Raw genomic sequence first — 57,671 nt, forward strand, 5'->3', positions numbered from 1 at the left:
TTTTCTCCTCTTTTTATGTTCTTATATGCAAAAAACCCTGATGACCACATACACGTGTGTGTACGCGGCCTTCAGGGTTTTGATGGGTGACAGCCAGTGTCCCATTTTCTCTTCTTCCTATAACGCTTTTATGCTCCTGCGATCATGACGCCCACCCCCAAAAGGATGAGCAGGACGTCCAGCAGAAATGTGAGCATTGAAAACTTCTTAAACGCTCTTTTACAGTATAATTTATGAACCATTAACAGCCCGGCGGACACCAGCTCCGCCGCGCAAACCAGCCCGAGGTACAGATTGAGCACCGCGCTGCTGGATTCGATCACAAAGGATAGCGGATAGGTGATGAAAAACGCGCCGCAAAAGCTGAAGACCAGGATATAAAACGCGGTCCATTCCAGGCTTGGGCCCTTTTTTTCTGCTGTTTTTTGTTGGGCATTGATCCGGACCAGCCTTTCTTCTGATATTCTTGCAATCTCAGAATCCGGGGCTTTTTTCAGCAGTCTTTTATATAGGTGCCGGGCTTTTTTATAGTCTCCATGGCGCTCCAGTTTTTGGGCGTTTTCAAGGATATCTTCCAGTTGAAACATGTTTCCCTCCTCTTATTTAGTAAGAATCGTTCCGGTTCTCCGTCGGGTTTCCTTCTTTTACAATCTCAAAATACGTTTGCTGCTCCACGGGCTCAAGGACTCTTTTGCCTAAGGTATGAACATCGCTCTCATAGAGTTTTTCTTTCAGCCGCTGCACCTTGTCGAAATGGGCCGCGTTAATCCTGCCAATGGCGTCTTCCAGTTTTTCCAGATCATCATACTGAACCACCATTTCGTTTACTTCTTCTTTGATACGAACCACTCTCAACGTGCACTGCTTGCTGCCTTTCGGCTTTTCTCCGCCACAGAGCTCATTATACTTTTTAATGATTTTTGTGATACCATCCTGAAACTCAGGATAAAGGCGGATGTCGATGCCCTTTGCCATGGCCCGCCGCAGCCACTGGACATTGGTCAGCGGCATCCCCACATCGGCCAATGGCTTCATATCCAATCCTGCTTCAAGGCCAAGCCTGAGCTCTTTTGCCCTTGCGCCGCCCAGCGCTGGGTTGCGCAGCAGGGTGTCGTCCAGTCCCTCGGACTGAACCCGGAAAATCTCACTCAGCTGCGCGCCGCTATACGCTGGGTTGGCGGTGCCAAGTACATCGGCACCCACGCACAGCCCATAATTAATCGCGACATTCTGTTCTATATTGAACGTATACCCTTTTTCTTCCTTTAAAGTTTTTAATATTTTTTCCATGTCTGGATGTTCCTGCTTTGATACATATCTTCGACGCATTTTTTCACCTTTCCCAGATTGCGAACTTTTAATTATTTTTCATAGACCTTTTTGATGTCAATCCATTGATTAAACGCAAAGCGGACATTCTTTCCAACGTCTTTATTTCCAAACAAGGGCTGGACGTCGATACGCTCGAGGTACCAATCCGGCCCGACGCCGCTCATATCCGAACGCACCTGGATTTTTTTCACATTGCCAATGGCGTTCTCAAAGTTGACGGTAAAGGTATCGGTATCCCCACGTTCCAGGGCGTTGCCAGGAATAAGCGATGTGATCTCAACCTCGTTGGTTTGCCCTTTGTCCCCAATGAGACGGACATAAATGTCCGCGTCGGTTCCTTCTCCTTTGGGCCACCATGAAAGCTTACCCGTTTTTACGGTCATACGGTAACGGGTAATGGCATTTTGGTCTAAGCTATAAGTATGAGGGTTTTTGTTCACGATCCATTCCTTACAGTCAAACGTTTTTTCACCGTCCTGTGTCTGGTTGTTCCAGACAGGCACTACCTGAACACTGTCTAAGAACCAATCCGCGCCGACGCCGCTCATATCCGAACGCACCGTGATCTTTTGAATCTCCCCAACGTTTTGATCAAAACTGGCAACAACGGAATGGCTGGTTCCCTTTTCAAAGGCGTTTCCGTTATAAAGCCCACTGACTTCCACTTCATTGGTTTCGCCTTTGGTCCCTGTAAGCTTTACGTAAATATCCGAATCGGTACCGGCCCCTTTAACATTGCCGGTATTGATCTTCAGACGGTATTGGCTGCTGTCTTCAGCTGTATTACTAAAGCTTGTCCACGTGTCGTTTACAATCCACTGATGGATATCAAATTTTTTTGTCTGTGTTTCGGTGGTATTGTACATTGGTACGACCTCAATGGCATCCAGCAGCCAGTCGGCGCCGGCGCCTGAGCGGTCTGTCCGAACCTCGATGCGCTTAATCTTTCCAACATCCTGATTGAAATTAAAGACGCCGACATCGTATCCCTTTGTCTCAAAGGGGTTCCCGCGCGTGTTAAACTGGTTGGTCATGCCGTAATTCAGCAGCACCTCATCGGTTGTTCCCTGATCGCCAACCAGGCGAATATAGACATCCGAATCCGTTCCCGCGCCAAAGGCCGTACCGGTTTTTACCTTTATCTGGTACTGAATCCCTTCTCCAAGCACAACCCCCTCATGAAGCGTGGGATTAAAAACCGTTCCGGTTATTTTATAACGCCGGGCGTTTCCGTTGGCTTCTTTGTATTCCAATGTTTTAACCGGCTTCCAGGAGGATCCGGTGCTCACATAGAAATCCAGCCGTATGTCTTTGGCGTCAATGGGAATGCGAATATCCTGATTTTCACCAAGCGCGACATTGTTGGTTGTCTGGGTTTTCTGTTCGCCTTCTTTCGTAACATAGGTTACGTCCATTTTAGAAACCGTCCCGGATTTATTTTCTAAAAAGTAACTTTGTCCAGCCGTATAGGTGGTGATGGGCAGCGTATTGCCGCCAAACAATGCTGAAATGACGTCTGACCCAAGGGACCCGAGAATATTAAAATGCGCGTTACCCGGCGCCCGCCGTGTCGTATGCACCGAAAAACCTTCCGGACTGTCAACCGTCAAGGTCGCGCCATAGCGGAAATGACTTCCAAAAACAAGCATGTCATCATCATAGGCCTGCACATCTTTCCGCTTTAAAAATTCGACTTTTATCCCGTTGGGGTTGGAATGGACATCCACTTTATACAGTTCCAGACGGTCATCGAAATTGAGCCCGTCAAATCCATTGGTATCAATTAAATCCGTAATGCTCCCCTGCTGGGATGCTTCGCTGGCAAAGGCAACCAGATAAACCTGATTGTTAACATCGGTCACCAGGGCAATATTCTGGTTTTCTTTCAGATTCGGCCCATCATATTGCCGCTCAACCCAGTTAAAGCTCACACCGTCTTCAGGAATCACCGATTCAAAGCATTGGTTCCGCACACCGATCAGGATAAGCCTTTCGGTTCCATCCGCAGCGGTGTAATTGGTGGCCCCCACGCAGGCGCCCGTCATTGACGGACCCGTCTCTCTTGGCAGCATCACTGCTTCCTGGCCTTCTTTTAAAGGTCTCAAGTCAACCATCAAGATATAGGAATCCGGGTCACCGTGAAGTCCATTCATCATGATCAGCATATCGCCCACTACCTGCATGCCGGAGGTATGAAAGCTCTTTGTCTGAGGCGGCACTAAGGTTTGAACCATTCCTCCCTGATCGTAAATAAAAATTTTGCCCGGGCTGCCATCGCCGTTCACATTGATAATGGTATAATCGCCATAATAGCCCAGACCCTGGATGTGGTTTTTCGTGGTGGTGATCAAATCGCTTGGAAAGCCTGCGGCAGAGGGTTCGCGGGTTTTATAGCCGGCGGTTGAAAGCTGGTCAAAAGCTTGCTCGACGTTATTCAGACGAGGGTTTTCCAGTTCTTCCTTACTAAAAGGCGTAAAAGGCAATGTGGTTTCGGGTGCTTCAGAAACTTCGGGCTGCTCAGGCACCTTGTTCGGAACTGCGGGTGTGGGCGCTGCTTTTTTTTCAGAAAAAGTATAGGGGTCCTCCTTTGTTCCGGCGCCGCTCTGCTCCAGCCCCTCTGGATTGACCAGAATCCCAAACGCCAGTCCTTCGGGACGGGTGTCTGGGGCAGCAAAATGCTGGGATTCCAAGGCGCTCGACTTCATGACAGACGCCGCGCGTGCCGAGACCATTTTTTTTGTGCCCATGCCTTCATCCAACGGCTCAACGGCATTTTGCGCGATCTGCTGAGCATCAATAATATTGACCTGCGCATCGCCGTTCACATCGCCTCTCGCCTTTCGGGATGCTTCCATCTCCCCGCCTGCTGCGCAGCTGAGGGCAATCAGCTGGGCGTCTAAAATATCAACTTTCATATCCGCGTTCACATCGCCCAGAATCGCTTCTTCTGTTTCTTCTGGTTGATTCACTTTCGGAGGCTCAACACCTGGCGCAGGGGCTGGCTCCGGCGCTTCGGGTATCGCCACACTGGGCGCGGGGGCCGGCTCCGGCGCTTCGGGTGTCGCCACACTGGGCGCGGGGGCTGGCTCCGGCGCTTCGGGTATCGCCACACTGGGTACGGGGGCTGGCTCCGGCGCTTCTGGCGTCGCCACACTGGGCGCGGGGGCTTCTTCCAGGGCTTCTGGCGTCGCCACACTGGGCGCAGGAGCTTCTTCCAGTGCTTCTGGTATCGCTACGCTCGGTACAGGAGCCGCCTCCGGCGCTTCTGTTTTTTGCCCGGCTTTAAATTTCTCAAGGGCTTTTTGGACGTCCGCATCCAAAATTTCAACGGTATCGTCGTTTGGCAAAAACACTTTTACGGCTTTTGCCCCGCGGGCTTTTTGGGCATCCTCTGTGGTTTTCTTTTGGAGCGTTACCTTGTCTAAATGGGCTTTTTCAACCGCATTGAAGCTCTCTAAAAAATCCTGATTCAAAAACTGATACTGCGCTTCCGCGTCTTTTTCGATCAGTGCCTGATCCATTTCCAGCTTTTTATCAATGGCCGGATCGGTGCACAGGAGCAGACGTCCATCCACCTGTTCAACCACTTCCCACAGGTGGCCGCCGTAGGATACATAACGCTTTTCTTCTTTCGGGCCGTTTTCTTTCACCGTTACAGAGCCGGGTGTTTCTGCTGTGTTTTGAGTTTGAGCGAAAGCCGCGGTCTGGCTCAACACCAGACTGGCGGTAACGAGTACGCTGCAGATTTTCTTTAACATTTTCTAATCCTCCTGATTTTCTTTTAATCGTTCATTTTCAGCCGCGTTTCCTGCGGCACACATACAGCACATGATGGCCAATGCGGTCACAAAGCTGACCAGGCTTAACAGAAACGCCCCGATCCCCTCAAGGGAAACGTATACACCAAAAGCGCCCGCCAACAAAGTAAACTGTCCGGTTACAAGCCTGTACCTTCTGTTTTCACCTTTTCTTTTTAAATTTTGATGGATGGCCAGCCCAGCTCCGGCAAAGCCGGATGCCAGCATCCCCAGCAAACCATTTAGCATGACATACCTCTCTTTCCTGACGCCCTGGCCTTTTACAGAAGCCGATGCCGATGCTGCTTAAAGCGCATCGGCAGGCTTTTTTAGAATACAAATTTAAAACTGTTTTTCAGGATCTGCCAAATACAGCGCGATCTGCTGGGCGTCAATGATATCGACTTTTCCATCAAAGTTCACATCGCCGGCGGCTTTTTGGCGCTCGGACGGGGTTTCTCCAGCCGTAAGGAACAGCGCTATCTTTTGAGCGTCGATGATGTCGATGGTATCGTCACCGGTGAAGCTCCCAAGGAGGACATACTGAACCGCGGCCGCAATGGAGATGGTTGGATCTTCCGCCACATAGGCGGCTTTAAACTGTCCGCTTTCTTGATCATAGGTCAGCGGCAGGGCCTGGCCGTTAACGGTCATGACTGCCGGCACGTAGGATTTCCGTTCTCTGTTCCGGGTCAGGGTATAGGTGACGGTTTCTCCAGCCTCGGTGACGTGGTCTTTATCCGCTGTTACCGTGCAGCCGGTCACGCCTTCGGGCAATCCTTCCACCACGGCCTCCTCAACGGTCCCCCCTGCTTCGCCAATGGTCATGGTGGCCGTCATGGGGGCTGGTGCCAGGTGGTTATCGTCCACGGTGAAGGTGGCGGTCACCTTGTAGACGCCCGCTTCTTTTGGGGCTTCGGTGGTTTTCACGCCGTCCTTTTCATAGGTATAGCTCACGCCTGTAATCCCACAGCCCTCTGGATAGACGGCTTCCAGGCTGTGCGGTTTTCCATCTTCCGGGAATCTCGCACTTTCAAAGACTACGCCTTTAATTTCGGCTTTTTGAATGTTCGCGCTCACCTGCTCAACGCTTAAAATATAGTGGTCCGCGTCTTTACCCGAAAGCACAATGCCTTCCACCGTCACTTTTTTATGGTCGCCGGCGCTGGCGTCCTCAAAGGTTCCGGTGGCCTGCTCCCAGTCCACGGTATAGCTGCCAAAGCCTGGATCCCCGGTAAAGGTGGCCTGGCTGAAATCCAGCGCTGCGTCGGTGGTGCCATCGTATACCTTATCCTCAGCTTTCACACCTTTGATGACCAGCGGGCTTTTTTCGCTCACACGAATGGTCTTGCTCAGCGCTTTATCGCCGCCCGCATAGGCTGGCAGCGCCAATCTGGCGGTAAAAGTCTGGGTGGTTTCGGTGGTTCCGAAATCGCCGGGGACTTCCGGCGTCCAGACAAGGGGTTCGTCCCGGGTTTCCTTGACCACGCCGTCTTCGGAGGTGTAGGTGACCGCAAGGGTGTCGCTGAGCCCCAGCTCTTCTTTGGCATAGGGTTCCTCACGGACGGTCAGAGTGGTATCCGCAAAGGGTTCATAGACGGCGCTGACCGGTTTTACCGTTACATTCTGCAGGGTGAAAAACTGTCCGTCTCCGCCGACTGCCGCCACATAGGTGTAGCTTCCGCCTCTGGGGTTCCAGGCCGTGCCGGAGGGATTCCATTTGCGAATGGTTTCGGTTCCTCTGGTGCCGTTGTCATAGACCACGGCCACTTCCTTGGACAGGCTGTTCGCCAGACTTTCGGCGCTTTGGTTGCGGTCGTCATTGGCATACATTTCAATGGGCTCTGGTGATTCCACACGCACGGCCTGACGGTCATTAAACGTGACCTGTGAGACCAGCTGGCTGTCCTGGGCGGTGACGGTGTAAAAGCCGGTGCGCACCTTGCCAGTACCGGATAAAGGCACCTCGGTTTTGCTGTTAATGAGCAGCTTACCTGGCGTATGGTTGTCACAGCTCGTGATGGTGTAGTGGATGACGTCCCCGGTGCCCACTTCACTTTTTACTGTCATGGGGGCTCCCTGGGCATCGGTCATCTCGACCTTACATTCGCCGCCTTCACAGGGGGAGGTCTTGGCGATGATGGGCGCCACTGGGTTAAACTTTGTCCGGATGGTTAATCCCGCGCTGGCTTCGGACGCCTCTGTGTTGGCAGTGGCTTCCACACTGGCTTTAAAGCTGTAGGCCTTTCCAGACTCAAGGTTTTTGAAGACCGGGCTGTATTTATCCGCCGGATTATCCGTATAGGTTGTACCATTATCTTTTGAAATCTGGTAGACCACCTTGGCGCCGGCAGCCTTGGCGGCGCCTTCCAGGACAACGGGTTTCAGCGCAATGCTGTTCAGGCTGATGCTGTCCGCCTCTGGCGCTGCCGGAGCGGCCACGGCGGCTTTTACAATGACACCATTTTTATAGGTAGCGCCAAGGGCGTACCAGTCGGCGTCGGCGCCGGTCAGGGTCAGGCCTTCCACGGTATAGGTCAGGCCTGTGCCCACATTTGGTGTCTGGAAACGGATGGTGGCGGTCTCTGCGGACAACGCAACGTCTTTGTGTGCCGCATCAAGGCTGGCAGGATCCAGTTTAACCGGCACGTTTTCCAGGACGGCGCTGCCGTCGTAGGTTTTGGTAACATCGTCTGCCTGAATCTCCAGTTTTACCTGGGGTCTGGCGGTGATATCAAAATGCGCTGAGAGGACTTCGCTCGTGGCTGCGGTTGCCCATTGGGGCAGCTGCACACTGCCGGTGATGTCCACAGCGCCGGATGTTTTCCCAAAGTCCTCGGGCAGCTGCCATGTGATGGCCGTTGTTTTATCGGCCGGGTCCACGTAGCTGTCATAGCCGATGCTGGCTGTCATGGGCAGCCCTTCGCCTTCCAGATCGGCCAGGGTATAGCCCTGGGGCCGTTCCTTAAGGGTGATTTTACCCACAGTGGTTTCAACCGTGGCGTTCACAGGCTTCACGGTCACCGACTGGGTCACTTTGGTCTTTGGATGGTTTTTGAGGGTGCCTTCATAGGTCAGGTCCGCCCCCTTAAGCGCCCACGCTCCGCTTTTCAGCTTCCAGTTTTCCACCCGGTCGGTGCCTTCGGTTTCGTTGTCATACTGGAACTGAATGGTTTTGGGCAGGCTTTTCAAAAGTTCCTCTGGGCTCTGGTTGCGCGCATCGTTGGCGGCCATGGTAATCGGAGCGGCCGCGAAGTTTTCAACGGTTTTCGGGACAGCTTCCGCCGAGGCGGTCACGGTCGTATCGCCTGGATGGATGGTGTAGTCATAGTACCAGGTGCGTTTTTCATCGGCGGCTTTGCGCATGCCATCTGTCGTTGTCGAAAGCGCCAGTTCATTGCCTTTAAAGGTAAAGTGCATGGTATGGCTGTCGCAGTAGGTGATTTTGTAGGTGACCTTGGTTCCCGCGTCGGCCTCCAGCAGGTCATTGATTTTTTTGTTCTCGGCGTCGTAGAGCTCTACCTTACACGCCTGGCCGGCTGTGCAGTCGCCGTCAACGCTCAGAACCGGCGCCACGACGGCCACCTTGGTGGTGATGGTCGGGCTGGCAGCGGACGAAGCCGACGCTTCGGTATTGCCGGTGGCGCCCACACGGGCGTAAAAGGCGTAGGCCGTGCCGGGCTCCAGCCCGGTGAAAACCGGACTTTGCTGCCAGTTTACCTGATCCTTACTGTACTGTACTCTGGCCCCTGCCGCCACAGCGGTAGGATCGGTTATGTCTACCTCCTTCAGGGTCACACTGGTGGAGGTGGTTTTTTCGGCGTCCACTTCCGGCGCGGCCGGTGCGGTAATGCCGGTTGCCTTGGTAATCTTGCCTTTAATGTCACAGGCGCTCCAGTCAATGATGTAGTTCGCCGCGTTTGCACCGGTCAGGGCGTCGCCGGTCACCGTCACTTTTTTATCGGTGCCTACGTTGGCATTGTCGAATTCGGCGGTTAAATTTGCGTTTGTGTTAAATTCGACAGTATCACCCGGGGCAATCGTACCTGCCAATTGGGCGCCGTCTAAGACCAGGGTCGCCTCCGTTGTGCCGTCATAGGCCTTTGGCGTGACGGTAATGCCGGTCACGGTTAACTGTGTCGCGGTTTTTACGGTCGCGTCAACCGTTGTGCCTGCACTTGGCGCTGTGGCCCAGGCCGGCAGGGTGACGGTTCCGGCAAACGTCTTGCTGGTTTCCTTACTGCCCGTGGTGCCAAAATCGCCCGGTGTATTCGGATCCCAGCTCACCGGACAATCCATGGGGGCAACGCTATTGTCAAAGCTAACTTCAAAGGTGCTGCCCAGTCCCAGCTCTTCCATGGTGTAGGCCTTTTCACGGATGGCGATGGTCTTTTCTGGAATGGGGGGGATGGTAGCTGTCACTGCTTTGATCGTGACCGTTATTTCGGCTGTCTTGCTCTTATCACTGAACAGGGTGCCGGTATAGGTATAACTCTTCCCTTTAGCGTCCCAGTCTGGACTTCCACTCTTTTTAGCCCACTGCACAAGCTCCTGTCCCGTTACCCCATTGTCATACGTAACTTCAAGGGTCTGGGGCAGGCTCTGCTCCAGGGCCTGCTGACTGGCGTTAATTGGGTCGTTGGCTGTCGTGGTGATGGCGTCGGGGGCTGTAACGGTTTTAACCGCCCGTTTGTTAAAGGTTGCTTCGGCCTGGATGACCGTATCGTTCTCTGTAACGGTGTATTGCGCCGTATAGGTTGAAAGCCCCTTCTCATCCGGTTGGCCGCTCGCTGTCATCTGTACGGCCTGGCCGTTGATTTTCAGGCTGGTGTTTTCATCAACGCTGAAATTTTCAGACGGCTTCACTGTATAAGTGACCGTCTCGCCTTTGGCGGCGTGTTTGACATCGGCGGTGATGGTACATGCCGGGTCCTTTTTTCCAGCGCCTGCCTTGGTGGGCGCCGCAACCTGGGCGTTGGTTTTGGTGGATGTGGCTGTCTTTGTCGCCTCAGACGCGGCGTTATTGCTGGTTTCGGCGTAGCGGGCATAGAAGTCATACGCGGTGCCGGGTTTTAAGCCGGTAAAGGTGCCGCTTGTCTGCCAGATCGTGGGCTGCTGACCCGCTTCGGCGCTGGCGTATTCCAACAGATAGCCCTCAGCCGGATTTGTCACGCTGACGGCTGCGCTGGTATCGGTGACACTGTCGGATGCTACCGTCACCGCGTCCGGGGCTGTGACGTTGGTCTGCTTGGTGATGGTGGCGGTCATGCCGCTGAAATCCAGAACGTATTGATCCGCTTCTGGGCCAGTGATGCTCAGGTCGGAGACGCCTGCGATGGTGCGTTTGCCCACGTTGGGGCTGTCCAGATGGATCGTCGCACTGCCATCTTTTTTCAAGGCGTATCCTTGTAAGGTCGTTCCGTTCACCTTAAGGCTCATCTTGTCAATGTCATTTACATTCCAACTGGCAGTATCGGTTCCGTCATAGGGCTTATCATAGAAAACTAATCCACTCACCGTTACCGGAATACCAAAGGTAACTTCCCGGCTCAATGTTGGATCCGGAATCGTTGCCCATTCAGGAACGCTTACCGTACCCGTAAAAGTCGCGCGATCGGTCTGGTTTGCGCCAAAGCCGGACGGCACTGCCGGGCTCCACACAACCGGTACGGCTTTGTCGGTCTGGGTTTCAAAGCCGGTGCTGGTATAGGTCACCTCAATGCTGCTTATAAGCCCCAGCTCCTTGGCGGTATAGCCCCCGGTCTTCACTGGAAGCTTAATATCCCCGATCGGCTCAAAAGCGGCAACCACGGGCAGCACCTTAACATCCTGAGCCGCCCTGGCTTCGCCAACCTGGGCTTCATAGGTATAGTCGCCCCCCTTTATGTTCCAGGCGCTCTCCTTTTTCAGCTGCCAGGACGCATCTTCTTCTCCTTTTGTCTGGTTATCGTAGGTTACGCCCACTTTTTTAGGCAGGCTCTCCGCCAGGGCCTGGGCAGACTGGTTCGAAGGATCGTTTGCGTAGAGGGTTTTGGGCGCCTGGGCGTCAACGCCTTTTACGGCACGTTCATTAAAATGGGCCACGGCGTTAACGGTGGTATCCCCTTCTTTTACCGTGTATTGAAAGACCGCTGTTTTGGTCTCTGGATCTACCGCTGCGGTATCAAAGGCCCGTTCATCGCCGCCAATGGTCATACTTGGCGTATAGCCCTCCCCATAGGTGACGGTATAGGTAATGGTCTCGCCAAGATCGGCTTCTGTTTTGTCGGCTTTGACGGTATTGGCCAGATCGGACTGGCCCGGGCCGTCCTTGGTAGCTGGCGCCACCACGCTCTTGGTACGGATTTCCTGGGTGTTGGTGCCGGATTTAAAAGCATTTACGGTCGCCGCGGTGTAATCAATGAGGCTGTAAACCGTTCCGGGCTGCAGGCCTGTCACCTTCCCGCCCACAATGGTTTTTGGCGTGGTCTGGCCGCCGCCGGTATACTGGTAAACGCCCTGAGGGTTGGGCGTAAAGTGAAAACCGGTGGTGCTTCGGGTAATCTGGTCGGCCGGCACCGAGGTGGTGTTTTCGGGCCGGGCGTCAATGGCGTATGCCGCGGCAACCCCTGCCGGGATTTCCCCGTTCTTAGCGGCGCGCACATAAAGGTTTTTGCCAATAAAAGCAGAAATCGAAGCCCCGTTCGCCACCTGATCCCCATTAAAGTCCTTTTGCGTATTCATTTCATAGCCTGCGTTAATGGTAATGGTTTCCTCCGGATACGTTACCACCGCGCAGTTTTCTGGGTCTGCCGGCGCTGCCTGGAGGGTATAAATTGTACTGGCTGGGCTCATCCCCGTTCCCTGGTTATCGGCAGCGCAGACGAAATCATAGGATGTGCCTGCTGTCAGGCCGCTGATGGTGACGGTGTCGCCGCTTGCCTTGGTCCAGGTGTACTCGGATGGTGCTTTATTCGCTTCTGTATACGCGTAATATAACTCTGCTTCACTGTTCAGGGTGACCGTGGTGTCCGTACGGCTCGCAAGGGTTGGGGCGCTTTGCGCCGCCGTCTTTACAATGCCTTTTGCGGTCTGCTTTGCATCATCCCCCTTAAAAAGCTCGGTTCCCTGGATCTCCTGCGCCAATGCCGTCGCGCCGGTAGAGCTCAAGAGCATCACGCCGGACATGACGCCTGCCGCAACTTTTTGCGGTATTTCTTTTGTTCTCATTTTTTTCTTCATGGATGATTTCTCCTTTTACTGTCCAATCTCATATGCAATAAGGGCGGGCGCTCGTTTTGCTTTTCCAGATTGGCTGCAAAATCCAACGTCCGCCCAATTGTGTTAAATGCTTTTTGTCTTAGAATTTCGTGTTTTTTTGTGTGCTGAAAAGAAGATCGCGCTTCTTTCCGGTGTGCTTAAATGATTTGTGTGTGTAATAATTAAACGATGATTTGTTCGTATTCTTTTGTGTTCACCCTATAAGGGATTACTGCATTTTTCTTCTCATACGGAAAACCTTGATGCCGGAAACCACTAAAATGGCTAAACCGGTTGTCAGGAAACCAAAACCATTGACCGCATCCTGAGAGAAGTTTAAGCCGGTTACTGGATTTTTGACGTTGGATGGGGTTTTGCCATCGGTATTGCCGTCAATGGTTCCGCCGCCGCCTGCTGAAGCCTCAGAAACGGTAATTTTAAATTCAATGGACTTGCCGCCATAGGTTGCGGTTAAGGTCTGTTCGCCGGCTTTTGTTTTGTCATAGCCGGTGATTTCAGCGTCGGATAATGGCAGCTCACGGACGGCTTCGCCATCATTGATGGTGGCTTTCATCATGCCGCCTTCCAGGTTTGGCATCGCGTCGCCAACGGTGGTTTTTCCAGTCGGTGCCTGGATCAGTTCCAACGCGGTAACCGTGGCTGCTTTAATGTTGATAGTAAAAGCGTTTTCCAGCTTCTGTCCGCCAAATTCAATGGCGACCGGTACGGCTTCGCCGACCTGGTTCATGTCCACAATGGCGGTGGCCTGGGCCATATCCATCTCGACATCGCCTGCCTGTTCATAGGTCACCGTTAATTTACCGCCGGTTAAATCGATGGCGTCGCCCTGAAGGTAATCCACCTTGGTCGGCGCTGCCGCGACAGCTAAGGCTTTGACGATATCTGCTTTTACCGTTACATCTGCGGAAGCGGTGAATCCCCCGTCCTCAGTGGTTGCCGTAATGCTGGCGGTTCCTGGGGCCACAGCGGTCACTTTACCGTCTGCGTCTACGGTTGCCACCGCATCGTCTGAAGAGGTCCATGCCACGTTGGGGTTGTCGGCGCCTGCCGGCTCAACCACTGCGGTGGCCTGGGCGCTCTGTCCCGGGAACAGCTCGGAAGCGTCTAAGGATACGGATACACCGGTAACCGGTACTGGGGCCGGCGGCGCTTCGGTAATGTTCACGCTGCTGGCAGTACCGCTGCAGTTGGCAGTGATTCTATCGGCAGCTGCGTTCGCAACAGTCTTTAAGTACATTTCAAGGCCCGCGTCTCCGGTGGCACCGTCTTTAACCTTGAAGGTTACCGTAAACAGATCGGTTGCTTCAGTCATGGGTTTCTTTCCTGTCATGTCAAACCAGCTAGCGTAAACGCCGGTGAAACCGCCGCCGCCAGGTTCAACAATCGGTGCATAGCTTGAATCCGTTGTGCCAGCGACTTCCAGCTTCGTAACGTCATATTGCAGCGCCACTTCATAGGAACCCACCGTTGGTTCCGGGGTCGCTGAAACAGCCACGGTAAAGGTGTCGCCTGGGTGCACCTCGGTTTTATCCGCCACGGCGGAAAATACAGCGGAATCCCCCGCTGCTTTCGCTCGCGGCATCATCCCCGGGATTGCCGCTGTTGCAAGCAGACTCAGTCCCAGGAAGCCTGCGATCAGTCTGCTTGAAAGTGTTTTTGCTTTCATTTTTTCCTCCTTAAAGAAAATAGAATAAAAATTTATATCAAGCGCGCGGCGTTTTTGTCCGCGCGCTTAATAACCTTAGTAACAGTGTCTGAAATTTAAAAACTTTTCTAAAAAACGATGCTTGTATCCGCTGCGTATTGTGCGATTTTTTGGGCGTCAATGATATCGACTATTCCGTCAAAGTTGACGTCTCCGGCTGCTTTTTGCATGTCTTCAATATTTTCGCCGCTCGCGAGCGCCAAAGCGATCTTTTGCGCATCAATAATATCAATGACCTCATCGCCGCTGAAGTTGCCTAACAGAACGCATTTGGCGTCTGCTTTAAGCGCGGTATCGCCTTCTTTAATGGTGTATTCGGCGCTGTAGCCTTTGCCTTCTGCCAATTTTGTTAACACAACGGTTTCGCCGTTCATGGTAAAGCCGTAAGGCACATAGGCTTCACGGACTGCGGCGGGCGCAAACTGATACGTCAGTTTGTCTCCGGCCATTACGGTATCCCCTACCTGTACCGCTTCCCCGTTTTTCAGGATTGTGGCGTTCATGCCGGCTGCCTGTTCTTCGGTCAGTCCAGTGGTGATTTCTTCCACCACCACGCCCGCGGTCTTTTCTTTAATCACGAGCTTGGCGCTCATGGTTTCGGGTTCAACCACATGGTTGGCGTCGGTTTTAAAGGTGGCGGTTACCGTATAAGTTCCCGGAACGCTTGGCGGCAGGTTTACCGCTTCGCCTGAACCTTCTCTCTCATAGGTGTAGCTGACGCTCACACCCTCTGGCAGTGTGCCTTTGATTTCAATGGTCTGAGGATTGCCGTCTTCGGTCACGGTTTTGTCTTCCATGCTAATATCGGAAAGGGTGATCGTTGCCGGGATAATTTTACCGGTCACCCGGTTTAAATCCAGACTGTATTTATCGGCGTCGGCGCCGGTCAGGGTTAAGCCGGTAACCTTCACTGAAATGTTGTTTCCGACGTCGGCTGCATTGAACTCAGCAACGGCTGTGCCTTCTAACTGGACGTCAGTTCCTGCGGTTAAGGATGCCGGATCTAAGGTCGGCGTTTCGGCCACAACGGCGTCTTTCGTGCCGTCATATACCTTATCGGCAATCTTAATTTCCGGAATCAAAATAACCTTATCGCTAATGCTCACATTGACGGAAACCGCATCACTTGTGATGGTCGCCCATTCCGGCACGGCGGCGGTTCCTTCAAACACAACGGGTGCTTCGGTCGCTGTCTTACCAAAATCCGCTGGCACTTCGGTGATCCACTGAATGGCAGGGTTGCGGTCAGCCTCACTGACGGGTACACCGGCCGGGTATTTACAGCCAACGGTTTCCGGTAAGCCTAAGGCTTCAATGGTTGGATAGCCTTCGGCGCTTACTGTGCGCATTATATCGTTTAATGGATCCAGCTCTGCGTTCACGCTGTTAACAGTCAGCACTTGTTCCACCATGGCGTCACCGCCGCGTACAACGTAGTGGTAGGTATTTCCCTTGAGGCTGTAAACGTCGTTGGTCGCCCAGCTCAGCCCCAGATCGGAGGCTTTGCCGTTTTTCGTTGTGCCATTGTTATAGGTCGCTTTCAGAATAATGTTATTGTCAATATGGCTTTGCAGCTGGTCGGCGCTGGCATTCTTCTCATCATTCGCAAAGAGGTCAAGGTCTGGCGCTTCGCCTACCTTTTCCAGTCCGGTGATTTTCAGCGCGCTATCGCTAATGCTCACATTGACAGAAACCGCGTTGCTTGCGATAGTCGCCCATTCCGGTACGGCGGCGGTTCCTTCAAACACAACAGGTGCTTCGGTCGCTGTCTTGCCAAAATCCTGTGGCACTTCGGTAGTCCAGTGAATGGCAGGGTGGCGGTCAGCCTCACTGACGGTGACACCGTCCGGGTATTGACAGTCCGCGGTTTCCGGTAAGCCTAGGGCTTCAATGGTTGGATAGCCTTCGGTTCTTGCCGTACGAACCACATCGCTTAACGGGTCCAGCTCTGCGTTCACGCTGTTAACGGTCAGCACTTGTTCCACCATGGCGTCACCGCCGCGTACAACGTAGTGGTAGGTGTTCCCCTTGAGGCTGTAAGCGTCATTGGTCGCCCAGCTCAGCCCCAGCTCGGAGGCTTTGCCGTTTTTGGTTGTGCCGTCGTTATAGGTTGCCTTCAGAATAATGCTATTGTCGATATAGCTTTGCAGCTGATCGGCACTGGCATTCTTTTCATCATTCGCAAAGAGGTCAAGGTCTGGCGCTTCGCCCACCTTTTCCAGCCCGGTGATTTTCACATCGCTAATGCTGACATTGACGGAAACCGCGTTGCTTGCGATGGTCGCCCATTCCGGTACGGCGGCGGTTCCTTCAAACACAACAGGTGCTTCGGTCGCTGTCTTACCAAAATCCGCTGGCACTTTGGTGGTCCACTGAATGGCAGGGTGGCGGTCAGCCTCACTGACGGTGACACCGTCCGGGTATTGACAGTCCGCGGTTTGCGGTAAGCCCAGGGCTTCAATGGTTGGATAGCCTTCGGCGCTTACTGTGCGCATTATATCGCTTAACGGGTCCAGCTCTGCGTTCACGCTGTTCACGGTCAGCACTTGTTCTGCACTGGCGTCACCGCCGCGTACAACGTAGTGGTAGGTGTTTCCCTTGAGGCTGTAAGCGTCATTGGTCGCCCAGCTCAGCCCCAGCTCGGAGGCTTTGCCGTTTTTGGTTGTGCCGTCGTTATAGGTCGCTTTCAGCATAACGCTATTGTCAATATGGCTTTGCAGCTGGTCGGCGCTGCTATTCTTCTCGTCATTCGCAAAGAGGTCAAGGTCTGGCGCTTCACCTACCTTTTCCAGCCCGGTGATTCTCCGCTCATCCATGAATGCTTTCATGTTGAGTTTTGTGTCCCCTGGTTTTACCGTATAAGAATATTTGGCAATGCCATCAACCACTTTTACACCTGCCGAAATATCCTCTCCATTTAAGTTGAACTTGACGAACGTATGCTGCGGGCAGGGAGTCACGGTGTATGCCACAACATCTCCCACACCAATTTCGTCGTTGACTGTTTTGGTCTCTATCTTGCAGCTGCAGCCTTCCAGTGGCTGTCCCAGCTCATCCACCAGTGTGGCTTCGCTTGTAATGGGAACCACGTTCAGGGTCACCGTCGCGGTGCGGCTGTTGCCTTTGGCAATGCCCTCGTCGGTGGCGGTGGCGATGACGTTAAAGGTCGTTCTGCCGGTTGCAGTCGGTGTACCGGTAATCCGGCCATCACTGGTGAGCTTTAAGCCCTCCGGTAAAGCGGCGCCTGGTACCAAAGCGTAGGTATAATCGCCGTTTCCGACGGCTACACTGCCTTCATAAGGCCCTCTCAGTTGCGCGTCGGCCAGTTCCGGCGCGTAGGCAAAGGGCTTAACCATGAAAGCGGCGCTTTCGGCTTCCCAGTAATTATCCTGATCGCTGACAAAGGTTTTAATATCGTATGTTTTATTTTTTGACAATCCCGTAAAGGTATAGTCGGTCTTGCCGGAGGTAACATTCTGAGGGTTCCCGACAGACTGCCCGGTTGCGTGGTCAAAGGCCTGTATCGCCACGGGCACGCCGCTTACCACACTGCTTACCTGAACGGTCACATTGTCTTCGCCAACGCTCTTTATACTAAAGCGTCCCAAATCGGCCGGAACAACGGTTTTCTTTAAAGACACATTTGGGTCGGTAAAGGTAAAGCCACTGCCATAGGCCAGGTTTGCTCCTGGATTAGCGTAAACTCTGGAATCTCCGGCAACCGAAGCGTTGATTTTTTTGTTGGTGCCGGGGGTGGTCCACAGGTAGAGCTTCCCGGACTGTGTTTTCAGATTCCTGCCATAGCTTTTACCGTCAATGGTGGCATTCTCAACCACGGTATTATCACCGGACATGTTGCCAAGACTGATGGTGGCCGGATAGACGTTATTGGTCGCACTGTTCTGCGCGGTTACGTTCATTCGCCCGTTAACCACGTTGAAAGAACCGCTATCAACCTTTACATTAAAAGTATTGTTTTCAATGGCGCCGACGTCCATAATGGTTTTATCACTCGAACGGGTCTCCGCGCTTACAGTACCGCCTTTAACATTGAAGTTCACGGTATTCCCTTTGGACTGGGTCCATTTGCTGGTGGTGGGGTTGTTTTTATTCATGGCGCCAACTCCAACCGCCGGTGATGTGGCAAGTTTGTCCCCTTTGTCCTGGGAAAGCATCTGGAGCTTCCCGCCGGTAACGTTGCAGGTCACGGTTTGATTCTGAGCAAGCAATCCGACGCCAATGGCGGGACCGGTTGCATCGCCGGCTTTTGTGTCCGATGTGTCCAGGTCATTGTGGATAGTGATGTTACCGCCGCCGATATTAGCTTCAATATTCTGCCTATAACTTACGCTTGCTCCTGTGCCAATACCAGGTGCCTGACCCCGAACTACAATATCAATCATTCCACCGTTAATGTTGGAGGTGACCGATTGTTTTGTAGAGCTATTAAGCATGCCATAAGCCGTAACTCGTGCATTACCCGCACCACCAATTGCCGCGCCACCATAATAGCTAGTAAGGTAAATCTTGGCTGTTGATGTTTTGGGGATATTTAAAGTGACATTTTGGGTACCTTTTTCAATATGCCCAGTTCCAATAACAGCTCCTGAACGTCTGTTTCCATTTTCTTCCACTAGTGAAGGGTTGTCTGCTCTTACCGTTCCGCCATTAATTGTTATGTTTACTTCTGCACTGTTACCATCAACCGTTCTTCCCGTTCCAATCGCTGCTCCTACTCCAAAACTATGCGCTTCAACAACAGCTGGATCGTTGATGGTCAGATTTAAAATTGAATTATAAGTATCTGCACCAACAGCTGGTGCTCCATACTTTGAGGTTGCCTTAACCATACCGGAATTAACCGTCAATGATGCCGACCCTCCCCAACAAGTACCAATTACCGGATAGGAGTAAGCAGCATTTCCTATTTGGCTTAAATCTAACACTCCACCATCATCATAATCTGCAATTGTAACGTTAGCTTTATCCCATAAGCCAAGAACTGTTCTATCCTCTGAGCCAGTAGATTTAGCTGTATTTTCCCCTTTAAGTAAAAACGTTACATTAGCACCTTGGTTTACCGAAACAAAAACTCCGCCTCCTTGCCAATTCAAATTTTCCAGTATAACTGTTGCGTTAATATTATTGGGGACACTTATTACGTTCCCTGTCGTCGTACCGGAATTTTGATAAATACGGACGACTTCTTTATCTTTAACGGTCACACTTCCAGTCGCCAAATCCACTTCTCTTGTCGGCGTTACCGGAGCGGCTTTAGCTTCTCTGGCGGGCAGGACAGCGCCTGACAGCAACAGCACGATGCTCAAAACCAACACCAACAAGGGCTTAAAAAGCGTTCCGCCTCTTATTAAATCATTTTTATTCATTGTTATGTCCTTTCGTTATTTTAATCTTTTTGTTATCCATGATAACCTGTCTTCTATCGCATGATCCGCTCAACCCATAAGCAGCATCCCTCCTTTACCCGTTGATTAACACTCGGTTTTCTGTTCCTTTGCTGACTGCGTACCGCTTGATAAAAGACCTCTATTCATCGGTATCTTACCGTGAATAACACTTAAGGGGCAGAAGAGAGCTGCGCTGGTTGGAACATTTCTCTTCTGCAATTACAAAAAAAGGTAAAAAGGTGAGATTAAGCATGAAACGGCTTTTGGCGCGTACCGTTTCATCTCACTATATATTCAACAGAGCGTTGCTTTATGCTTTCTCTGCGAATAGCACATTTTTTCATTCGAAGAAAAGCGGCGGCGATCTCGGGGTCAAACTGAGTGCCTATGCCTTTTTCAATTTCACTTAAAGCGTCATCGGCTGAAAGCCGGCGCCGGTAGCACCGGTTGTTAACCATGGCGTCCCAGCTGTCTGCCACAGCGCATACCCTTGCCAGAAACGGGATGGCCGCTCCTTTCAGCCCCGACGGGTAACCGCCGCCGTCCCACCGTTCGTGATGGTCTCTGCACACAATGGCTCCAATCCGGCAAAAGTCTTTCTCTTCCGAATTTTCTGCCAGCTCTCTGAGCTGGTCAAACAAGATACTCCCAAAACGTGTGTGCCGTTTCATGATTTTCCATTCTCCCGGGCTCAGGTCCTGCTTTTTCTTTAAAACCCCCCCTGGCACAATGCACTTGCCGAGATCATGGTAGTAATATGGTCGATGGCCGGCTAACCAGACAGCGCTCATTTCGCTTCCCTGATTCAGCTGCTTTAAAATTTCATCCATGAGGACGCCGGTTCTCTGGCAATGCCTCTGAACCTCTCCCGGACAATTCCTTAAATATTCGTTAACAGCTTCAAGCATTTTTCATTTCATCCTTGTCTTTTTTGCTTTTTAGGGTATACTATTACCGCTAAAATCCTTCAAAAAGTCGCAAAATTATGTATTTTGCGTCATCATACAACTTTTGGATATATTTCTTCCAACATATTTTCAATTTGCTTTCTCAATCGGTGCGGACACCTATCTTTATTTAAACGGTTCATAAGCTGTATTGCATTCTGTTTATCAGTATCGGATGGATGCACATAGATATCCATTGTCGTCTTTATCTGAGCATGTCCCAACATTTCACTGATTAATTGAATATCAATGCCACAGGCTTTTGCGTTTGTTGCAAAAGTATGCCGGAGGTCGTGAAAATGATGATGGTCGATACACGCCACTTTACAGACATCATTAAAATAGCGTTGAATGGTTCTCACATCATAAAAACTGCCATTTCCTTTACTGATAACAAACATCTCACCCTTTCGCTGCCACTTTTCTAATCCTTTATAGTATTCTTTTATCTTCATTGCCAGAAGATCGTTCATCGGAATACTGCGAACCGACTTAAGCGATTTTGGTTTTCCAAGAAGCAGACTGCTTTTATGGGTGCCATCTGTCATTTGCTGGCTAATCCGTTGAAAGCTATGCCTTACATAGATAAATTCATTTTCCATATCAATATCTTTCCATTTTAAAGCTGTAACTTCAGAAATCCGCAGCCCGCTATGTAAAGCAATATAAACAGATAAAGTTTTGCTCCCTTCGTCATTACTCAATACTTTTTCAAGCTTATCCTGCTCTAATCGGTTTAATGCCTTACCCGTTCTTGCGTTTGCCTTTGGGAGCACAACACTGTTACACGGGTTTTCAAAAATAATGCCGTCTTCATGTGCTTTCTTTAAGACAGTCGCTATCCGTCCAAAAATATTTTTAACCGTTGTAGGGTTTAACCCATTTTCTTCCTCTAAATAGAATACAAAATCTTGTAAAACTTCTGTTGTAATATCCTGTACTTCATATTCGCCCAGCATTGGTATTAAATGTACACGAACCTGTCTCCGGTAGTTTTCCAATGTTTTTATTTTTACTTTTCCCTCTTTTTCTTTTTCCTTAAGCCAATTTTCCAATAAATCACGCATTAGTATTTTTTGCCCAAACACAGCGTTTCGGACAATTCCTATTAACCGATCAATCATTTTTTTCACTGTTATTCACTCCTAAAAATTTAAAATTTAAAAATTTCTTTAAAAAAGACTGGTATTTTTTCACAAATAAGGTTATAATAAGCTACATCAATATTTATTGAATTCAAAAAGACGCAAAATACATAATTTTGCGTCTTTTTTGTCTCTTCTTTTAAAACTATTTCTGTTAAACCCTTATAACATTATCTCTCTCATCGCATTTATCTTGCTCGTCACTGTTCTACTGTCCTCTCATTGCGCCAACTTCACCTTTCTTTTTATTCTTGGTAATACTACATTTTGACATTATAGTAAAACCTGCAGCGCACTGCAATCGGCATTTTTTCGCCTTATAATAGAAAAAGCGCTAATTTTTTATCATTTTTTTGAACGTTGTCACCCCAATATATGGCAAACTGTATTTAATCGATGTGAACGGTTATTTTTTTTGCTTTTTGTATATAAAAAATTATTAACGGGGTTTTTAAATTTTTTCGTGAAATAAAAAAAGTCCCCGGTCCAGGACCGGAGACGCTAGCAAAAGAAGAAATGAAAAAAGCTGTGTGCGTGTTAAGAAGTTCAAATCTTTTTGGCTTTGATTACTATCTAAGATTCTTTTTTGCTAAAATAACAGGGAGGATTACAGAGAGTTTGACAAATCGAGTGAGAGGCTCTGTAATATACCCACATATTCTCCCCGTTGGTTTCTATTATACACGAGCATGAAAAAATCTCAAGCGTTTTTATGCGTATTCATAGGAGAATAAAACAAGAGTTAATTATAATTCCATTTATCGACTTTTTCGGGCATTAGTCTGCTGCCGCTGATGCAAAAGGAATTGGCGATCTCTTTTGCTAAAATCAAACGAGATCGCCAAAAGTCTTATGAATCATTCCGTTTTTCTACTTTTGCTTTCCCATTTAAAAAAAGTATTTTGCATAGTATATTTAGGTCCATATTTCTCTGTAAAATCTTTTTTAACGGCGTCTTTAAATTCAAACTGTCCAAGACCGGCATTTTTGTAAGTGTAAGCGACGGTGGTATAGGGACATCCTGTGGTTATTGTATCCTTTGACATTGTTCCGGTGACTTCATTTGGATTTATTTCGTCATCCACTGTGAAAGTTACTTCAAATTCCATACTTTTCTCCTTTCTCTTATATTTTGTATGGCTTAAGGACATGACAGGCGGCCATGTCTCGATCCATCTTGCCAAAATCGGGTGGTCTTAATTATAACCAGTGCGGTTTTCTCACAAAACCGATCTAGTAAACGATATACTGCATGACTACCTGATGCTCTCCGATATTTAAAAGATAGAAGTTTTTTTCCTGTCCGATGATCCGCCCTCTCGGCACTTCTGTGAGGCAGCGGTTTAAAAGCGCCAGCTGCTTCTGTACTTTGGCCTCATCGGGCTGCTGCTCAGGAATGTCGTTTCCTACGATAACGCGGTAAACATATCCCACATCGGACAATGAAAACTGATCGTTCATCTCGGCTTAGCTTTCGATGGGCTGCTCAGGTTTTTTCGGCTTTGGCGGTGATGGGATTTCCGGATTCTGCGGCCCTTCTGGCTTCTTCTGCTCGATGGCTACCGGAGCGCTGGCTGTTGCCAGGATATCCAGCATTCTTGCCAGGCCTTCTGGCATGGCGCTGTCGCGGGCATGCACCTCAACGTGGTATTTGGCGGAGTTGTCACTGCTTCTTGTGTTGCTCTCATGACAGGCGATGGACCCTTTAATTTTGACGTCCATGTGAAAAGGCCCAATCTTAAGGCCTGCGTTGGCCTCCAGCTCTCCTTTTTTATCGGAGGTGCTTTCGGATGAGGTTGAGGACTTCACTTCCATATCAAAGGTGATATCCACAGCATTGACCATTAAGCTCGGTATCTTGATAATGGACAGGAAGGGTACGTTCATCATTACTTCCTCTGAACCGATACTGGCACCATCTGGCGCGGTGGCTGCCCGGGTAAAGGAAAACGAGGTGGTTCTCACTTTTCTGCTGCCATCCGCTGCCGGTGGCTCTAAACCGACATCCTCTATGAACCTGGCCGTGGAATTGGCAAGCATCATCTGCGCGTCGCAGGCTGCTTTCAGCGGGCCGCCGACAAGGGCGGCCATATCCAGACCACTGAACTGATCCTGCATACTTACTAAACCTTCTGGCATTTTTTTACTCCTTTCGTTTTATAATGTGACTTTGGTCAACTGATCAGAAATACGCATCAGTCCTTCCGGGGGATCTTCGGATTCAAATTTCAGGCTTATCTGCGCGTAGTTATCTGAGCTGTCCCTCCTTCCTAATCCCGGTATATATCCAAGATACCCCGTTTCCTGTGGGGGTCTCTGACCAGACGTAGCGCCTTTCAGGGCATTGGTTTGCTGCTGGGGCTCACTTTTTTTCAGGGCTATTTTTCCATAGAGCTTTACTTTAAAGTCGACTGAGATTTCCTTTAATTTTAAGGAGGATAGCGGCACAACACACAGCTTTGGCACGGAAAGGGTCCGGTAGACAACTTTGCCGTTTTCATCATACTCTGGATATGCCATCTGAAAGCAAATGGGTTTTTTGTCCTGATCAAAATAATGGGACAGCATGTCCAGGTGCTGTGTCTCCGCGATCTTATTGGCTTGGATAAAGGCCTCCTGGATTGACGCGATTAAATCATTAAAGTTTTCCTGCTTTTTCATCATTACCCTCCTCCTTTTTCTCCTTTAATATCTTTTTTTACTACAGATTATATAACGGCCCATTGGAAATTTTTTGGAATATTTTTCTGATTTATTCTTCTAATATCAGGCTGATGTATTTCTGGGCTTCCTGGATCCGGTTGTGGCTTTTATACTCCCTGATCAGCCACTCTGCTGCCTCCAGATATTCCATATCAAAATAGGCCTCCTGACTGCTGAGCCACTCAAAGGTTTCATTCTGAAAGAGTCTTCCCTGGTACAGAAGCAGCATTCTCCGGCGGTTCTCAATGGTGGGCGCCTGTCTTAAAAGCTGGCTGAACTCGTTGATATCCGAATAAATCCGGCTCATATCCAGCGACAGGGCTCCGCCGCTGTTTACCAGTGGAGATAATTCGTTAAACCCGGGTATATTTTTGAGATACTGATTGGCTTTATAAAAGCACGCCATTGATTTTTGCGGCATTTTATTTGGCCAGAGCAGCTCGGCAATCACTCTCTTGGACAGGGGCTTTCCATTTTGCAGCAGTAAAAGCGCCAGCATTTCCTTTGCCTTTTTACTGGCAACGCCCATTGTGACACCATGATAATAAATTGAAAAGCCTCCAAAACACAGAAACACTAATGGGACGGGCGTCATACTGGATTTGACCCTGCTTTCTCTTCCGGGAACAGAAATTTTTTGATGCGGCTTTGTCTCTGCCTCTCTCACCAAAGCCAGGCAGATCACCCTGTTTTTGATGGTTAGCTCCAGCTCGTCTCCTTCCTTTAATAGCAAAGCCTGCATAATCTCACCTGGTATGGTGACCTGCGCCCTTTTCCGAATTTTAATTCTCATACTCTCCTCTTTCCCAAAGCAGCTTTTCTGCTATCTCGAATCTGGGACAACAGCAGCTTGCTTTTACTATTTATTTTTTATAGTATTTTTAGAAGATTATATGAGAAATAAATTAACAGGTTCTTATTTTTCCATTTTTAAAAGGATATTTTTCAATAAAATATGACAAACGGTTCTTTCTCGATGTAAACGGTAGGGTATGGTTTGCAGAAACATGTTATAATAGGAGCAACGATACCCAAAGGAGCTATTTATGAAAACCTACGCAAAACACGTTGGCCTTGCGGCGCTGCTGCTTTTTGCCCTGCTTTTATTTTTTATGCCTGGGGCACAGGCCCAGGAGCCAGCGGGTACGGCTTGTGCGCCGGACGCAGAGACACTGGAGGCCTACCGGGCCGATGGCACCCTGGCGGAAAGACAGGCCTATTATGAAAGCCTGTCTCTTAACCAGACCGATCCGGGGCTCATTGCCCAGGCGCAGGCCCAGGAATCGGGAAGCGCCAGTCTGCGCGCTGTTCCCTCGGGCTGGAAAACGGGCATGGCCACCACCGGAGACGCCAACATCCTGCTGATAAGGGTGGATTTTCCGGACTACCGCTTTAGCGGCAATGATACGGAGGATGCCCTCCGGCAGATTGCCTTTGGTCCGGCGGGCGGGGGACAGCCGGGCTACCCCTATGAGAGCCTGTCGGCCTATTATGAGCGTTCCTCCTACGGGCAGCTTCATATTTCCGGCCAGGCTGCCAGCTACACGGCTGCAAACAACCGGGATACCTACAGCCGCAATATGGCCGGCCTGTTTAAGGAGGCCATGACCGCCCTGGATGCGCAGGGTATGGATTTTAGCCAGTTTGACGGCAATGGCGATGGGCTCATGGACGGGGTGTACATTCACTTTGCCGGGCCGGATACGGGCTGGGGCAGCCCCTGGTGGAGCCAGAAAGCGCACTATGAGGGCGCGCCCTTTGTGCTGGACGGCGTGGCCCTCTCCGATTATGTGACCCTGCACGACAACTCGGCCAATGGCGCGCGAACCCTGATCCATGAGACGGGCCACATGCTGGGTCTGGCGGATTATTATTCCTACACTGCCCAGACCTATGAGAACGGCATCCGCACCTTTGACATGATGTGCGACAATACGGGCGACCACAATGGCTTTTCCAAATGGCTGCTGGGCTGGATTAATCCTGAGGACATTACCCGGGTTTCGGCTGCGGACGGCAGCGCAGCGCTCACCTTAAGCGCCATCTCGGGCAATGATGGCTCGAAAATCGCGGTGGTTTCCCCCACGGATTCGGGCATGTTCTCGGAGTATTTTCTGATCCAGTATGACGTGCCGGGGCTTAACAATGAGGGCATTTATTACCCGGATGTACCGGACAGCGGCTTTCGGGTCTTTCACATTAACGCGGCGCTGAACGCGGATGGCTCAAACTTTATGTACATGAACAAAACGCCCGCAGAGCCGAAGCTCATTGAGGCCGTGGGCCCGGAAGGCCAGACGGCTCCCTATATGCCGCTGTTCTATACAAAGGGCATGCGTCTGGCGCCGGACACCACCCCGGACAGCAGCTTTTTCGGCGGCCAGTACCAGGCCTACACGGGCGTGGTACTGGAGAACCTGGACACCCAAAATGCCAGCTTAAGCGTCCGGTTTGAAAACACGCCGCCAGTGGTGCCCACACTTACCCTCACACCGGACAGCGCCCTGGATAACCAGACCAATCTGCCCACCTTTACCTTTACGGCCAACATACCGGTGCGCGATCATACCGGGGACGGTGCGCGGACGCCCATTACACTGGAGGGGCCAGACGGCACTTCTTACCCCATGCACTGCGCCATTGACGGAACCTCCCTGGCGCTGGGGCTTGCGGACAGCTCTAATATCGCAAACCTGAAGGCCAACACGGCCTACACCCTGGTATTTCCCGAGAAATATTTTGATTTGGGGCAGGGCATCTACTCAGAGGCGCTCCGTTTTTCTGTGAAAACCGGGGATATCCCCGCTGTACAGAGCTCTGGTGTTCTGGAGCAGCCTTCCTCCTTCGGGGGCAAAGAGACTGAACTCGCGGCGCTCTCAGACGGGCGTATCTTCCGGTTTATGGGCCGGTATAAGCCTTCCGGCGAAACTTATTTCAGTTATTTTGACCAGGTTCAGCTTTTACTTGCCGGCACAGACCTTCAGACCAGCCTGCTGAATGTGGAGGGCATACCCGACATTGAGTCTTACTCGGATATTCACGGCCTTGCCCTCTCCGACGACACGCTGGCACTGGCGCTTTATAACAAGACAAATGACACCACCTCGCTTTTCTCGGTGGATTTAGAGGGCAGGGTGCTGGCCGGCCCCTACACCCTGAGCGGCAGCCCTAAGCTCTTTTCGGGCGGCAGCAGTGTGAAGGCCTGGCGGTCCTTCTATGGCAATGGCGAGGAGCTGCCCGGCATCCAGCTTGAGACCATCGACTTTAAAAACCCGGTAGCCACCAGCTTTATCTATGGCGAGGGGCTGAACAGTGATCTTAAGCTCTTTCCGGTGGACACGGCCAGCTACGCGGTGCAGGAGCGGATTTCCACTAGTCTGTGGGAATATAAGAATTATCTGAGCCTTTACAGCATGGACAGTGACACGCCAAAATGGCGGACGGAGTGCACCACCAGCAATGCCATCATCGGTGTGGCGGCGCAGAACGGCGGCATCGCCCGGATCGAGACAGACTATGGCATGATGGACGCCCATGCCGCCAGCTTCAGCAGCCAGTATAAAAACGTCCTGGTTACTGCCTTCGACGCGAATGGTCGCCTGACGGAAAAATCCAAGGTGGTTGGGCGCATCCGGTCAGCGGTTAATGAAACCCAGAATGTCCTTTCTGTAAAGGGCGGCGCCTCGGGCATCGCGGTGGAAAGCACCTTTCTGGCGCCAGCTCTGCCCTTTATAGAAAACAACAATGACACGGAATGCCGGGACTATCTGTTCATTGGCAGCGATGGCCAGACAAAGGCCCTCAGCGGCCAGAACGCTTCCCCGGGCTTATGGACCGGGGACCGCTACCTCATCACTGGCCGTGATCTGGATACGGGCAAATGTCTTTATTACCAGACGGATACGGTCTTTGCTGATACGCCGGATGTACCTGTGACGCCGGACACTCCAGGCGGCAGCGCAGACGCTCCGGCGGATAGCGCTGGCACCAGCGGAAACCTCTCCACTGGTATTCTGGGGACACAGGCTTCCCTGTACATGTGCCTTGCCCTCCTGGGTGCGGCGCTCTGCGGTCTGGCCGTTTACCGAAAAAACAGCGGACAGAAATAACAAATTCATTATATAAATAAGTAAAACGAAAGGAGAATATTGTGAAAAAACGTATTCTATGTATTTTACTCAGCCTGCTCATGGTTTTATCACTGGTTCCGGCGGGTGTATTGGCCCAGGAGGAAGAAACGCCAGTGTCCTATGAGGACTGCGCGGCAGGTGAGGCCATTGTCTGTATGGAGAAGGCTTCGCCGCTCACGCGCAGCGCGGTACCAGGCCTGCTTGCTGGCGCCGAGGTGCTTATGGATCTCTCAAATTTTCCAGCCGCTAGGGCACGCAGCACGTCGGCAGACACCAGCGGCCAGGTGCTGGCATTGGTGCGGGACGAGAGCCGCAGCACTGAGGAGCTCATCGCGGAGCTTAACACCTATCCTCAGGTGGCCTTCGCTGAGCCAAATTACGCCATCTCGTCTATGACGGATGAATCCGGCGCAGCGGAGACTGTGGCACCGGAACCGTCGGCGGTCGAAACCGACAAAACTGTGGTGCCGGAAGCTGCCGCTAATGGAGAAACCAGGGCCGCCGCAGATGAGCCGACTGCCAAAGGCTTGCAGGCAGCGCCTGCCGCCAAGGCGCCCGGCGCTGTCAACACAGCCGATTCCATGACCGATTACCAGTGGGCTTATGACAACACGGGCGACTATTTCAGCTCTTTACCGGGCTTTGACATGCACTATGACGGCTGGAACCAGGATTCCGGCGCTGCCGGCAGTGACGATGTTGTCGTCGCGGTGCTGGACACGGGTGTGGACCACGATAATCCCGATTTAAAAAACAAAATGTGGCGCCGGGGCACTCTGAACCTGCCTGGGGGTGAGCACGGCATCAGCTACGCCAGTGCTGATCCGGCGGATACCTCTGACCCCGACGGCCACGGCACACACTGCGCGGGCATCATCGGCGCAGAATGGAGAAACGGCGGTGTTTCCGGCACTTCTCAGAACGCCAAAATCATGGCCCTGCGCTACGGAAGCTTTATTTCCACTGTGCTTGCGTGCTATGATTACATGGCGTCTGCCATTGATCTTGGCGTTAACCTGAAAGCGGTCAACTGTTCCTTTACCAGCTCTGGCTCTCCAAAATCTCTGGATCTGGCTGTGGAAAAGCTTGGCAAGATGGGGATGCTCTCTGTCTACGGGTCTGCCAACTCGGCAACAGACAATGACCGAACCGGGATTCTGTCCTCCACTTTTATAAATAACCCTTACGCCGTTGTGGTGGACGCCGCCAACGCCTATGGCCTCATGGCCGCTTACAGCTGCTATGGTGAGCGCACCACGGATATCGTGGCGCCTGGCTCCCGGATCCTTTCTACCTGGCTAACAGACAAAGCTCTTTACTATCCGGAATTTTCAGACAATAATCTCTTTTACGAGGGCTTTGAGGGCTCGGATTCCCTTAAATTTTATACCAGCGCTGATCCCTCAAAGGGTGAGCTGTGTGGCGAAATCTCTGGTAAAAAGGTGTATAACGGTAAGAACAGCTTAAAGCTCCAGGGCACCGCAGAGGGGAACGCTGTTTACTCGGAGCCGGTCGACCTGACCCAGGCTTCTGGCTTCGATTCTTCTGAGGCGTATCGCTTTTCTCTGAACGTCGCAGGTGAGGGCGGCCACAGCTGCGGCCAGGCCGAAGTGATGGTCAGGCTGACAGACGGCAGCTTTGCGCTCCTTGGCGATGGTACGTCTCTGGCAAGGGGACGGGACGGCGGCTTTAACAGTTTTAACACTGGCGCCGCTCAGATTTTGCCAAAAAATACAGACTACGCGAATTTCCAGCTCTGCCTGACCTTAAAGGGGCTTGATATGGTCTTCCCCAACGGCCACGGCGAATATGTCTATGAAGACGGCCCTGTCTACATCGACAATCTGGGGATTGGCAGTACCACGCTCCCCTATAATTATTCGGATGGTACCTCCATGGCAACACCCATGATCACCGGCGCGGTGGCGGTACTGGCTGGACGTTACCCGGATGATTCAGCCGCGATGCGCACTGCCCGCACCATCGGCAGTGTCACAAAATACGATGAATTTAAGGACAAATGTGTGTCTGACGGCTTCATCAATCTTGATCAATCCGTTACGGATAACCCATACCCGGTTGTCAACGCTGCGAATATTGCAGAGGATACGGTGACCATTGACGGCTACTTCTTTGGGAAAAACCCAACGGTCACCATTGACGGCAAAGCGGCTGGCATTCAGTCTTCAGAGGCTTTTGAAGACGGCGGCCAGCGGCTGGTGGTTTCACGACCTGCGGATGTGAGCGGCATGGCCCGGGTATCGGTCACTTCTTCTGAAAAAGGTGAGGGACACCAGTCCTACGACTTCGGCAAAGTCAAAAATGTGGATTATTTTGAAAACACGCTGCCTCTGCCGGAAGATCCTGCCTTCTATGATATTGACGCTTACCAGATGGTGGGCTACGGTGATTATCTCTACTGCATCCCCCATTATTATACCTTCCCTGAGCTTGTGGAAAAGCTCTGGCGTTTCAACGTCAACACGAAAGCCTGGGATCAGGTCACGCTGCCTGAAAACACGGTCATGTTCAATGCCACAGCGGTTGTCTGGCAGGATAAGCTCCTGATTTACAGCTACAACACCGGGGTTGAGGATCCGGCTGCCGCGAAGCCGGTCTCCATTGGCATGATTCTGACCTATGACGGCAGCACCTGGACACAGACGCCGGGCTGGAATGACAAAACCTTCCCAAACTCGGCTGCCCTTGTCAACAATGACGGACAGCTGCTGGCTGTGTCTGGCATTTTCAATAACACATTCAACAACACTGTCTATTCCGTCAGTCTTGAAAACCACACGCTCACCCCAATGGGCAATACGCTGCGGGCAGTCTCTGGGCCTCTGGTCAGCGCCGGACATGGGCAGCTCATTGTAACCGGCGGCCTGGAATCGGGCAACCAGAACGGTACTCTGCCAGGTGTGGAACGTCTTACCCTGGATAACGGTGTTTATGTTCCATCCGAGCTGGACATGACAGGCATTAAAACCGGTAATCTGTCCGGCTTTGCCAGTGCGGCGGTCAAGGACGGCTTTATGCTGGTGGGCCCTGAAACCACCGATGCCAGTACCGATACCTATACCCTCGGCACCTCGGGTGGTCTGACGCCTTATAAAAAACGGGTGGACAACGCCGCGCTGGCCAATCCGTCGGCTGCTGCCTATAAGGGGCAGTTTTATGTGCTGGCCCGCACTTACACCTCAGACAGCAACTTTATCTTTAAATCAACGGCGGTACAGACCGAAGAACCGGTAAACCCAGATAATCCGGTGAATCCCGATAACAATAACAGCCAGGCCGCCAATGTGGGCACCGGCATAACAGACACTCTGCCTCTGGCCGGCGCCGCTGTACTGCTTCTGCTCTGCGCCGCAGGTATTATGGTTTGGGCCCGTAAAAAAAGAAAACTCGATTAAAGGAGCATTTTATGAAACAAAAAAAGCATCGTTTTTTAAAGCATCCTATTCTGGCGGCTTTTCTGCTGCCTGTCATTGGGCTTCTGGGCGGCGGGATCATCGGCCAGATCGTCGTGCTGTCCCTCAATGGTTTTGATACTAAAGCGGCGCAGAATACCCTGCTGAGCAATGATCTGCCAGAAATTTTTCTGGCCTTACTTGTCATCCTGATCATGAAACACAGCTATGACAATCAGTTTAAATTCGGCTTCTGGAAAAAGAACCTGAAGCCGAGTATGGTTTTTGCTTCCTGGGGATTTTTGGTCCTTCTCTTGAATATTATTCCCAACCTGTTTTTGGGCACGCCTCTGGAATCCTCCTATGGCCTGCTATTAGCCGTTACGGGCGGCATTGCCCCGGGACTTTATGAGGAGGTTACCTGCCGCGGCGTGGTTCTCTCCAATATGATGTACCAGTGGCGCAATGCCAAAAACCCAATTATGATGTCTCTTCTGGCTTCCAGCATTGCCTTTGGCCTCATACACCTCGTAAATCTGTTTTCCACCGTTGGGCCGACACTGATTCAGGTGGGCTATGCCACAGGTTTGGGTATCTTTTTCGGCGCGGTTTACCTGCGTACCCGCAATCTCTGGGGCCCGGTTGTCGTTCACGCTCTTATTGATATCTCAGCAAAGATTTTTGTGACTGAGGATCCGGTTGCCGGCATTGCCAGCCTTGCTGTTCCTCCAGAGCAGATGTTAGTTGGCATTGCTGTTTTTATCGTCTTTACCTCCATCGGCCTTTATCTGGTGCGCCCTGCCAAGCATGAGGAAATCAAAGCGCTCTGGCGCGAGGATTCCTGGCATCATGAGGTTGCCCCAGAGACGGAAGCTCTATAATTAAAAAGCCGTAACTGTTTCGGGAATAAACAACCAATACCGCATCATTTTTCAAGGCAAAATAAAAAACTTCAGAATAAACATTTCTTATAATATTTATTCTGAAGTTATCTTATTTTTAATCATCTGTTCTTATTCGTGTTCCAGGCTGTAAGCGTCTCGCCGCTGCTTCATTTCGCCAAAACCCTCAAAATATTCATAGGTAGCGTCGATCTTCCCCCCACAATCATTACACGCCATCCAAAATCCCAGCTGGTCTGTTTCCGGATGAACACCTGAAGGCTCTTTACATTGGCATTGCTTTACTTCTTTTTCAATCATCATTTTGGGTAACACTCCTTTCCAACATTACAATACTACACACTACTAAATTTTTACCCAAAATAGCGGATTTAAAACAACTTTCAGCGACTTATTTTAAAACAATCGCTTTAACACAACAGTGTGTCTCTTATTCTTTCTCTTACTCTTTCGCGAAAGGGTCTCACATTAATAAAGCATTGGCCCGTCAAGCTCAGCAAAGAAAGCATTGAGCGTCTCCATTAAATCCATGGTACCATACATGATTTCATATTTATAACGCCCCATGAGCGCCATAACATATGCGCCATAGCCATGCTTCAGCAGGGCCTAAAGCAGTCTCGGGGTCATCTCCATGGGGGTGGGCTGCAGCTGGCCGTATTTATTCATGCTCAAAAGCCCGGCCTCCTCAATAAAGTCCATCATTTCATCCAGCGCCCGGGCATTTTGTTCCGGCATTTCTCCCTGGGCACCGCTCAGATAGCCCACCGCCAGTGTCTCAAAGGCCGTCGGCGGAACAGGCTCCTGAGAATTTTGCTCAATCATGAGCTGGCTGGCTTCATCCAAAAGGCTCATACCAGCGGACTTCAGGTAAACCAGATGCATTAAGAGGTAAAAAAGGTAGTCGGCGCGCATCCGGGCAACAGTGTTGATCAGGATCGTATCTGTAGCATTTAACTCAGGTATCATGGCCAGGATGGGCTCGTGAAGGGTGTTCAAACGTTTATAAAGGGTTACGGCGATCTCGCCGTTCAGGCTTTCATCGCCGGTTTTAAAGGCATCCTGCGCCACTGCCATTTCTTTAAAGGCCTTTTGCTTGAGGGATGGGTTTTCAAGCATCAGCTCTGCGCAGCGTCTCACATACTCGCCGTAAAAGGGCTGGGGCTTTTTGGGCATCTTCTGTTCAACTGCGCATTTGCGCATTTTCTGTTTTGAGTTCCGGGTGCCTTCGTTGTATATATCAAAGTACAGCTTCTTTTTATCCCCATAAATCTGCCACCAGCCAAACTCAAAACGCTCAAACTGGTCATACAGGTAGACATAGTTTATCTTATCAAGACTCAGAGGCTCATCCAGCATCCTCCCCCAGCTCAAGCCAGCCTCTATTTCGCCAAACACCACATTGCAGTAAAAGTGATGAAACCCATCGGAAAGACAGCGGCCTAAAGGTCCGATATCCGTAATATTATAAGATTCTGTGTCAAAGTCCACACCGTCGTACAGGCAGCGGGTCATCAGGTCGTAGGTTTCCCGCACTACCTCAAATACCATGCCGTGCTCAACCTCGTCGGAGTCATCACCGTAATAGGATAGGGCATCCTGACGCATACTGTCAAAATCCAGCCTTTTGGAGGGCAGCAGCTCCATCAGCTCTTCCCATGCCGCATCCCGTTCTGCAAATGCGCACTGGGTATCCCTGCACCGGGCAACCAGTCCGGCAAACTGCGGATCGCTCATGGCAAGCTTCATCTGTGTTTTAACGACGGGGCAGCGCTCCTCCTGTACCTCCAGAATATGGGCAGCAGTCTTCCTGATTTTATCCGATGCTTTCTTACTCAATTCAAACCTTATCATATTACTCTCCATTTAATTATGTGGTACTTTCATTATATTATGCTTTCTGTTAAAAGGCAACGGTTTAATAAAATAAAGCGCTTTTCGCTCCAGAAGCTGGGGAGAAAGGCGCTTATAAAATGACTTTTATTCAAATACGACGATGGCTTCACTGTTCTTAACGCGAAGCGCCGCGGTTTCAAGTATTCTGAAATAATGGTTCAGGTTAACCAGCTCTAAGTAGGCCGCGGCCAGATCCTGGCCGATTGCCAGATCCATGTACTGGGCTTCGGCGCAGACCAGAACGGCTTTTCCTGCCAGCGCGTTTGAACGGTAAACCCGTCCGTCCAGCAGGCTTTTAATACGGTCAATTTCCATGACGCCGGTTCCCGGCTGAATCCGCTGAAGCTTAAAATAAAGATCTGGCCCCATGATCAGGGCGAGACGGCCAAGCATATCCTTTTCGACCAGCATGGACGCGCCGGCGGCGATATTGGCAAAGGCATTCTGCCCTTCTGCCCAGTCGTCCATCTTAATGGTATTGCTGCCGGGTACGGTCAGCAGGCCGTCTACGCCCAGCGCTTTATTTCCAAAGAAAATCAGCTGATCCTCAGCCTTTGCGCTGGCCTGTGCCGCGCGGGCCGCTGCGGAAAGATCCACTGGCACGCCGGTTCTCTCGCTGGCTTCCAGGTCTCTCCAGAATAACGGAAAATCTTCGTACAGCTGTACCAGCTCCACAAATTTTCGTCCTGTGGTCTGCACCACACCGTCCTTAAAGCTTTCATCCTTGTCGCTGCTGTCAACTGCAACTGACTGGGCGCCTGGGCCAAGGGGGCCGTAAAGCGGCAGAAAGCGGCGGCCGACCAGATACTTCTTAAGTGTTTCGACAATGGTTGTATCAATCTGTTCCCAAAGGGCATCGCCAAAAGGCGCGGCTTCTCTTGATAAATAATCCATACGGTCCCTCCTAATCCTCAATCAGGCTGCCGACAGTCGGGCCTTCTGCTGTCTGGGCTTCACTGCTGCCCGATTCAATACCGAGCTCTTCCAGCATTTCGTGGACTTCCCCGGCGCCTTCCTCAAACAGCTCTGCCTCCACAGGGTCCAGATAACGCAGCAGCGTTGTCAGTTCACCCATATGGGCCTTTTCTTCATCACGGATGTCCTCTAACACCTTTTTAGCGACAGGATCGTCTGTCGCCTGCGCATGGGCATCGTATAAATAAATCGCTTCAAGCTCACCTGCTAAATCAAGGCGGATGGCTTGAGCCAGTTCCTTCTTAGTCATTTTTCGTTCCACATTTGCTGCAAATGGATCTCCAAAAGATGGCATAAAAATTCAACTCCCTTCTAAATTTTTTATACTTTAGAATCATTATAACATACTGCGCAGCAAAAAGACAGTTAAATTTAGCTAACTTAATGTTAATTTTAAGACAAACAAAAGACCCCTTCCGCTTGGAAGGGGTCTATGTACTTTCTATTGCGGCTGTGAGGCACCTGTTGCCTGCTGCAGCTGGTTCAATACGTCCTGAAGCTCATTGAGCTTGCTGCCATAACCTGCCCAGTCGCCTGATTTCTGGGCGTTCTGGGCTTCCTGGAACAGCTGGTTTGCCCGGATGGAGAGATCCGCTGCGCTTGTGGCAGAGCTGCTGTTCGGCGTCGCCGTGGAAACGGCGGTATTGGCCCCTGCCGGCGCTTCACCTGCATCGTAATTGAAAATCTGGCCGAGGGCCTGGTTCAGCGAGTCTGCCATGACAATCTCATTCTGATAGCTCACGATCACCTTTTTGACCTCTGGCAGGTTGTTCTCTCCTGCGCTGGCCTGTATATAAATCGGTTCAACATAGATGATGGCATCCTCGATGGGAATGGTCATCAGGTTACCGCGCAGCACTGTGGAGCCCTGCTGGCTCAGCAGTGTCAGCTGCGGGGATATGGTGGTATTCTGGTCGATCCGCTGCTCGATCTGCATGGGGCCGTAAACCAACTGCTGTTTCGGGAACTGGTACAGCAGCAGCTGTCCATAATCGTCCCCGTCCGATACCCCGGCCAGCCAGGCAATCATGTTGTCCTTGTTCCTGGGGGTAAAGGTTGTTGTCAGCATAAACTCAGTCTGCCGGTCCGGCAGCTTCATAATCGTATAGGACGAGTCAATGGGCACCTCCTCCTTGGATGCGCCAAAGAACTGGTTGGCGGTTTCCCACTGGTCCTCGCGGTTATAGAACACTTGAGGATTACTCATGTGGTAGGTTTTATAAATATCGGACTGAATGTCGAACAGGGTTTTGGAGTAACGGATGTGCTCCTTCAGGCCCTTGGGCATCTCAGAAATATCTTTGACCAGCCCCGGAAAAATCTTGCTGTAAGTTTCAAGCACAGGCTCATCGTCTACCTTATAGAAGGTGACGTCACCATTGTAGGCGTCCACCACTACCTTCACCGGGTTTTTAATGTAATTCTTGCCAGTGGTTTTATCATAGGGCTGGGCGTATGGGTACTTGCTGCTGGTGGTAAAGCCATCCACAATCCAGTACTGCTTGCCGTCCGCCAGCGCCATGTAGGGCTTGTTGTCATACTCTAAGAAGGGCGCAAGCTTGGATACACGGTCCATCACATTCCGATTGATGAGAATTTTGCTGTCTGAGGTAATCTCACTGGTCAGCAGCATCTCAGGCGATCCGTAATACAGGGCAAAGGAAATCCGGTTGAGCAGCGACAGCTTAATACCGCCGGTGCCTTCGTAATAGTTTTCCTTATTGTTGTCCCCTTCCGGATAGTCAAATTCTGGATTGGCCGCGTTGGTGACCACATATTTGTAATCCCCCTCGCCAAAATAAACCCTTGGCTGTTCGATTTCAAGGCTCTGGGTATCCGTCACTGGCGGAATATCCTTGACGATAAGCTCTGGCTGCCCCACAGAATTGGTTTTATTCACTGGCGACATGGCAACACCGAAGCCGTGGGTATATTTCAGATGCTGATTCACCCAGGTCTTAGCATCATCCGGCAGAGCCGAATTTTCCATTTCACGCGTTCCCAAAAATACCTGGGTATATTTGCCGTCAACAAAATAACGGTCCACATCCACATCGTAGAACTTATAATAGTTTCGGATCCCCTGCAGCGAATTGTACATGTCCTTGGTTGGTTTCTGGTCATTGATGGGGATATTGCTGATGGTCGCTTCATTTTCCTGAATATCCCGGGCTGTAATGTCCTGGGTCGGTGAAAAATCCTTGATGGTCACTTTGTCCAGGCCATAGGCCTTTTGCGTGCTGGCGATATTCTTTTCAATGTAAGGTGCTTCCTTGGTATACTGGTTTGGCACCACCGACAGGTATTCGTAAGCTGCCTGTCCCACGCCGCCCAGCAGGGCCACGGCAATCAGGAGTACCGGACCGGCTGCCATCATCTTGTAATTTTTGCGGAAGCCCGCAAGCACAGAGGTAACGGCCAGAACCAGACACAGGGCGATCTTCACATAAAGCACCTTCATGCCAATGGTGATGTCCGAAGCGCCTGCACCATAGACCATTCCCGTTCCACCATAGAGCATTTCATAACGGCCGATAAAGCTGCTGAAAGCCAGAAGCAGAAAAAATATTCCCAGGAATACGCCAATCTGCTTGGAGGCCAGGGTCAGGAAGGTGGTAAAAATATCCTTGGCGCCGCTTTTAAAATCGTCCATGCTCTGGGCTGTCTGAATCCGAAAGTCCTTTTCGCGGTACATAACAAAAACAGTATACAAAAGCGTCAGAATGACCATGCCAAAAAAGCAGGTCATAACCACACCGTAAGCGCCCTTCAATAACGGCAGCGTAAAGAAATAAAAGGACAGATCCTTTCCAAACAGCGGATCTGTCGTGCCAAAATCCGTGGCATTGGTAAACTGAAGGATTTCAGACCAGAGGCTGTTGGCAATAAAACCGGTAATCACAGCAGCTGCCACCACTGACAGCACTGCACCGATGGTTTTTTCCCGTTTTGTTCGCACTGCCTGGGTAATACCCAGATAACGTTCCGAAATCTTTTTTAAGAATTTCAGGTAGAAGAAGAGCAGGACCAGCAGCACCACAAATACCGGTGTACCGATCTGCACCTTCGTGACCAGCTCCTTAAAAAAAACGTTGAGATAACCCATTTCACTAAACCAGAGATAGTCTACGTAAAAATGGTTGAGGGACAAAAGAATCGCGAGAACGACCACCACGGCCACCACGACTGTCCAGAAGGCTTTTTTTCCTTTTTTCATTTTCCTTTTCCTTTAAATATAGAAGTTGTAGGATATTATACCACAGATTGCGTACATCCACGGCCATCTTAACGAAATCTTTATGCTATGCTTAATGGATTTAAGCTGTTTTGGCTGGTCTCGGGATAATCTTCCTTATCTTTACAGCAAACACAGCCACTGTCGATACCACCGCGATAAAATCCGCAATGGGCTGTGCCAGAAAAACCCCGGTCATTCCAAGGCCTGTCACCCGGGGGATAATCAAAATCAGTGGAATCAGTAGAATCAGTTTTCGCAGCATGGCCAGAAAGACCGAAACCTTAGCCTGTCCCAACGACAGGAAGGTTTGCTGGCATCCGGTCTGCAATCCCATAATACCAAGGCACATCATAAAAATACGGATCGCCCAGACCGTCAGGCTGGAGAGCTGCGGGTCGGTTGTAAAGATGGCGATGACCACCTCTGGAAAAAATTCCACAATGGCCCAGATTACCATGGACAGCGTAAAGCTGGCCGCAATCATCAAATGGTAGGCCTTGCGCACACGATCGTAGTTTCTGGCTCCATAATTATAGGAAATAATGGGCTGCCCACCCTGGGTCAGTCCCATGAGCGGCATGAGTCCCAGTTGCGAAATACTGCCGATTATGGTCATAGCGCCCACAGCCAGGTCTCCGCCGTAAAACTGAAGCGAGGCATTCAGGGTAATGTTAAGCAGGCTCTCGGTGGACTGCATGATAAAAGGCGATATGCCAAGGGAAATAATCCCCACCACATACTCTTTTTTAAGACGCATTCTGGAAGGCTTAATTTTGATGGTGGTTTTTTTGCCCATCAAAAACCGACAGACCCAGATAGCCGAAACAGCCTGTGAAAGAATGGTTGCCAGTGCGGCGCCCCGGACGCCCATGCCAAACACAAAAATAAAAACCGGATCCAGGATAATATTCAGTACTGCGCCGATAAGTACAGTCAGCATACCGGTTTTCGCAAAGCCCTGTGTATTGATAAAGGAGTTTAAGCCTAAGGTCGCCATCACAAAAATGGTCCCGCACAGATAGATCGTCATATACTGAAGCGCATGCTCAATGGTGTTTTCACTGGCGCCAAAGGCCATGAGCAGCGGCCGCTGGAAGATCAGAAAGAAAGCGGTAAGCACCACTGACAGAATGAGCAGCAGCGTTGCTGCGTTTCCCAGAATCCCCTCAGCGCTGTCCCGGTTCTTTTCTCCAAGATGAATGGCTGCCAGAGGCGCACCCCCCATTCCAATCATCGCCGCAAAGGCTGTAATCAGCATAATGATCGGAAAAGTAATGCCCACCCCGGTCAGGGCCATAGGCCCAACCCCTTCAATATGGCCGATATACATACGGTCAACAATGTTGTAAAGGGCATTGATAACCTGAGCCACAATGGCTGGCAGAGCCAGCTTGAACATCAGCCTGCCTACCGGCATAGTCCCCAGTTCCGTGTTTTTTTCATTGTCCATAATTTAATTTTCTACCTCTTACTATTGAATTTCAAAATCGAAATAAGTGTTGGGATAGGGCTCGTTACCTAAAGTAAAGTGCCACCATTCCTGAAAAAACGGCTCAAAACCGCAGGACAGCATCAGATATTTCAACATCATCCGGTTACGGCTCTGAATTGCCGTAAGATCCGTATAATTACTGTAAGAGCTTTCCTCAAAATAGTCGAAGAAGCCCCCCATGTCCAGTTCCTGTCCATTGCGCATATCCACCACCGTCAAGTCCACTGTGCTGCCCCTTGTATGGGTTGAACGGGCAGCGATAAAGCCTTCGTCAAAAACCTCTGCCCTGGTAAAATCCGGGTAATGGCGGGCCTTGGTTTCGCCGGTTTCCGGCCTGTCCTTCCACCTCAAAAAATGTTCTACAGCTCTCTGAGGCCGGTATCCGTCATACACCCTCAGGCAGTAGCCCTTGGTCATCAGCTTGCTCTGGGCTGCCTTCAACGCATCAGCCGTCTCCCTGGTTACCAGGATAATAGGAGCATTGTAGCCTTCGATCCGTTCGCCGACAAAGTTATCCCCAGAATAATACTTTACATCTGTTTCAATGGTTGGTATATAATCCGCTACATCCACAAAATTGTCTGGACGCACTGTTACGAGTTCATGCATAATTTATTCCTTATTTTTCAGAAGTTTAATGTTTTGAGCACACATCCCACATCGTTTAATTGTACCCGATTTAAAGCATTTTGAAAAGGGGGTTCCTCTATTGTCTTAGATGACTTTATTTCTCTTTTTTACAACGCGCACTAAAAAGGAGCCCTGAAGGACTCCTGAATTTGTTATCATTTTTTAAATTGCGCTTCATCCAGTTCCAGAACCCTGCAGCCATTTGTAAACACCTCGGCCTTTGTCAGCCCGCAGTCTGTCAGATAGCTCAGTTCTTCTCTGGACGCCAGTCCATGTATCACAAGCGACGCGCCGGCGTCACTGCCCAGGGCAATGGTTACGCCAGCCTCGTGGGCCTTTTTCACCTGAAGCTTATGCCCGGTAAAATAGCGCTGTGAAACCTCCCGGTATCGGGAAAGCGGATGGCTTTTATCGCAGCCTGCTATATTGGCAAAAGGCGCCAGTGTCGGTACCCAGACAATATCTTTTTCTTTCATAGCTGCGATGCAGTCTGCATCAATGCAATATCCATGTTCAATGCTGTCTGCCCCAGCTTCGATGGCCATCATAATGCCCTTCGGCGTATTGACATGCACCATCGTCCGCAGTCCGGCGTCATGGGCCCGGTCAATCAGATAGCGGAGCTCCTCATCTGTGAATTCCAGACTGCCAGCCTCTCCAAAATGATCAAAGCTCATAATTCCTGACTGAATAATCTTAATAAAATCAGGCTTACGTTTGAGCAGCTGATCCATTTTTTTACGGCAGGATTCAAAATCGGTAATGGCTTCTCCCAAAAAATCTCCGTAGTGACCTGTTTTATACAGGGCCACCAGCGGTGTTCTGAAGATAATACCAGCATCCTCAGCGATTGGCTTAAAAGCAGTGCCCGCGCCATAAGCGTCACCGCCGTCACGCAGCGCTTTGACATTGTGCTTGCGGTACCGCGCTGCCAGTGACAAAAACCAGCCTTCTCGCTCCGGTGTATCCTCAGACATCAATCCTTTTTTCAGTTTGCCAAAACCACTTAAAGCGCAATGGATATGACAATCAATGACCATTTAAAGAAAAACCTTATTCAGCAATTGCTGCTTCGTATTCAGCTGCATCTACCAAGTCTTCAATACCTTCGTCATCTGTGATCTGAACCTTAACAATCCAGTTTGCATAAGCATCCTCATTAATCGCTTCTGGTTCGTCATCTAAATCCTGATTGGATTCCAGAACCTTAAAAGCGAATGGCGCTTCCAGCGGAGAGGCTTTCTTTCCGGATTCAACAACTGAGAATTCATCCCCACGTTCAAATTCGTCGTCTTCATCTGCAAGCTCTACGAATAAGATATCACCCATTTTATCCTGTGCGAAATCCGTAATACCAATGGTTGCTACATTATCATCAACTGCAATCCAAAGATGTTGTTCCTTATCGTATTTTAATTCCTGTGGTACGTTCATGGTTTTTTCTCCTTAAATATTGTATATTTTGACTTTAATATATCACGATAACGCCATGAGTTCAAGCTAAAAAAGAACTCTCTTTTAAAAAAGGCTCTCTTTTTGAGAGAGCCTCATTTAATTATTTATGAACGGATTTTCCGTGTACGTCGTGCAGTGCTTCCATCAGTGCTTCAGACAGTGACGGATGCGGATGAATAACATCACCCACCTGTTCAGCCGTTAAGCCTAAATGTACTGCCAGACTCAGTTCAGCCAACAGGTCGGTCGCGTGTGGTCCGACAATGGAAGCGCCAACGATCACATCGTTGTTATCCACAATGACCTTTACAAAACCCTGAATTTTACCAATGGCCTGTGCCTTACCTAAAGCTCTGAAATCAAAGGTTCCAAGCTTATATTCGACGCCCTTCTTTTCACAGTCCTTTTCAGTTAAGCCAACGCCGGCAACTTCTGGCTCGGTGTATACGCAGCGCGGTACCGCGGCATAAGTGACATGCTTGTCTGCGCCCATGGCGTTTTCAACAGCGACGATCCCTTCTTTTGAGGCAACGTGCGCCAGCTGAGCTGTCGCAACGATGTCCCCAATGGCATAAACGCCGGGAACGGAGGTTTCCATCTTGTCATTGACAATAATACGACCGCGCTCATCCACTTCAACACCAGCATCCTGTGCACCCAGATTGTCCACAAAACTGCGGCGGCCAATAGCAACCAGCATCATTTCAGCCTCAACGGATTTGCCGTTAGCCAAAGAAGCTTTAACACCATCGTCAGAAACTTCAACTTCAGCCACCCCTACACCGGTGTGTACCTTAATTTTGTCCTTTTTAAACTGACGCAGAAGCTGCTTGGAAACATCCTTGTCTTCATTTGGAAGAATTTGTTCCAGTGCTTCTACAATGGTTACCTTTGTGCCCATGCGGCTCAAGAACTGGCCGATTTCACAGCCGATGACACCGCCGCCAACGATAATAATGGATTCCGGAGCTTTTTCCAGATCCAGCACTTCGTCGGAAGTGATCACCTTTTTCCCGTCATATTTAAACATTCCCGGGCTTACCGGAACAGAACCGGTGGCCAGAATAATTTTATCCGTTTCAATAGTTTCGGTTGAACCATCTTCTTTGGTAACCTCAACGGTATTTTTATCGACGATTTTGCCCGTACCTTTGATCAGGTTTACCTTGTTTTCTTCAAAGAGAAAATGAATCCCTTTGATCAGGCCGTCTTTTACTTTATTTTTACGGTCGACAACCGCTTTGTAGTCAACGCTGACAGTGCCGTCAATGTTAATGCCAAAATCCTTAGCGCTTTCAACAGTTTCCAGAACATCGGAGGCTGCCAGAAAAGCTTTTGTTGGAATACATCCGCGGTTTAAACAGGTACCGCCGACTTCGTCTTTTTCAATACAGGTGACTTCTGCACCCAGTTTTGCAGCCATAATAGCGGCTTCATAGCCACCCGGGCCTGCACCTATTACAGTAATTCTCATCAGTTCACTACTCCTATAAACCAGCTACGTCCAGAATCTTCGGTACGTTTTCTTCTGCGCCGATCGCCATAATGTGAGCACCGTCGCACACGCCCTCTTCCTTCAGCTGCGCTACAAATTCGCCGGCAATTCTAATGCCTTCAGCGGCCTTGTCTTCAGCTTCGGTTAAGCGTTCAATTAAAGCGTCCGGCACAGAGATTCCAGGTACGCTGCGGTTCATGAATTTTGCCATACCGGCAGACTTAAGCGGAATGATACCAGCCAGAACATAGCAGTCCATGTCCTTGGTCAGTTCTTTAAATTCACGCATAACTTCAATGTCAAATACACCCTGTGTCTGGAAGAACTTGGCACCGGCTTTGATTTTATTGCGCATTTTGATCAGCTGTACTTCAATCGGATCAAAAACTGGGGTAACACAAGCGCCCAGGTAGAAATCTGGTGCTCCCTTCAACTCATTACCCGCAAGATCCTGACCGCTCATTAATACTTCAGCAGTCTGAAGAATGGATACAGAATCCATTTCAAATACCGGCTTAGCTTCAGGATTGTCACCTGTGGTGGTGTGGTCACCGGTCAACGCCAGCATATTTTTTACGCCAAAATGACCTGCGGATAACATTTCACCCTGGATGGCAATACGATTGCGGTCACGTCCTGTCATCTGTAAAATTGATTCCAGGCCTTTCTTTTCAAGTTCAACGCACATAGCCAAGGAAGACGCTTTAACGGCAGCAGACTGATAGTCTGTAACATTAACACCCTGCACACGCCCCTTTAACAGGTCGGCAATTTCTAAAATATGGCTGAAATCAGTCCCTTTTGGTGGTGCCATTTCTGCAGTAATCGCAAATTTACCGGCTTCTAATGTCTGTTGTAATAAACTGCTCATCTTATTCACCATCCTTTTCCTGATCTCTTAAATTAATTGTTCTTGGGTAAGCAACTTTTTTATAGCCGCGTAATGGCTGAATTTCTTCAAGTAATTCTTCTTTACCCTGTTCTTTCAATTTTTTATAAATTTCAATCCATGCACAGTCATTTTCAGGAATAACTTCGCATTTTCCGTCTCTGGAGCCACCGCAGGCACCGTTTAATAAGGATTTGCCACAGCGGGTAATCGGGCAGATTGCAGCAGTTCTTCCAAGTACGCAGTCACCGCAGGTTTTACACATTTCTTCAAAGATACCATTGCGGACGGTTTCGCCAACAAACATGGTGTCATTTGCCGGATAGGTTTCTTTTTTAACCCCCTTGGCAACAGTCTGGACTCCATCGCCGCAAGCCATACACAGTACAGCATCTGCGTCGCCCAGCTCACCTTTGATTTCCTTTAACTCTTTTTTGTTTAAAAGCACATTACAGGAAGTTGTTAAAACCTTGGTTGCCAAGACTTCTTTACCTTCGGCTTCCAGTGCAGCTTTCATGGCTTCAACTTCTTCTTCCCCACCGGTTTTACAAACGGTCGCACATTCAGAACAACCAGTGATGACCACTTTCTTTGCATCCTTTAAATATTCTAATACATCTTCAAAAGATTTCTTTTGAGAAATAATCATTTTTACTTCCTCCGTCTATATTTAATCCGCCCGGGGAGATACTCTCCCGGGCTTAATTCCCATTCCTATAAATTGTTCTGCTGTTTGCAGGCTTTAATGACATGCTGTGCCAGAAGAGCGGTGGTGATCGGGCCAGTTCCTCCGCCGCAGCCAGGCGTAGCAGAGGTGATCATTGCAACCTTATCCAGGCAGTCAACGTGGGCATCACCCGTACGGATCTTTTTGCCTTCTTCGTTTAATACAAATTCGCCGTTTTCATCTTTCATCTGGGACATTGCAACGTCAACCAGAATACAGTCTTCGCTTAACATATCCGGTTTAACCAGGCCATAGATACCAGCAGCTGTAACAACAATATCCGCTTTTTTTGTATAAGACGGTGTGTCTTTTGTGAACACATGACACATGGTCACTGTTGCGAATTCATTGGTCAGCATAATTGCCAGCGGTTTTCCAAGAACATTTGAGTTGTTGATAATGACAACATCTTTACCTTTAACATCAATTTCATAGTGCTTCAGCAGCTCCATAACGCCTTCTGCTGTACATGGGAAGAAGCCTCTTTCATCCGCAATCATTAATTTACCAAGGTTTGTTGGATTTAAAGCATCCGGGTCTTTTTCCGGGCTTAAGATATATTTGATTTCTTCTTCATCCAGCTGTTCTGGAAGCGGTTTAAAAATCAAAACCGCATGGATATTTTTGTCATCATTAAGCGTTTTTAATTTTGCTACAAAATCAGCCTGTGTTACATCTTCAGGGAATTCTACAGATTCCACTTCAATGCTTGATTTGCCCATTCTGGTAATAATACTCTTTTCATAAGAGATAGACCCTGGGTCTGCGCCAACACGCATAATTGCCAGTTTAGGCTGAACGCCTCCGGCAATCAGGGATTTTGCATCCTCCAGAACCTTTGCTAACATGGACTCACTTACTTCTTTACCACTTAATAATTTTGCTGCCATAATTTTCTCCTGAATTTATTTTTTAAATTTTAGTTTTAAGACAACTGTTTTTCCACTTCGGCATAAACAGTGTCGCAAATTGCAATACCATCTTCCAGCATAGGCTTCAGCTCATTTTCAACAGAAGCCACATAGTCTCTGTCCTTCATGGTCTTGATGTTGATTAAAACATTCAGCCAGCCGCTGATCATTGCTGCGCGCAGGCATTGTACCCCAACGCCAACGTCAGAAATAGCCAAAGCGGAACCCTTGTGGACAAGTTCTTCGTGAAGCTTGATGCTCTTATAGCATACACGAACAATCTCAATGGGTACGCCGCAGGCTACCTTTGTACATTCTTCCATTACTTCTGCCTTATGTGCCTTTTGCTCTTCCGTTTCTGTCGGAAGGCTGTAAGCCTTGGCCAGAGGCGCGAAATTTTCGGCATCCTGATCAATCATCGCCATCAGCTGATCCTGTAATGCCTGTGCTTCGCCAAGAATTCTCTGGATATCTTCTTCATATTCAGCATATTTTTTCTTACCGGTGGTCAGATTGCCGACCATTCCTGCCAATGCTGTACCAATGGCGCCTACCAGTGCCGCTGCACCGCCGCCTCCCGGAACAGCACTTTTACTGTAAAGTACTTCGACAAATTCTGTACATTTTTTGTCTGCGATTCCCATAGTGTTTCCTCTCAAAATTTATGTTCTTTAATTAAGGTTCACATTTTTCATAAAAAAATTTTTGTCTGAAAATGCGAATGGGGAGGAGTCGAACCCCTCCCCCAGACTGCCAATGTAGCGAAAGCAGTCAAATTTTTTATTTAATTTTGTATTTCAGTTTTCTAGAATAAGCCAGAGATTACGCCGTTTTCATCAACATCAATACGTTCTGCTGCCGGCTCTTTTGGTAACCCTGGCATTTTCATAATTTCACCGGTTAAGCATACAATAAAGCCTGCACCTGCGGAAATACTTGCCTGACGAACAGTGATTCTGAAACCAGTCGGACGGCCCAGCTTAGTCTGATCATCCGTTAAGGAGTACTGTGTCTTAGCCATACATACCGGAACTTTGTCAAAGCCCAGTTTGGTTAATTTTGCAATTTCAGCATCCGCTTCCGGAGTATAGTCTACACCGTCAGCGCCATAAATCTTAGTAGCAATGGCATTGATCTTATCTTTGATACTCATGTCATCTTCATAAGAGAACTGGAAGCTGTTTTCGCCTTCTTCGCAGAGACGAATAACCTCGTTGGCAACTGCGATACCGCCTTCGCCGCCTTTTGCCCATACTTCGGACAGCGCAACGTTAACGCCAAGTTCTCTACATTTGTCTTCTACTAATTTTAATTCTGCTTTGGTATCTAATGGGAAGCGGTTGATCGCAACAACTGCAGGTAATTTGTAAACCTGAGTAATGTTTTCAACATGCTTCAATAAATTTGGAAGACCTGCTTCCAAAGCTTCTAAGTTTTCGTTGTTTAATTCGTCCTTTGGAACTCCACCGTTGTATTTCAGCGCTCTTACAGTTGCGACGATAATAACGGCGTCTGGTTTCAAACCAGCCATACGGCATTTGATGTCCAGGAATTTTTCTGCGCCTAAGTCTGCACCGAAACCAGCTTCTGTTACAACATAATCAGAAGCAAAATGCATTGCCATCTTAGTAGCGATTACAGAGTTACAGCCATGAGCGATGTTTGCAAATGGTCCACCATGTACAAAAGAAGGTGTTCCTTCCAGTGTCTGTACCAGATTTGGCTTCAAAGCATCTTTTAATAAAGCAGCCATTGCACCGTTAGCTTTTAACTGACCAGCGGTAACCGGTTCATCATCGTAAGTATAGCCAACAATGATACGGCCCATTCTATTTTTCAGGTCAACAATGTCACTTGCCAAACAGAAAGCTGCCATAATTTCAGAGGCAACAGTAATGTCAAAACCATCCTGACGAACTGCACCGTCACCTTTTTTACCAAGACCATCGACGATGTTACGCAACTGACGGTCATTCATATCAACGCAACGTCTCCATGTAATTCTCTTAGGATCAATGTTTAATTCATTTCCCTGATGAATGTGATTATCAAGCATTGCAGCTAAAAGGTTGTTTGCTGCACCAATCGCATGGAAATCGCCTGTGAAATGCAGGTTAATGTCTTCCATCGGAACAACCTGAGCATAACCGCCGCCAGCGGCGCCGCCTTTAACACCAAAAACTGGTCCTAAGGAAGGTTCTCTTAAAGCAACGAGTGTGTTTTTGCCCAATTTAGAAAGAGCATCTGCAACGCCAATTGTTGTTGTCGTTTTCCCCTCACCAGCAGGCGTCGGATTAATTGCAGTTGTTAAGATTAGTCTTGCTTTCTTTCCGGTTTCCCGTTTTAACAAATTATAATCGACTTTAGCTTTATATTTACCATATAATTCTAAGTCATCCTCTGTTAAACCCAACTTGGCAGCAATCTCACGAATGTCTTGTGGTTTAGCTTCCTGTGCAATTTCGATGTCTGATTTGAAACCCATTTTTAAATCCTCCAATACTTTGATAAATTTTTAACATTTCTTACTTCATATTCTAAAGCATTTTACGAAAAAAATCAAATACAAAGTAAGATAAATTTTCTTTTTTTTAAGGCTGTTTAGCGTTTACACTTGTATATTCCTGTATTACCTGTATATGCTTATATATACAAACTTGTTACAAAACGTGTTGACTTTCATATATTTACATAAATTTTTAACATTGTATATTCATGTACTTATATGTAAATAGTTGTATATACAGACTTGGCTAAAAAAAGATTTTTTCGACTAACCATATTTAAAATACGCTTAATCTCATTTCCATATTCACATTTCCGTCAGTGCCTCTCACCATTTCCCTTAGTTATGAAGACTTGACGTTTACAATCTGCCCGCCGATTATGTCTGGGTACTATTATATATAATATGCCACTTCTTGCTTATGGTTAAATCATACCACGTAAAAAAAGGCTTGTCAATGCTTTTATAGCAATATTTTAAAATAAATCGCCGTTAGATTGATAGATAAATATCAAACAAACTTATCGTAAAAATTTCATGAAAACGATTTTGAAAGAAAAAAATTAAAAGAGACAAATCGACAAATCACAGCCCGCCAATGTTGTCTCTCTTAACTAAGAAATGTTATATACTTAAAATTCATCAAGTATCAGCACAATTAAAAGTAGGATGGGTTAAAGATTATTTCGCCTGAACTGGTCCAATCTTGCCCTGTCTGAAAGCCTTGCTGTATTTTCTGCAAAGTCTGTCGTTTCCTAATAAAGCGTCTGTTGCGAAAATTGCGCCCATCATGTCGCGGCTTGTCGGATCCATAACAGCAGAGTCCATACCCACGAACATAGATAAGGTCATAAAATTCTGATTCATTAATTTTCTGGCTGGTAAGCCGAAAGAAATGTTACTTAAGCCTGAGGTAATATGAATGTCAGGATAAATTTCTCTGATTCCTTCGATTTCTGCTTTGAAGTTTAAGAAAGAATGGTTTTCTGTTGATAAAGCCATTACACAAGGGTCAATATGAATTCTGTTTGGTGTCAGATTATGCTTTTTAGCTTCTTCAACCATCATTTTAGTTAATTCAACTTTCTTTTCAACAGTGTTTGGAATACCGGCATTGTCACAGGTCATGGCAACCAATTCCCATGCTGGATCTGCATCGTCAAACAATGGTAAAAGAACGTCCATTTTGTTACCTTCGCCGGAAACAGAGTTTACCAGACCTGGTTTTTTACATAATGGGAAAACAGCTTTCAAAATTTCAGGGTCCGGGCTGTCAATACACAGTGGTGTTTCAACGGCTTCCTGTACAATGTCCATCATCCATTTTAAGGATTCCAGTTCAATTTCAGGAGCTGTACCAGCACATACGTCAATGTAGGTAGCACCGGCTTCTGCCTGAGCAATTGCTCTGTCTCTAATGAATGCTTCGTCTTTTTCTTCAATGGCTTTTTTAACCACTGGAATCGCACCGTTCAGTTTTTCTCCAATAATAATCATCATAATCCTCCTCTGACAGCGTTTACTTCGCCGCTACTCAAATAAATGTACATACAAGTCTTACCTGTATATACAGATATATCATATACATAGGGTACCACGTTCAGAAACCGTTGTCAATATTTTTTCACAAATTGTTTAAAAATTTACCCTTTCTTCCTGAACCCCTGATTTTTCTTATTGCAAATTTAAGGAATCTGTATTGTAAAATCAGCTATGAAAGCGTATAATTAAAACGATTAAAGATGATGTTTACCTGTATATACATAATTTTCAATATTAATAAAGGAGATTTATCATGCGCGTATTGTTCCCATTACTTGAGGAAGAAATAGAAGTGTCTCAGGACAGTTTGATTTCTGATGTCTGTGCTTCCATTGGTCTGCCCTTAAACCTTGTGTGCGGCGGAAAGGGACGCTGTAAAAAATGCCTAGTTAACATTAAGGAAAATGGAGAAATGAAAGAGGTATTGGCCTGCCAGTATTCTGTTTCTGACGGAATGGAGATTTATGCTTCCCGTGAGCAGGCTGCCAGCCAGATCCTTGAAACCTCATCCAACAGCGACCTGCCTTTTGATCCAATTGTAAAATGCTATTCATTAAATTATACCGATCTTGTTACGCCTATGTGTACCTATGATCTGGATGTTTTGCGCAAACTCATACCGCAAACTCTTGACACGCCGGACTATTCTGTTTTAAAGCATTTTTCAGAGGTTTACTTTCTGGAAGGTTATGAAAAGCTGCATGTTATCGTCTCCGGCAACAGGATCATTGATTTTATCCCTTCTAATGAAACGGAAAAACCCATTTATGGCATTGCCTTTGACATTGGCACCACCTCTGTTGTCGGTTACCTCTATGATATAACAAGCGGATGCCTGTTAAACCAGCATTCCATGCTTAACAAACAGATTGCTTTTGGGGGAGATGTTATCAGCCGCATTGACTATGCCGGCGAATCGCCGGAAAGCCTGCATAAAATCTACGAAGCCATCATGGAAACTCTGACTGAGATTATCACTCAGGTATGCAAAAAAGCGTCGGTCGATACGAACGATATTTATCAGACTGTTTATTGTGGAAACAGCACCATGGCCCACTTGTTTCTGGAACTCAATCCAAAGCATCTTGGCCTGGCACCATTCCTCGGGTTCTGCAAGGATGCCATATCCCTCAAAGGTATGGATACACCGCTTCCGATTAACCCTAAGGGTACGGTTACCTTTATGCCGCTGCTCGGCGGTTTCGTAGGGGCAGATACCACAGCGGTTCTTTTGGGCCTGCCACGCGATAAAAAAATGCGGCTAATGATTGACCTTGGTACAAATGGTGAAATCGCCGTCGGAAACTGTGACAAGTTCTATGTCGCTTCCACCGCATGCGGACCGGCTCTTGAGGGCGCAGGCCTGACTATGGGAATGCGCGGTACTACAGGAGCCATTGAAAAGGTTGGCTGTGAAAATGGCAAAATCACTTATTCTGTCATCGGTAAAACAGCTCCTCAGGGCTTCTGCGGCTCTGGCATTGTTGACGCCATCGCCATGCTGTTTCGTGAGGGACTCATCGCCAAACGGGGCAACTTCATTAAAGGTGATGCTTTAGATGCCCACCCTATGAAAAATCGCTTTGGCGTGGATGAAAATAATCAGCGGTATTTTAAAATTGTAACTGCCAGTGAGCATCCTGAAGGCAAAGACATCATTATCACACAAAAGGACGTCCGCGCTGTCCAGCTCGCAAAAGCTGCCATTTACACGGGCTGCTGCCTGCTCTCTGAAAATTACGGTATCAAAGGCAGTGATCTTGAAGAAATTGTCATTGCCGGCGCCTTCGGAAACTACATTGACGTTCATAATGCACAATTTATTGGATTACTGCCAAAAATCGAAGGTGTTCCTGTACGTTCCATCGGCAACGGGGCAGGCACTGGGGCACAGTTGTATCTGCTGTCAAAGAAAGAGGCTGATATCTGTAATGCTATCCCGACCATCACCACCCATATTGAGCTGGCAACAGACCCCAAATTTGTCGAGACCTATATGATGAATACCATGTTCGGGGATAATGTGATGATTTAATTCTGAACACAAAAAGACGAAGCTGAACACGCTTCGTCTTTTTATTTTCAATCCAGTTTTCTTTTCCCGGCAGCTTCTGCAATCCCCTCAATAATTTCATCAATGCCTTTCTGGTAGTCTTCCAATGTTTCCTTCCAGTGCATCATACATTCCAACCCGGCGGGTGTGATGGAAAAGACCCTTTTTCCCATGTTCTCATTGTCTGCAATGTCGATATGCGAAACGATAAGCCCCTGCTGTTCCATATTTTTAAGGGTTCTGTAAAGACCGGAGGCATCCGGTTTTTTATCCTTCCACAGATAAGTGCCAGCCAGCTTTGATAAAATGCTGTAGCCATGGTCGTCCTGTTCTGAAAGAATGGTCAGGATCACAGGCTGTATAAAACGGGTCAGGGTTCCGCCTTTACAGGCGCACACTCTTTTAATACTCTTCATTCGATTCCTCCATTATTGGATTAAGTCTTATGCTCGCTAATAAAAGTATACGTCATTTTTAATTTTTTGTAAAGATCCACATAATCAAAAAGCCCCGTTGATCACGGGGCATCTGTAAAATCAATCAATGGCTTTATTATCCATAATATAGGATGCTACTGCATCTGTCGTAATAACCAATGTCTGTGTATACTGGTTTTCCAATTGTTTTTCTCTTAGTTCCTGTTTGTCAATTTTTGATATCGTCAATTTTTGTTCAGGCAGCATACTGACACCGGTCAGGCTGCTGAGCCTTCCCATCTCTCTAAAGAACAGGAAACCAAAAAGACTAAACATAATGATTGCTACCAAAGCCAGTGTTACGTAAAACGGACGTGTCTTTCTTGCGGGTTTCGTTTCCATTAAAATGCCCCCCTTTCAATCATTAAGATATATATCCAAAATGACCGTTTTTATTCACAGAGGGTATTTATCTATTCTCCTGACAGAGTATTTGCCAGACGGGCAAAATCTTCTCCCGTCAGCGTTTCACCCCGTACACCCGGAGCTATTCCACATTTTTCCAGAGCATTCAGCAGGCGCTCTTTCGAATAATCGGTGTTCATTTGCAGACCGTTGATCAATGTTTTTCTGCGGTTTAAAAACGAAGCCTTTACGATCTGGAAAAAAAGCTTTTTATCAGACACCCGGATTGCCGGCTCTGCCCTTTTTTTCAGCGTAACCACAATAGAATCAACTTTTGGCCTCGGCATGAACACCGCCGCAGGCACATAAAAGCTGATTTCTGTTTCGGCATAAAACTGCGCTGCAATGGTCAGCGAGCCGTAAGCCTTTGTCCCAGGCTCTGCACAAAGCCGTTCCCCTACTTCTTTCTGGATCATAAAAGTCATCTGCTCAATGGGCAGTTCTGATTCCAGAAACCCCATAATAATGGGGGTTGTGACATAGTAAGGCAAATTCGCAACAATTTTTAAAGGATTCTTCTGCAAATTTGTCCGGAGGAGCCCGGGAATATCTGTTTTTAAAATATCTCCCTGAATAATCTCAACATTATTACAGTCCTCCAGGGTTTTGGCTAAAACGGGAATTAATTTTTTATCTATTTCCACAGAATAGACTTTTCCGGCAGCTTCAGCCAGCACCTGAGTCATGGTTCCGATTCCCGGCCCTATCTCCAATACTGTATCATTTTTATGCACATTGCCGGCTTCTACAATTTTTCGCACGATATTTTCATCAATCAAAAAATTTTGTCCATAGCGCTTGTTAAAATGCAGGTCGTATTTATTTAAGATCCCTTCAATTACCTTCGGGGAGGTCAGTTTCTCCATGTGTTTCTCTTTCCAGCCAGGCCAGGAGCCTGTCTTTCTTATTTTCTTCGGGATATTCATAAACTCTTTTCAGAAGCCTGGTCAGACTTTCCTTAATCGCTTCTCCCTGATAGCCCCTGTCTGTCAGGTCTTTTCCATTAACGGCCAGCTCTCTTAAGGTCATGGGCTCTCGGTTTGCAGCAATCCGACGGTACACCCGTTGATTCTGTTCGGCTGCTCGTTTAATTGAAGGATCGCCATCCCAATAAGCCAGTCCATCCTGAAAAGCCAGAAAATCCTCCGCATTTTCCATTCCGATATCGGCCAGGGCTTCTTTAAAGGCAACACTATCCTGGCTATCCGCTACGACATGGTGGCAAAAGCCATAGGCCAGCTGCTTTTCTTTGTTGGAATAACGCATTTCTCTGAGAAAGACTCTCCGCTCTTCCGGAAACATGTTTAGCAGAAATGCCGCCAGCCTAAGCGGCAGCTTTTTGGGCAGATAACCCATAATTTCAAAACCATCGATAAGATAGTCCTCACACCGCTTCCAATACTCCGGAACCATACGGTTTAGCAGATCGCCCAAAAGTTCTGTTTTTATGAGGAGATATCCGCCCCACGCTACTTTCTCACATAACATGATTCGGGTAAGCTCTCCGCGTATCCGCTCAATGCTGACGCCAGCCGTATCCGGATTATCCCGGATAGCGCTGCGGGTCCGCTCATCCAGCTCCATACGCTTTTCGGCCGCAAGGCGGATACAGCGCCATTTTCTCAGGCGGTCTTCCTCAAAGCGCTTTTTAGGATCGCCAATGCAGCGGACCATACCATTTCTGATGTCCTCAAGCCCACCGACATAGTCGAAAACACAGCCGCGCTCATCCATTAACAGGCCATTAATGGTAAAGTCACGGCGGCTGACATCTTCTCTTACATCATCGGTAAACAGCACCTCATCGGGATGGCGGCCGTCAGCGTAGCTGGCTTCTTTACGAAAGGTGGTAATTTCATAAACTTTTTTGTCCATAATAACGCCAATGGTTCCAAAGTGTTTACCGACGGTGATGGTATGCTCAAACCAGCTTTCTACCTCATCTGGCAGGGCATCGGTCGTGAAATCATAATCGCTCGGGGCTTTGCCCAGAAGCATGTCACGGACAGCTCCTCCCACAATAAAAAGCTGCTTATGATGTTTTCTGAAAACTTGAAATAAGGTTTCGATTGCTTTTTCCATTACATTTTATTCTTTACAATGGTCAGGATATCCGTGGTATGATCCACCATGTAAGTGGGGTTGCAGCGTTCCAGGGCTTTGGGCGTGTTATAACCCCATTTTACTGCCACCACGTCCACACCTGCCCGGAGGCAGGATTCGATATCTCTGGTTTCATCGCCAACGTAAAGCAGTTCCTCCTTCTTAAGATCATATTTCTTAAGAACTTTTTTTATTTTCTTTTCCTTTGATAAAAGCGCTGAGCACATAATAAAATCAATATCGTCCTCCAACCGGTAATGCCTTAAAAAGGACTGGACGGTTTTTTCGATGTTGGAAGTCAGTATCCCGCGGTATTCAGTAATCTGGGTAAGGTCGTCCATGAAGGTTTTTATTTCCGGATAAAATGCCCGTATGTCTTCCATTGTTGCCCGCATTCTCTTCTGCCCCTCGCTGAGGACTCTGGGTAGTTTATAGAAGGGGATATCCACAATTTCCATGATTTCCTTTATATGCAGATTTTTTATATGCTGCAGCTCTTCTTTTGTGATTTTTCGATATTTGTACTTTTCAGCCATATCGTTGTATATGTTAAAGGTTTTTTCCTCTGTATCGGCCAAAGTACCGTCAAAATCAAAAACCACACATTTATAAGCCATTCTGTTCTCCTTATGTTTATCTGGCCTTTTCTACCTCATTTTTTGTAGTTCTTCCTGTACATCATTTTATCATCGACCATTTTTCTTCTGAGCTTGTCATCAAAAAAGTAATAGTCGATGGAGGTATCCAGCCGGGCGCAGTTCATAGCCGCGTCGGCAAAGCGCTGAAGATCCTCTTTATTCTGCGCGTTTTCCGGATATTTTGCTATGCCAATCTGTCCGCCTATAGTAAAGGTCATTCCCTCCACAACGCAAGGCTCGTTGAGGCATTCGATGATTTCTATACAAATCGGTTCAATCTTTTCTCTGGCATTACGGTTTGGCAGAAAGAGCACCACCAGGTCATCGCTATGGCGGGCCAGAAGACCATAATGGCCTACACGGTCACTCAGCTGCTCACATACCTGCTTAACGACCTGATCCCCAACCTCATAGCCATACAGATCATTGATTTCATGGTAGTTGGTCAGCGATATATTGAGCAGTGCCATATGCTTACCAGGCTTTCCGGCATTTTTGGCAAAATAGCGGCTGAGAACCTGACGCAGCTTAAGCCGGCTCGCAAGACCGGTGATGGGTTCATGGTAGGCCAGGTATTCAAACTTATTGCGGTATTCCACACCTTCCGACACATCCAGTCCAACACTGACGCAAACACGCCGGTTATCGAAATAGGGCAGTTCTCTTGTATTCCAGTAGATCCAGCGGATTCTGCCTTCCTTGTCACGGAGAGCAAGGGGCTTTCGATAATTTCTGTCTTTGTTGGTGCGGCGCTGGGCGACACGGCCAAAGATCGCTTCTGCCGGCTGTCCGATAAGAACTTCTCTTGACTGACCTGTCAGCTCTTCAATGAAGGGGTTTACCTCCAGAATATTGTTGTTTTCATCTGTCGTTAATACCAGCATGTCGGAGTTATCCACAACAGCCTTTGAAAACTGGCTCTGAAAATCCAGATTATCCCTGAGTTCCTTTTCCTCTGTAATATTCTGGACGATCCCAATGGTGGAAAGGTGCTCATTTTTGCTGGAAAATGTATGGCGGATCCGGATGAGCACATCCACAACTTCATTTTTAGTCGTGATAATGCGGTGATGGATATCCACCGTCTCCTGATTCTGGAAAGCGTCCAAAAACGCCTTGGTTACACGCTCCTGATCAGCCGGATGAACCATTTTAAACAGAATATCCAGATTCGGCTTAACCGTATTAATTTCATAACCCAAAATATGATAGAGCTCTCTGGACCAGACAATTTCCTTGCTCTGGTGGTTTAACTCCCAGTAGCCCATGCGGGCAATGTGCTCGATCTCTACCAGTTTACTTGCCTGCTCTTCAATATAAGCTTCTCGTTCCTGAAGGTTTTTTTCATCTCTGGCTACAATGCCATAGTACACCTTCTCACTGAAGACAAAACGATGGATTTCTACTGAAAAAGGGATGACGGAACGGTCTGGCATATAATATTTTACCGGAAGTGTATAGGTACTTCCCAAATCAAAATTGAGCCGCATATTCGATT

Annotated in this window: 40 protein-coding genes (1 of these 40 running past the window's edge); 4 read left to right on the forward strand and 36 right to left on the reverse strand. The window is 48.6% G+C overall.

Features of this window, described 5'->3' with window-relative positions:
• Positions 1-128: 128 nt before the first annotated feature.
• The 14 genes from BUC22_RS14030 to BUC22_RS14095 all read right to left on the reverse strand — a co-directional run bounded on the left by BUC22_RS14030 (position 129) and on the right by BUC22_RS14095 (position 25,090).
• Positions 129-587 (reverse strand): tetratricopeptide repeat protein, encoded by a 459-nt coding sequence (locus BUC22_RS14030; RefSeq protein ID WP_013378745.1) that lies wholly within the window; start codon positions 585-587, stop codon positions 129-131.
• Positions 588-603: 16 nt separating this feature from the next.
• Entirely contained in the window at positions 604-1,290 is a 687-nt protein-coding gene (locus tag BUC22_RS14035) for a hypothetical protein (RefSeq protein ID WP_041689802.1), read from the reverse strand.
• Between the two features lie 71 nt (positions 1,291-1,361).
• Entirely contained in the window at positions 1,362-5,090 is a 3,729-nt protein-coding gene (locus tag BUC22_RS14040) for a PLAT/LH2 domain-containing protein (RefSeq protein ID WP_013378743.1), read from the reverse strand.
• Positions 5,091-5,093: 3 nt separating this feature from the next.
• Positions 5,094-5,378 (reverse strand): hypothetical protein, encoded by a 285-nt coding sequence (locus tag BUC22_RS14045; RefSeq protein ID WP_013378742.1) that lies wholly within the window; start codon positions 5,376-5,378, stop codon positions 5,094-5,096.
• A gap of 93 nt (positions 5,379-5,471) precedes the next feature.
• Positions 5,472-12,350, reverse strand: a complete 6,879-nt coding sequence (locus BUC22_RS14050) for a YDG domain-containing protein (RefSeq protein WP_013378741.1) — start codon at positions 12,348-12,350, stop codon at positions 5,472-5,474.
• Between the two features lie 247 nt (positions 12,351-12,597).
• Positions 12,598-14,055 (reverse strand): Ig-like domain-containing protein, encoded by a 1,458-nt coding sequence (locus tag BUC22_RS14055; RefSeq protein WP_013378740.1) that lies wholly within the window; start codon positions 14,053-14,055, stop codon positions 12,598-12,600.
• A 107-nt stretch (positions 14,056-14,162) separates the two neighbouring features.
• Positions 14,163-19,481 carry a YDG domain-containing protein gene (locus BUC22_RS14060; RefSeq protein WP_013378739.1) on the reverse strand — a complete coding sequence of 1,773 codons (5,319 nt, stop codon included), beginning with the start codon at positions 19,479-19,481 and terminating at the stop codon, positions 14,163-14,165.
• A 299-nt stretch (positions 19,482-19,780) separates the two neighbouring features.
• A complete protein-coding gene (locus tag BUC22_RS14065) occupies positions 19,781-20,410 on the reverse strand; it encodes an HD-GYP domain-containing protein (RefSeq protein WP_013378737.1) in 630 nt (209 codons plus the stop codon).
• Between the two features lie 92 nt (positions 20,411-20,502).
• Complete coding sequence (locus BUC22_RS14070; RefSeq protein WP_227162973.1) at positions 20,503-21,573, reverse strand: tyrosine-type recombinase/integrase; 1,071 nt, start codon at positions 21,571-21,573, stop codon at positions 20,503-20,505.
• An 878-nt stretch (positions 21,574-22,451) separates the two neighbouring features.
• On the reverse strand, positions 22,452-22,703 hold the full coding sequence (locus BUC22_RS14075) for a hypothetical protein (protein ID WP_013378735.1): 252 nt from the start codon (positions 22,701-22,703) through the stop codon (positions 22,452-22,454).
• A 124-nt stretch (positions 22,704-22,827) separates the two neighbouring features.
• Positions 22,828-23,055 carry a hypothetical protein gene (locus BUC22_RS14080; RefSeq protein ID WP_013378734.1) on the reverse strand — a complete coding sequence of 76 codons (228 nt, stop codon included), beginning with the start codon at positions 23,053-23,055 and terminating at the stop codon, positions 22,828-22,830.
• Positions 23,056-23,061: 6 nt separating this feature from the next.
• Positions 23,062-23,733, reverse strand: a complete 672-nt coding sequence (locus BUC22_RS14085; protein ID WP_013378733.1) for a DUF2589 domain-containing protein — start codon at positions 23,731-23,733, stop codon at positions 23,062-23,064.
• Between the two features lie 18 nt (positions 23,734-23,751).
• Positions 23,752-24,258, reverse strand: a complete 507-nt coding sequence (locus BUC22_RS14090; RefSeq protein ID WP_013378732.1) for a DUF2589 domain-containing protein — start codon at positions 24,256-24,258, stop codon at positions 23,752-23,754.
• A gap of 88 nt (positions 24,259-24,346) precedes the next feature.
• Positions 24,347-25,090, reverse strand: coding sequence for an AbrB/MazE/SpoVT family DNA-binding domain-containing protein (locus BUC22_RS14095; protein ID WP_013378731.1), 744 nt, complete (start codon positions 25,088-25,090; stop codon positions 24,347-24,349).
• A gap of 253 nt (positions 25,091-25,343) precedes the next feature.
• On the opposite strand from BUC22_RS14095, the gene BUC22_RS14100 reads away from it, so the two are divergent.
• From BUC22_RS14100 to BUC22_RS14110, 3 genes are read left to right on the forward strand one after another with little or no spacing between them, the layout of a single operon-like run.
• Entirely contained in the window at positions 25,344-28,406 is a 3,063-nt protein-coding gene (locus BUC22_RS14100; RefSeq protein ID WP_013378729.1) for a M6 family metalloprotease domain-containing protein, read from the forward strand.
• 41 nt (positions 28,407-28,447) lie between these two features.
• Positions 28,448-31,843 carry a S8 family serine peptidase gene (locus BUC22_RS14105; protein WP_013378728.1) on the forward strand — a complete coding sequence of 1,132 codons (3,396 nt, stop codon included), beginning with the start codon at positions 28,448-28,450 and terminating at the stop codon, positions 31,841-31,843.
• Positions 31,844-31,854: 11 nt separating this feature from the next.
• The gene (locus tag BUC22_RS14110) at positions 31,855-32,721 is read left to right on the forward strand and encodes a CPBP family intramembrane glutamic endopeptidase (RefSeq protein WP_013378727.1); all 867 of its coding nucleotides are present in this window, start codon (positions 31,855-31,857) and stop codon (positions 32,719-32,721) included.
• Between the two features lie 132 nt (positions 32,722-32,853).
• On the opposite strand, the gene BUC22_RS14115 is transcribed toward BUC22_RS14110, so the two are convergent.
• The 16 genes from BUC22_RS14115 to BUC22_RS14190 form a co-directional block, all read right to left on the reverse strand.
• Positions 32,854-33,045: a hypothetical protein gene (locus BUC22_RS14115; RefSeq protein WP_013378726.1), complete on the reverse strand. Its 192-nt coding sequence runs from the start codon at positions 33,043-33,045 to the stop codon at positions 32,854-32,856.
• 306 nt (positions 33,046-33,351) lie between these two features.
• The gene (locus BUC22_RS14120; protein ID WP_013378724.1) at positions 33,352-34,596 is read right to left on the reverse strand and encodes a BrxA family protein; all 1,245 of its coding nucleotides are present in this window, start codon (positions 34,594-34,596) and stop codon (positions 33,352-33,354) included.
• Between the two features lie 126 nt (positions 34,597-34,722).
• Positions 34,723-35,532, reverse strand: coding sequence for a family 1 encapsulin nanocompartment shell protein (locus BUC22_RS14125; protein WP_013378723.1), 810 nt, complete (start codon positions 35,530-35,532; stop codon positions 34,723-34,725).
• A gap of 10 nt (positions 35,533-35,542) precedes the next feature.
• Positions 35,543-35,908: a demethoxyubiquinone hydroxylase family protein gene (locus BUC22_RS14130; protein ID WP_013378722.1), complete on the reverse strand. Its 366-nt coding sequence runs from the start codon at positions 35,906-35,908 to the stop codon at positions 35,543-35,545.
• A 147-nt stretch (positions 35,909-36,055) separates the two neighbouring features.
• Positions 36,056-38,830 (reverse strand): UPF0182 family membrane protein, encoded by a 2,775-nt coding sequence (locus BUC22_RS14135; protein WP_013378721.1) that lies wholly within the window; start codon positions 38,828-38,830, stop codon positions 36,056-36,058.
• 100 nt (positions 38,831-38,930) lie between these two features.
• A complete protein-coding gene (locus tag BUC22_RS14140; RefSeq protein ID WP_013378720.1) occupies positions 38,931-40,301 on the reverse strand; it encodes an MATE family efflux transporter in 1,371 nt (456 codons plus the stop codon).
• Positions 40,302-40,322: 21 nt separating this feature from the next.
• Positions 40,323-40,952 (reverse strand): M15 family metallopeptidase, encoded by a 630-nt coding sequence (locus BUC22_RS14145; RefSeq protein ID WP_013378719.1) that lies wholly within the window; start codon positions 40,950-40,952, stop codon positions 40,323-40,325.
• A gap of 176 nt (positions 40,953-41,128) precedes the next feature.
• On the reverse strand, positions 41,129-41,950 hold the full coding sequence (locus tag BUC22_RS14150; RefSeq protein WP_242946564.1) for an amidohydrolase family protein: 822 nt from the start codon (positions 41,948-41,950) through the stop codon (positions 41,129-41,131).
• Between the two features lie 76 nt (positions 41,951-42,026).
• Positions 42,027-42,407 (reverse strand): glycine cleavage system protein GcvH, encoded by a 381-nt coding sequence (gcvH, locus tag BUC22_RS14155; protein WP_013378717.1) that lies wholly within the window; start codon positions 42,405-42,407, stop codon positions 42,027-42,029.
• 121 nt (positions 42,408-42,528) lie between these two features.
• Entirely contained in the window at positions 42,529-43,902 is a 1,374-nt protein-coding gene (lpdA, locus tag BUC22_RS14160; protein WP_013378716.1) for a dihydrolipoyl dehydrogenase, read from the reverse strand.
• A gap of 13 nt (positions 43,903-43,915) precedes the next feature.
• Positions 43,916-44,794, reverse strand: coding sequence for a methylenetetrahydrofolate reductase (locus BUC22_RS14165; protein ID WP_041689994.1), 879 nt, complete (start codon positions 44,792-44,794; stop codon positions 43,916-43,918).
• A 1-nt stretch (position 44,795) separates the two neighbouring features.
• Complete coding sequence (locus tag BUC22_RS14170; protein ID WP_013378714.1) at positions 44,796-45,461, reverse strand: methylenetetrahydrofolate reductase C-terminal domain-containing protein; 666 nt, start codon at positions 45,459-45,461, stop codon at positions 44,796-44,798.
• Positions 45,462-45,526: 65 nt separating this feature from the next.
• A complete protein-coding gene (locus tag BUC22_RS14175; protein WP_013378713.1) occupies positions 45,527-46,429 on the reverse strand; it encodes a bifunctional 5,10-methylenetetrahydrofolate dehydrogenase/5,10-methenyltetrahydrofolate cyclohydrolase in 903 nt (300 codons plus the stop codon).
• Between the two features lie 35 nt (positions 46,430-46,464).
• Entirely contained in the window at positions 46,465-47,094 is a 630-nt protein-coding gene (locus BUC22_RS14180; protein ID WP_013378712.1) for a cyclodeaminase/cyclohydrolase family protein, read from the reverse strand.
• Positions 47,095-47,255: 161 nt separating this feature from the next.
• Positions 47,256-48,935: a formate--tetrahydrofolate ligase gene (locus BUC22_RS14185; RefSeq protein WP_013378711.1), complete on the reverse strand. Its 1,680-nt coding sequence runs from the start codon at positions 48,933-48,935 to the stop codon at positions 47,256-47,258.
• Positions 48,936-49,637: 702 nt separating this feature from the next.
• On the reverse strand, positions 49,638-50,453 hold the full coding sequence (locus BUC22_RS14190) for a methyltetrahydrofolate cobalamin methyltransferase (protein ID WP_013378710.1): 816 nt from the start codon (positions 50,451-50,453) through the stop codon (positions 49,638-49,640).
• 298 nt (positions 50,454-50,751) lie between these two features.
• On the opposite strand from BUC22_RS14190, the gene ramQ reads away from it, so the two are divergent.
• Positions 50,752-52,533 carry a corrinoid activation enzyme RamQ gene (gene ramQ, locus BUC22_RS14195; RefSeq protein ID WP_013378709.1) on the forward strand — a complete coding sequence of 594 codons (1,782 nt, stop codon included), beginning with the start codon at positions 50,752-50,754 and terminating at the stop codon, positions 52,531-52,533.
• 47 nt (positions 52,534-52,580) lie between these two features.
• Here the strand turns inward: ramQ and BUC22_RS14200 are convergent, their stop codons facing one another.
• From BUC22_RS14200 to BUC22_RS14225, 6 genes are all read right to left on the reverse strand, one after another.
• Entirely contained in the window at positions 52,581-52,967 is a 387-nt protein-coding gene (locus BUC22_RS14200) for a PadR family transcriptional regulator (RefSeq protein ID WP_013378708.1), read from the reverse strand.
• A gap of 120 nt (positions 52,968-53,087) precedes the next feature.
• Positions 53,088-53,369 carry a hypothetical protein gene (locus BUC22_RS14205; protein ID WP_013378707.1) on the reverse strand — a complete coding sequence of 94 codons (282 nt, stop codon included), beginning with the start codon at positions 53,367-53,369 and terminating at the stop codon, positions 53,088-53,090.
• 71 nt (positions 53,370-53,440) lie between these two features.
• Positions 53,441-54,298, reverse strand: a complete 858-nt coding sequence (rsmA, locus tag BUC22_RS14210; RefSeq protein ID WP_013378706.1) for a 16S rRNA (adenine(1518)-N(6)/adenine(1519)-N(6))-dimethyltransferase RsmA — start codon at positions 54,296-54,298, stop codon at positions 53,441-53,443.
• Positions 54,267-55,514, reverse strand: coding sequence for a CCA tRNA nucleotidyltransferase (locus BUC22_RS14215; protein ID WP_013378705.1), 1,248 nt, complete (start codon positions 55,512-55,514; stop codon positions 54,267-54,269). Before BUC22_RS14215 ends, rsmA begins: the two co-directional genes overlap by 32 nt.
• Positions 55,514-56,152: an HAD-IA family hydrolase gene (locus BUC22_RS14220; protein WP_013378704.1), complete on the reverse strand. Its 639-nt coding sequence runs from the start codon at positions 56,150-56,152 to the stop codon at positions 55,514-55,516. Before BUC22_RS14220 ends, BUC22_RS14215 begins: the two co-directional genes overlap by 1 nt.
• Before the next feature lie 35 nt (positions 56,153-56,187).
• A protein-coding gene (locus BUC22_RS14225) for a GGDEF domain-containing protein (protein ID WP_013378703.1) crosses the window boundary here: on the reverse strand, positions 56,188-57,671 show its 3' portion. The gene runs 322 nt beyond the window's last position; only the last 1,484 of its 1,806 coding nucleotides appear in the window; its start codon lies beyond the right edge, outside the window; its stop codon occupies positions 56,188-56,190.

The organism is Eubacterium callanderi (genome assembly GCF_900142645.1).
Taxonomy (GTDB): domain Bacteria; phylum Bacillota; class Clostridia; order Eubacteriales; family Eubacteriaceae; genus Eubacterium; species Eubacterium callanderi.

What these genes read in the sequence shown, in the direction of transcription:
- BUC22_RS14040 (WP_013378743.1), bottom strand. Translation starts at nt 5,090, where the DNA reads ATGTTAAAGAAAATCTGCAGCGTACTCGTTACCGCCAGTCTGGTGTTG.
- BUC22_RS14050 (WP_013378741.1), bottom strand. Translation starts at nt 12,350, where the DNA reads ATGAAGAAAAAAATGAGAACAAAAGAAATACCGCAAAAAGTTGCGGCA.
- BUC22_RS14030 (WP_013378745.1), bottom strand. Translation starts at nt 587, where the DNA reads ATGTTTCAACTGGAAGATATCCTTGAAAACGCCCAAAAACTGGAGCGC.
- BUC22_RS14150 (WP_242946564.1), bottom strand. Translation starts at nt 41,950, where the DNA reads ATGTCTGAGGATACACCGGAGCGAGAAGGCTGGTTTTTGTCACTGGCA.
- BUC22_RS14145 (WP_013378719.1), bottom strand. Translation starts at nt 40,952, where the DNA reads ATGCATGAACTCGTAACAGTGCGTCCAGACAATTTTGTGGATGTAGCG.
- BUC22_RS14205 (WP_013378707.1), bottom strand. Translation starts at nt 53,369, where the DNA reads ATGGAAACGAAACCCGCAAGAAAGACACGTCCGTTTTACGTAACACTG.
- BUC22_RS14110 (WP_013378727.1), top strand. Translation starts at nt 31,855, where the DNA reads ATGAAACAAAAAAAGCATCGTTTTTTAAAGCATCCTATTCTGGCGGCT.
- BUC22_RS14055 (WP_013378740.1), bottom strand. Translation starts at nt 14,055, where the DNA reads ATGAAAGCAAAAACACTTTCAAGCAGACTGATCGCAGGCTTCCTGGGA.
- BUC22_RS14140 (WP_013378720.1), bottom strand. Translation starts at nt 40,301, where the DNA reads ATGGACAATGAAAAAAACACGGAACTGGGGACTATGCCGGTAGGCAGG.
- BUC22_RS14135 (WP_013378721.1), bottom strand. Translation starts at nt 38,830, where the DNA reads ATGAAAAAAGGAAAAAAAGCCTTCTGGACAGTCGTGGTGGCCGTGGTG.
- BUC22_RS14085 (WP_013378733.1), bottom strand. Translation starts at nt 23,733, where the DNA reads ATGCCAGAAGGTTTAGTAAGTATGCAGGATCAGTTCAGTGGTCTGGAT.
- BUC22_RS14180 (WP_013378712.1), bottom strand. Translation starts at nt 47,094, where the DNA reads ATGGGAATCGCAGACAAAAAATGTACAGAATTTGTCGAAGTACTTTAC.
- BUC22_RS14045 (WP_013378742.1), bottom strand. Translation starts at nt 5,378, where the DNA reads ATGCTAAATGGTTTGCTGGGGATGCTGGCATCCGGCTTTGCCGGAGCT.
- BUC22_RS14065 (WP_013378737.1), bottom strand. Translation starts at nt 20,410, where the DNA reads ATGCTTGAAGCTGTTAACGAATATTTAAGGAATTGTCCGGGAGAGGTT.
- BUC22_RS14100 (WP_013378729.1), top strand. Translation starts at nt 25,344, where the DNA reads ATGAAAACCTACGCAAAACACGTTGGCCTTGCGGCGCTGCTGCTTTTT.
- BUC22_RS14170 (WP_013378714.1), bottom strand. Translation starts at nt 45,461, where the DNA reads ATGATTATTTCTCAAAAGAAATCTTTTGAAGATGTATTAGAATATTTA.
- gcvH (WP_013378717.1), bottom strand. Translation starts at nt 42,407, where the DNA reads ATGAACGTACCACAGGAATTAAAATACGATAAGGAACAACATCTTTGG.
- BUC22_RS14200 (WP_013378708.1), bottom strand. Translation starts at nt 52,967, where the DNA reads ATGAAGAGTATTAAAAGAGTGTGCGCCTGTAAAGGCGGAACCCTGACC.
- BUC22_RS14165 (WP_041689994.1), bottom strand. Translation starts at nt 44,794, where the DNA reads ATGAGCAGTTTATTACAACAGACATTAGAAGCCGGTAAATTTGCGATT.
- BUC22_RS14070 (WP_227162973.1), bottom strand. Translation starts at nt 21,573, where the DNA reads ATGATTGATCGGTTAATAGGAATTGTCCGAAACGCTGTGTTTGGGCAA.
- BUC22_RS14215 (WP_013378705.1), bottom strand. Translation starts at nt 55,514, where the DNA reads ATGGAAAAAGCAATCGAAACCTTATTTCAAGTTTTCAGAAAACATCAT.
- BUC22_RS14190 (WP_013378710.1), bottom strand. Translation starts at nt 50,453, where the DNA reads ATGATTATTATTGGAGAAAAACTGAACGGTGCGATTCCAGTGGTTAAA.
- ramQ (WP_013378709.1), top strand. Translation starts at nt 50,752, where the DNA reads ATGCGCGTATTGTTCCCATTACTTGAGGAAGAAATAGAAGTGTCTCAG.
- BUC22_RS14220 (WP_013378704.1), bottom strand. Translation starts at nt 56,152, where the DNA reads ATGGCTTATAAATGTGTGGTTTTTGATTTTGACGGTACTTTGGCCGAT.
- BUC22_RS14090 (WP_013378732.1), bottom strand. Translation starts at nt 24,258, where the DNA reads ATGATGAAAAAGCAGGAAAACTTTAATGATTTAATCGCGTCAATCCAG.
- BUC22_RS14185 (WP_013378711.1), bottom strand. Translation starts at nt 48,935, where the DNA reads ATGGGTTTCAAATCAGACATCGAAATTGCACAGGAAGCTAAACCACAA.
- lpdA (WP_013378716.1), bottom strand. Translation starts at nt 43,902, where the DNA reads ATGAGAATTACTGTAATAGGTGCAGGCCCGGGTGGCTATGAAGCCGCT.
- BUC22_RS14115 (WP_013378726.1), bottom strand. Translation starts at nt 33,045, where the DNA reads ATGATGATTGAAAAAGAAGTAAAGCAATGCCAATGTAAAGAGCCTTCA.
- BUC22_RS14095 (WP_013378731.1), bottom strand. Translation starts at nt 25,090, where the DNA reads ATGAGAATTAAAATTCGGAAAAGGGCGCAGGTCACCATACCAGGTGAG.
- BUC22_RS14125 (WP_013378723.1), bottom strand. Translation starts at nt 35,532, where the DNA reads ATGGATTATTTATCAAGAGAAGCCGCGCCTTTTGGCGATGCCCTTTGG.
- BUC22_RS14075 (WP_013378735.1), bottom strand. Translation starts at nt 22,703, where the DNA reads ATGGAATTTGAAGTAACTTTCACAGTGGATGACGAAATAAATCCAAAT.
- BUC22_RS14080 (WP_013378734.1), bottom strand. Translation starts at nt 23,055, where the DNA reads ATGAACGATCAGTTTTCATTGTCCGATGTGGGATATGTTTACCGCGTT.
- BUC22_RS14120 (WP_013378724.1), bottom strand. Translation starts at nt 34,596, where the DNA reads ATGATAAGGTTTGAATTGAGTAAGAAAGCATCGGATAAAATCAGGAAG.
- BUC22_RS14130 (WP_013378722.1), bottom strand. Translation starts at nt 35,908, where the DNA reads ATGCCATCTTTTGGAGATCCATTTGCAGCAAATGTGGAACGAAAAATG.
- BUC22_RS14175 (WP_013378713.1), bottom strand. Translation starts at nt 46,429, where the DNA reads ATGGCAGCAAAATTATTAAGTGGTAAAGAAGTAAGTGAGTCCATGTTA.
- rsmA (WP_013378706.1), bottom strand. Translation starts at nt 54,298, where the DNA reads ATGGAGAAACTGACCTCCCCGAAGGTAATTGAAGGGATCTTAAATAAA.
- BUC22_RS14060 (WP_013378739.1), bottom strand. Translation starts at nt 19,481, where the DNA reads ATGAATAAAAATGATTTAATAAGAGGCGGAACGCTTTTTAAGCCCTTG.
- BUC22_RS14035 (WP_041689802.1), bottom strand. Translation starts at nt 1,290, where the DNA reads ATGGAAAAAATATTAAAAACTTTAAAGGAAGAAAAAGGGTATACGTTC.